At 52.6% G+C, this 57,671-nt stretch carries 54 protein-coding genes (1 of these 54 cut by a window edge); 15 read left to right on the top strand and 39 right to left on the bottom strand.

Features of this window, described 5'->3' with window-relative positions; translation table 11 throughout:
- Window positions 1-54: 54 nt before the first annotated feature.
- The 17 genes from FCS97_RS02730 to FCS97_RS02805 all read right to left on the bottom strand — a co-directional run bounded on the left by FCS97_RS02730 (window position 55) and on the right by FCS97_RS02805 (window position 15,570).
- Window positions 55-444 carry a hypothetical protein gene (locus FCS97_RS02730; protein ID WP_138516345.1) on the bottom strand — a complete coding sequence of 130 codons (390 nt, stop codon included), beginning with the start codon at window positions 442-444 and terminating at the stop codon, window positions 55-57.
- Window positions 445-593: 149 nt separating this feature from the next.
- Window positions 594-1,013, bottom strand: coding sequence for a F0F1 ATP synthase subunit epsilon (locus FCS97_RS02735; RefSeq protein WP_138516347.1), 420 nt, complete (start codon window positions 1,011-1,013; stop codon window positions 594-596).
- A gap of 69 nt (window positions 1,014-1,082) precedes the next feature.
- Entirely contained in the window at window positions 1,083-2,474 is a 1,392-nt protein-coding gene (gene atpD, locus FCS97_RS02740; RefSeq protein WP_138516349.1) for a F0F1 ATP synthase subunit beta, read from the bottom strand.
- A gap of 38 nt (window positions 2,475-2,512) precedes the next feature.
- The gene (atpG, locus tag FCS97_RS02745) at window positions 2,513-3,382 is read right to left on the bottom strand and encodes a F0F1 ATP synthase subunit gamma (RefSeq protein WP_138516351.1); all 870 of its coding nucleotides are present in this window, start codon (window positions 3,380-3,382) and stop codon (window positions 2,513-2,515) included.
- Between the two features lie 73 nt (window positions 3,383-3,455).
- Window positions 3,456-4,997: a F0F1 ATP synthase subunit alpha gene (gene atpA / locus FCS97_RS02750; protein WP_138516353.1), complete on the bottom strand. Its 1,542-nt coding sequence runs from the start codon at window positions 4,995-4,997 to the stop codon at window positions 3,456-3,458.
- 32 nt (window positions 4,998-5,029) lie between these two features.
- Window positions 5,030-5,563, bottom strand: a complete 534-nt coding sequence (locus tag FCS97_RS02755) for a F0F1 ATP synthase subunit delta (protein WP_138516356.1) — start codon at window positions 5,561-5,563, stop codon at window positions 5,030-5,032.
- A 25-nt stretch (window positions 5,564-5,588) separates the two neighbouring features.
- Window positions 5,589-6,059: a F0F1 ATP synthase subunit B gene (locus FCS97_RS02760; protein ID WP_138516357.1), complete on the bottom strand. Its 471-nt coding sequence runs from the start codon at window positions 6,057-6,059 to the stop codon at window positions 5,589-5,591.
- Between the two features lie 75 nt (window positions 6,060-6,134).
- A complete protein-coding gene (gene atpE, locus FCS97_RS02765) occupies window positions 6,135-6,377 on the bottom strand; it encodes a F0F1 ATP synthase subunit C (protein WP_008247085.1) in 243 nt (80 codons plus the stop codon).
- 59 nt (window positions 6,378-6,436) lie between these two features.
- Window positions 6,437-7,297 (bottom strand): F0F1 ATP synthase subunit A, encoded by an 861-nt coding sequence (gene atpB, locus FCS97_RS02770; RefSeq protein WP_138516358.1) that lies wholly within the window; start codon window positions 7,295-7,297, stop codon window positions 6,437-6,439.
- Between the two features lie 2 nt (window positions 7,298-7,299).
- On the bottom strand, window positions 7,300-7,689 hold the full coding sequence (locus FCS97_RS02775) for an ATP synthase subunit I (RefSeq protein WP_138516360.1): 390 nt from the start codon (window positions 7,687-7,689) through the stop codon (window positions 7,300-7,302).
- A gap of 91 nt (window positions 7,690-7,780) precedes the next feature.
- Complete coding sequence (locus FCS97_RS02780) at window positions 7,781-8,662, bottom strand: ParB/RepB/Spo0J family partition protein (protein WP_138516362.1); 882 nt, start codon at window positions 8,660-8,662, stop codon at window positions 7,781-7,783.
- Between the two features lie 36 nt (window positions 8,663-8,698).
- Window positions 8,699-9,475: a ParA family protein gene (locus FCS97_RS02785; RefSeq protein WP_138516364.1), complete on the bottom strand. Its 777-nt coding sequence runs from the start codon at window positions 9,473-9,475 to the stop codon at window positions 8,699-8,701.
- Window positions 9,476-9,505: 30 nt separating this feature from the next.
- Window positions 9,506-9,757, bottom strand: coding sequence for an RsmG family class I SAM-dependent methyltransferase (locus tag FCS97_RS16760; protein WP_281283828.1), 252 nt, complete (start codon window positions 9,755-9,757; stop codon window positions 9,506-9,508).
- A complete protein-coding gene (locus tag FCS97_RS16765; protein WP_281283829.1) occupies window positions 9,714-10,181 on the bottom strand; it encodes a 16S rRNA (guanine(527)-N(7))-methyltransferase RsmG in 468 nt (155 codons plus the stop codon). The genes FCS97_RS16760 and FCS97_RS16765 overlap by 44 nt, the downstream gene beginning before the upstream one ends.
- Complete coding sequence (gene mnmG / locus FCS97_RS02795) at window positions 10,178-12,130, bottom strand: tRNA uridine-5-carboxymethylaminomethyl(34) synthesis enzyme MnmG (RefSeq protein ID WP_138516366.1); 1,953 nt, start codon at window positions 12,128-12,130, stop codon at window positions 10,178-10,180. The genes FCS97_RS16765 and mnmG overlap by 4 nt, the downstream gene beginning before the upstream one ends.
- A 700-nt stretch (window positions 12,131-12,830) precedes the next feature.
- The gene (locus FCS97_RS02800) at window positions 12,831-13,631 is read right to left on the bottom strand and encodes a TSUP family transporter (protein ID WP_138516368.1); all 801 of its coding nucleotides are present in this window, start codon (window positions 13,629-13,631) and stop codon (window positions 12,831-12,833) included.
- Window positions 13,632-13,728: 97 nt separating this feature from the next.
- On the bottom strand, window positions 13,729-15,570 hold the full coding sequence (locus FCS97_RS02805) for a phosphoenolpyruvate carboxykinase (GTP) (RefSeq protein WP_138516370.1): 1,842 nt from the start codon (window positions 15,568-15,570) through the stop codon (window positions 13,729-13,731).
- 228 nt (window positions 15,571-15,798) lie between these two features.
- On the opposite strand from FCS97_RS02805, the gene FCS97_RS02810 reads away from it, so the two are divergent.
- A complete protein-coding gene (locus FCS97_RS02810; protein ID WP_138516372.1) occupies window positions 15,799-16,434 on the top strand; it encodes an MOSC domain-containing protein in 636 nt (211 codons plus the stop codon).
- Between the two features lie 6 nt (window positions 16,435-16,440).
- Here FCS97_RS02810 and FCS97_RS02815 read toward each other — a convergent pair whose 3' ends face one another.
- Together FCS97_RS02815 and FCS97_RS02820 are read right to left on the bottom strand one after the other, a co-directional pair.
- Window positions 16,441-17,469, bottom strand: coding sequence for a hypothetical protein (locus tag FCS97_RS02815; protein ID WP_138516374.1), 1,029 nt, complete (start codon window positions 17,467-17,469; stop codon window positions 16,441-16,443).
- Between the two features lie 40 nt (window positions 17,470-17,509).
- Window positions 17,510-17,779, bottom strand: a complete 270-nt coding sequence (locus tag FCS97_RS02820; RefSeq protein ID WP_138516376.1) for a TIGR03643 family protein — start codon at window positions 17,777-17,779, stop codon at window positions 17,510-17,512.
- Between the two features lie 66 nt (window positions 17,780-17,845).
- Here FCS97_RS02820 and FCS97_RS02825 point away from each other — a divergent pair, with 66 nt between their 5' ends.
- Window positions 17,846-18,307: a DUF1499 domain-containing protein gene (locus FCS97_RS02825; RefSeq protein WP_171035141.1), complete on the top strand. Its 462-nt coding sequence runs from the start codon at window positions 17,846-17,848 to the stop codon at window positions 18,305-18,307.
- A 120-nt stretch (window positions 18,308-18,427) separates the two neighbouring features.
- On the top strand, window positions 18,428-20,803 hold the full coding sequence (locus FCS97_RS02830) for a PAS domain-containing protein (RefSeq protein ID WP_138516380.1): 2,376 nt from the start codon (window positions 18,428-18,430) through the stop codon (window positions 20,801-20,803).
- 2 nt (window positions 20,804-20,805) lie between these two features.
- On the opposite strand, the gene FCS97_RS02835 is transcribed toward FCS97_RS02830, so the two are convergent.
- Window positions 20,806-21,294 carry a hypothetical protein gene (locus FCS97_RS02835; RefSeq protein ID WP_138516382.1) on the bottom strand — a complete coding sequence of 163 codons (489 nt, stop codon included), beginning with the start codon at window positions 21,292-21,294 and terminating at the stop codon, window positions 20,806-20,808.
- A 245-nt stretch (window positions 21,295-21,539) separates the two neighbouring features.
- Here FCS97_RS02835 and FCS97_RS02840 point away from each other — a divergent pair, with 245 nt between their 5' ends.
- The 4 genes from FCS97_RS02840 to FCS97_RS02855 all read left to right on the top strand — a co-directional run bounded on the left by FCS97_RS02840 (window position 21,540) and on the right by FCS97_RS02855 (window position 26,460).
- On the top strand, window positions 21,540-22,214 hold the full coding sequence (locus tag FCS97_RS02840; protein ID WP_138516384.1) for a response regulator transcription factor: 675 nt from the start codon (window positions 21,540-21,542) through the stop codon (window positions 22,212-22,214).
- Between the two features lie 36 nt (window positions 22,215-22,250).
- Complete coding sequence (locus tag FCS97_RS02845; protein ID WP_138516386.1) at window positions 22,251-25,247, top strand: hybrid sensor histidine kinase/response regulator; 2,997 nt, start codon at window positions 22,251-22,253, stop codon at window positions 25,245-25,247.
- A gap of 141 nt (window positions 25,248-25,388) precedes the next feature.
- Window positions 25,389-25,841 carry a hypothetical protein gene (locus FCS97_RS02850; RefSeq protein ID WP_138516388.1) on the top strand — a complete coding sequence of 151 codons (453 nt, stop codon included), beginning with the start codon at window positions 25,389-25,391 and terminating at the stop codon, window positions 25,839-25,841.
- Between the two features lie 19 nt (window positions 25,842-25,860).
- Window positions 25,861-26,460: a hypothetical protein gene (locus FCS97_RS02855; RefSeq protein ID WP_138516390.1), complete on the top strand. Its 600-nt coding sequence runs from the start codon at window positions 25,861-25,863 to the stop codon at window positions 26,458-26,460.
- Window positions 26,461-26,467: 7 nt separating this feature from the next.
- Here FCS97_RS02855 and FCS97_RS02860 read toward each other — a convergent pair whose 3' ends face one another.
- On the bottom strand, window positions 26,468-27,124 hold the full coding sequence (locus FCS97_RS02860; protein WP_171035142.1) for a response regulator transcription factor: 657 nt from the start codon (window positions 27,122-27,124) through the stop codon (window positions 26,468-26,470).
- A gap of 224 nt (window positions 27,125-27,348) precedes the next feature.
- Between FCS97_RS02860 and FCS97_RS02865 the strand changes: the two genes are divergently transcribed.
- Window positions 27,349-27,750 carry a hypothetical protein gene (locus tag FCS97_RS02865; RefSeq protein WP_138516394.1) on the top strand — a complete coding sequence of 134 codons (402 nt, stop codon included), beginning with the start codon at window positions 27,349-27,351 and terminating at the stop codon, window positions 27,748-27,750.
- A 6-nt stretch (window positions 27,751-27,756) separates the two neighbouring features.
- Here the strand turns inward: FCS97_RS02865 and mnmE are convergent, their stop codons facing one another.
- From mnmE to rpmH, 5 genes are all read right to left on the bottom strand, one after another.
- Window positions 27,757-29,136 carry a tRNA uridine-5-carboxymethylaminomethyl(34) synthesis GTPase MnmE gene (gene mnmE, locus FCS97_RS02870; protein ID WP_138516397.1) on the bottom strand — a complete coding sequence of 460 codons (1,380 nt, stop codon included), beginning with the start codon at window positions 29,134-29,136 and terminating at the stop codon, window positions 27,757-27,759.
- On the bottom strand, window positions 29,108-30,808 hold the full coding sequence (gene yidC, locus FCS97_RS02875; RefSeq protein ID WP_138516399.1) for a membrane protein insertase YidC: 1,701 nt from the start codon (window positions 30,806-30,808) through the stop codon (window positions 29,108-29,110). The genes mnmE and yidC overlap by 29 nt, the downstream gene beginning before the upstream one ends.
- 28 nt (window positions 30,809-30,836) lie before the next feature.
- Window positions 30,837-31,112, bottom strand: a complete 276-nt coding sequence (yidD, locus tag FCS97_RS02880) for a membrane protein insertion efficiency factor YidD (protein ID WP_341237037.1) — start codon at window positions 31,110-31,112, stop codon at window positions 30,837-30,839.
- Complete coding sequence (locus FCS97_RS02885; RefSeq protein WP_246065779.1) at window positions 31,049-31,336, bottom strand: ribonuclease P protein component; 288 nt, start codon at window positions 31,334-31,336, stop codon at window positions 31,049-31,051. Before FCS97_RS02885 ends, yidD begins: the two co-directional genes overlap by 64 nt.
- A gap of 105 nt (window positions 31,337-31,441) precedes the next feature.
- A complete protein-coding gene (rpmH, locus tag FCS97_RS02890; protein ID WP_008247028.1) occupies window positions 31,442-31,576 on the bottom strand; it encodes a 50S ribosomal protein L34 in 135 nt (44 codons plus the stop codon).
- 283 nt (window positions 31,577-31,859) lie between these two features.
- Between rpmH and dnaA the strand changes: the two genes are divergently transcribed.
- The 3 genes from dnaA to gyrB all read left to right on the top strand — a co-directional run bounded on the left by dnaA (window position 31,860) and on the right by gyrB (window position 37,141).
- Window positions 31,860-33,248, top strand: coding sequence for a chromosomal replication initiator protein DnaA (gene dnaA, locus FCS97_RS02895; RefSeq protein WP_212746446.1), 1,389 nt, complete (start codon window positions 31,860-31,862; stop codon window positions 33,246-33,248).
- A gap of 228 nt (window positions 33,249-33,476) precedes the next feature.
- A complete protein-coding gene (gene dnaN / locus FCS97_RS02900; RefSeq protein WP_138516405.1) occupies window positions 33,477-34,583 on the top strand; it encodes a DNA polymerase III subunit beta in 1,107 nt (368 codons plus the stop codon).
- Between the two features lie 32 nt (window positions 34,584-34,615).
- On the top strand, window positions 34,616-37,141 hold the full coding sequence (gene gyrB / locus FCS97_RS02905) for a DNA topoisomerase (ATP-hydrolyzing) subunit B (protein ID WP_138516407.1): 2,526 nt from the start codon (window positions 34,616-34,618) through the stop codon (window positions 37,139-37,141).
- Window positions 37,142-37,214: 73 nt separating this feature from the next.
- On the opposite strand, the gene FCS97_RS02910 is transcribed toward gyrB, so the two are convergent.
- The 7 genes from FCS97_RS02910 to FCS97_RS02940 all read right to left on the bottom strand — a co-directional run bounded on the left by FCS97_RS02910 (window position 37,215) and on the right by FCS97_RS02940 (window position 46,318).
- Entirely contained in the window at window positions 37,215-37,682 is a 468-nt protein-coding gene (locus FCS97_RS02910) for a PaaI family thioesterase (protein WP_138516409.1), read from the bottom strand.
- Window positions 37,682-38,098: a DUF4442 domain-containing protein gene (locus tag FCS97_RS02915; protein WP_138516411.1), complete on the bottom strand. Its 417-nt coding sequence runs from the start codon at window positions 38,096-38,098 to the stop codon at window positions 37,682-37,684. Before FCS97_RS02915 ends, FCS97_RS02910 begins: the two co-directional genes overlap by 1 nt.
- Window positions 38,095-38,532 carry a MarR family winged helix-turn-helix transcriptional regulator gene (locus FCS97_RS02920; protein ID WP_138516413.1) on the bottom strand — a complete coding sequence of 146 codons (438 nt, stop codon included), beginning with the start codon at window positions 38,530-38,532 and terminating at the stop codon, window positions 38,095-38,097. The genes FCS97_RS02915 and FCS97_RS02920 overlap by 4 nt, the downstream gene beginning before the upstream one ends.
- 85 nt (window positions 38,533-38,617) lie before the next feature.
- A complete protein-coding gene (gene cfa / locus FCS97_RS02925) occupies window positions 38,618-39,778 on the bottom strand; it encodes a cyclopropane fatty acyl phospholipid synthase (RefSeq protein WP_138516415.1) in 1,161 nt (386 codons plus the stop codon).
- Between the two features lie 69 nt (window positions 39,779-39,847).
- Window positions 39,848-41,707, bottom strand: a complete 1,860-nt coding sequence (locus tag FCS97_RS02930; RefSeq protein ID WP_138516417.1) for a hypothetical protein — start codon at window positions 41,705-41,707, stop codon at window positions 39,848-39,850.
- A 154-nt stretch (window positions 41,708-41,861) separates the two neighbouring features.
- Window positions 41,862-44,600 (bottom strand): formate dehydrogenase subunit alpha, encoded by a 2,739-nt coding sequence (fdhF, locus tag FCS97_RS02935; protein ID WP_138516419.1) that lies wholly within the window; start codon window positions 44,598-44,600, stop codon window positions 41,862-41,864.
- Complete coding sequence (locus tag FCS97_RS02940) at window positions 44,597-46,318, bottom strand: NADH-ubiquinone oxidoreductase-F iron-sulfur binding region domain-containing protein (protein WP_138516421.1); 1,722 nt, start codon at window positions 46,316-46,318, stop codon at window positions 44,597-44,599. The genes fdhF and FCS97_RS02940 overlap by 4 nt, the downstream gene beginning before the upstream one ends.
- Before the next feature lie 191 nt (window positions 46,319-46,509).
- Here FCS97_RS02940 and FCS97_RS02945 point away from each other — a divergent pair, with 191 nt between their 5' ends.
- The 4 genes from FCS97_RS02945 to FCS97_RS02960 are packed head-to-tail and all read left to right on the top strand — an operon-like array spanning window position 46,510 to window position 49,457.
- Entirely contained in the window at window positions 46,510-47,469 is a 960-nt protein-coding gene (locus tag FCS97_RS02945) for a patatin-like phospholipase family protein (protein ID WP_138516423.1), read from the top strand.
- A 22-nt stretch (window positions 47,470-47,491) separates the two neighbouring features.
- Window positions 47,492-48,187 (top strand): response regulator transcription factor, encoded by a 696-nt coding sequence (locus FCS97_RS02950; RefSeq protein ID WP_138516425.1) that lies wholly within the window; start codon window positions 47,492-47,494, stop codon window positions 48,185-48,187.
- A gap of 23 nt (window positions 48,188-48,210) precedes the next feature.
- Window positions 48,211-48,900 carry a DUF4197 domain-containing protein gene (locus FCS97_RS02955; RefSeq protein ID WP_246065782.1) on the top strand — a complete coding sequence of 230 codons (690 nt, stop codon included), beginning with the start codon at window positions 48,211-48,213 and terminating at the stop codon, window positions 48,898-48,900.
- Window positions 48,901-48,905: 5 nt separating this feature from the next.
- Window positions 48,906-49,457, top strand: coding sequence for a copper chaperone PCu(A)C (locus FCS97_RS02960; RefSeq protein ID WP_138517775.1), 552 nt, complete (start codon window positions 48,906-48,908; stop codon window positions 49,455-49,457).
- 15 nt (window positions 49,458-49,472) lie between these two features.
- Here the strand turns inward: FCS97_RS02960 and FCS97_RS02965 are convergent, their stop codons facing one another.
- The 6 genes from FCS97_RS02965 to FCS97_RS02990 all read right to left on the bottom strand — a co-directional run.
- On the bottom strand, window positions 49,473-51,533 hold the full coding sequence (locus FCS97_RS02965) for a TonB-dependent receptor (RefSeq protein WP_171035144.1): 2,061 nt from the start codon (window positions 51,531-51,533) through the stop codon (window positions 49,473-49,475).
- A gap of 96 nt (window positions 51,534-51,629) precedes the next feature.
- On the bottom strand, window positions 51,630-51,977 hold the full coding sequence (locus FCS97_RS02970) for a hypothetical protein (protein WP_138516429.1): 348 nt from the start codon (window positions 51,975-51,977) through the stop codon (window positions 51,630-51,632).
- A gap of 66 nt (window positions 51,978-52,043) precedes the next feature.
- Window positions 52,044-52,952, bottom strand: coding sequence for an acetyltransferase (locus FCS97_RS02975; protein ID WP_138516431.1), 909 nt, complete (start codon window positions 52,950-52,952; stop codon window positions 52,044-52,046).
- Window positions 52,953-53,012: 60 nt separating this feature from the next.
- Window positions 53,013-54,752, bottom strand: a complete 1,740-nt coding sequence (locus FCS97_RS02980) for an alkaline phosphatase D family protein (protein WP_138516433.1) — start codon at window positions 54,750-54,752, stop codon at window positions 53,013-53,015.
- 35 nt (window positions 54,753-54,787) lie between these two features.
- Window positions 54,788-56,179, bottom strand: coding sequence for an alkaline phosphatase PhoX (locus FCS97_RS02985; protein WP_246065784.1), 1,392 nt, complete (start codon window positions 56,177-56,179; stop codon window positions 54,788-54,790).
- Window positions 56,180-56,311: 132 nt separating this feature from the next.
- Window positions 56,312-57,671: the 3' portion of a methyl-accepting chemotaxis protein gene (locus FCS97_RS02990; protein ID WP_138516437.1), read on the bottom strand. The gene runs 287 nt beyond the window's last position; 1,360 of the gene's 1,647 nt are visible here — the last part of the coding sequence; the start codon falls outside the window, past its right edge — the gene reads right to left on this strand; the stop codon is at window positions 56,312-56,314.

Raw genomic sequence — 57,671 nt, forward strand, 5'->3', positions numbered from 1 at the left:
AATACAGGGCAATTTTCATGCCCTTATTCTAACCCGGTGGGCATTCAAAACGGCTTACACACCCTCGGTAGCCAACGCGCTTCCCATTTGTTCAATACACCGCAAAATGTGATCTTCCAGAATTTTGCAAGTAATGTGGCGCCAGTCCAGTCTGTTAATGAAAATCAGGTTTTCCGTTTTTTCATTCATGGCAAACCAGGAAGGGATCGGGGTAGAGGCACCCATTTCCTGATTGGCCTGCAACACCTTTTTGGCAGCACTCAAATTGTCCAGCCGAAAGCGCTTCAATTCAATGTGGATATCGACCCAGTTGATTCCCTCCATTTCCCCATTCTGAAGCAGCACCGGCTGGTCATTGAAAAAAAACACCCGCCCTTGGGGTGTCATGTTGCTGGGGCGATTTTGCTGAAGGTCGTTCAACAAATCATTAAATCGTTGGTACATAAATGGCTCCTTGGTTGCCATTTATGTTGCGAATACATTCCGTGTAGTTCCACTCACATTCACAGTACGTCCGCTCAAGAAAAAAGCCACGGTTCTCACCGTGGCTTTTTCTGCTTGAAACCGTTTTAAGGTTCTTCAGCGCCTATTACTTAGCGTACTTTCCTCAAGCGCTTGATGGCTTGCAACTGGGCAATCGCGGAAGCCAATTCAGCTTGTGCTTGAGCATAGTCAATATCCGCACTGCGATTGGCCAGTGCTTCTTCGGCCAAACGCTTGGCTTCTGTTGCTTTGGCTTCATCCAGGTCACTGCCGCGAAGGGCGGTGTCTGCCAGAACCGTAACCGAGTTGGGTTGTACTTCCAACACGCCACCATTCACAAACACCACTTCTTCCTCAGCCTGACCTGCAATCTTGATGCGAACTGTACCGGGCTTGATGCGTGTAATCAACGGGGTGTGACGTGGGTAAATACCCAGCTCACCCTGCTCTCCGGGCAAAGCAACAAACTCTGCTTCACCTTCGAAGATTGATTCTTCTGCACTCACCACATCCACGTGGATTGTCGACATACTCATTTCCTTTGTGATGGGCACCGGCTTGGATTTTCACCTTCGCCGGTGCACGACACACCAGTCGGATTACTGAATTTTCTTGGCTTTTTCGAAGGCTTCGTCGATGGTACCTACCATGTAGAAAGCCTGCTCGGGCAAGTGGTCACACTCACCGTTCACAATCATCTTGAAGCCGCGAATTGTTTCCTTCAGTGACACGTACTTACCAGGTGAACCGGTAAATACTTCAGCCACTGTGAAAGGCTGTGACAGGAAACGCTGGATTTTACGCGCGCGGGCCACGGCCAACTTGTCTTCTGGAGACAATTCGTCCATACCCAAAATCGCGATAATATCGCGCAGTTCCTTGTAACGCTGCAGTGTTTGCTGCACGCCACGGGCCACGTTGTAGTGCTCTTCACCGATGATGTTGGGGTCAACCTGTCGTGATGTGGAATCCAGTGGATCCACCGCAGGGTAAATACCCAATGAAGCGATGTCACGAGACAACACAACTGTGGCGTCCAAGTGAGCAAACGTGGTTGCTGGTGACGGGTCGGTCAAGTCATCCGCTGGAACGTAAACAGCTTGCACGGAAGTAATGGAACCCTTCTTGGTCGAAGTAATGCGCTCTTGCAAGCGGCCCATTTCTTCGGCCAGTGTTGGCTGATAACCCACCGCAGAAGGCATACGACCCAACAACGCAGACACTTCGGTACCGGCCAATGTAAAGCGGTAAATGTTGTCCACGAACAGCAGAACGTCACGGCCTTCGTCACGGAAGTATTCAGCCATTGTCAAGCCAGTCAGCGCAACGCGCAGACGGTTGCCGGGAGGCTCGTTCATCTGGCCATACACCAGTGCCACTTTGTCCAACACGTTGGAATCTTTCATCTCGTGGTAGAAGTCGTTACCCTCACGAGTACGCTCACCCACACCGGCAAACACGGAGTAACCACCGTGTTGCTTGGCGATGTTGTTGATCAATTCCATCATGTTCACGGTCTTGCCCACACCCGCACCACCGAACAAGCCTACCTTACCGCCTTTGGCGAACGGGCAGATCAAGTCGATCACCTTGATGCCTGTTTCGAGCAATTCTGTCGAAGGTGACAGCTCGTCGAAAGCAGGTGCATTCTGGTGAATGGCACGTGTAGCGTCGGTGTTCACAGGACCAGCTTCATCGATTGGGCGACCCAATACATCCATGATGCGGCCCAGTGTGCCTTGGCCCACGGGTACAGAAATCGGCTTGCCTGTGTTGGTCACAGCCATGCCACGGCGCAGGCCGTCTGATGCACCCAAACAGATGGTACGAACCACACCGTCACCCAGCTGCTGCTGAACTTCCAGTGTCAGTTCGGAACCTTCCATGGTTAGCGCGTCGTACACTTTCGGCATGTTGTTGCGTGAAAACTCAACGTCAATCACCGCGCCGATACACTGTACGATTTTTCCTTCGTTTGTCGCAGTACTCATCGTTATTTCCTTAATTCAAAATCGTTCCGAACTTCCGCTTACACAGCCGCCGCGCCGCCGACGATCTCTGCCAATTCTTTCGTAATGGCAGCCTGACGGGCTTTGTTGTAGGTAAGTTGCAGTTCACTGATCACATTCTTGGCGTTGTCTGACGCTGCCTTCATCGCAACCATACGTGCTGATTGTTCTGAAGCCATGTTTTCTGCCACAGCCTGATACACCAATGCTTCGATGTAACGCAGCAGCAAATCGTCAATCACGGCCTTCGCATCCGGCTCATAGATGTAGTCCCACGACGTGGAACCCTCATCGGCTTGCAGCCTTTCGCCACCCAAGGGCAGCAGTTGCTCGAACACGGCTTCTTGCTTCATGGTGTTTACAAAGCGGGTGTAGGCCAAATAAACGGCATCCACTTCGCCTGCAACGTATGCATCAAGTTGAACCTTGATTGCACCGATCAGCGCTTCCAGGTGGGGCTTGTCGCCAAGACCCGTCACTTTGGAAGTCACTTCAACACCAATCCGGTTAAAGAAGCCAGCGCCCTTTGTACCGATTGCGGTTGCTCGTACCTTTGCGCCTTTGCCGGTCAACTCCTGAAACTTGCTGGTCACCAGACGCAGAATGTTGGTGTTCAAGCCACCACACAAACCTTTGTCAGTTGTCACAACAATTGCAGCCACGTTTTTGATTTCGTCGCGCTCCACCATGTATTCATGGCGGTATTCAGGGTTTGCCTTGGCCAGGTTGGCGCAAATATTCCGAACTTTGTCCGCATAGGGACGAGCCGAACGCATACGGTCCTGGGCTTTGCGCATTTTGGACGCAGCCACCATTTCCATCGCCTTCGTGATCTTTCGCGTGTTTTGCACGCTCTTGATCTTGGTCCGGATTTCCTTCATTCCTGACATCGTATTTCCTCCAATGACTGGGAAGGTACGAGACCTTCCGAGTTATGCGGTGGGTACAATCAGATCGCTCTGATTAATACGCGCCAGTTTTCTTGAATGATTTCACGGCCTCGTGCAGCTTTGGCTCGTCGTCTTTCGACAACTCGTAAGTCTGCTCGATACGATCGATCAGGTCCTTGTGGCTTGTCTGCATGAATTGACGCAGAGAAACCTCGAAAGGAAGAACGTTCGATACCTCGACATCATCCAGATAACCATTGTTGATTGCGAACAGGGCCAGTGCCATTTCCCATGTTTTCAATGGAGCGTACTGGGGCTGCTTCAACAACTCAACCACACGGCGACCACGTTCCAGCTGGCGGCGGGTTGCTTCGTCAAGATCAGAAGCAAACTGCGCAAACGCAGCCAATTCACGGTACTGGGCCAAGTCGGTACGAATACCGCCTGACAGCTTTTTGACCACTTTGGTCTGCGCTGCACCACCCACGCGAGACACGGAAATACCCGCGTTAATCGCTGGACGGATACCGGCGTTGAACAAGTCGGTTTCCAGGAAGATTTGACCGTCAGTAATCGAAATTACGTTGGTTGGAACGAACGCTGTTACGTCACCAGCCTGGGTTTCAATGATTGGCAGGGCGGTCAAAGAACCGGTTTTGCCTTTCACTTCACCTTTGGTGAATTTTTCAACGTATTCGGCGTTCACGCGTGATGCGCGCTCGAGCAAACGGCTGTGTAGATAGAACACGTCACCTGGGTAAGCTTCGCGGCCGGGTGGACGACGCAGCAACAGGGAAATTTGACGGTAAGCCACAGCTTGCTTGGACAAGTCGTCGTACACGATCAGGGCGTCTTCACCGCGGTCGCGGAAATATTCGCCCATGGTGCAACCAGAGTAAGGAGCCAGGTATTGCATGGCTGCTGATTCTGATGCGGAAGCCACCACAACAATGGTGTACTCCATGGCGCCAAATTCTTCCAGCTTGCGCAACACGTTCACGATGGAGGAGGCTTTTTGACCCACAGCCACGTACACGCAAGTTACGCCGGTGCCTTTCTGATTAATGATCGCGTCGATCGCAACAGCTGTTTTACCTGTTTGACGGTCGCCAATGATCAGTTCACGCTGGCCGCGGCCAACTGGAACCATGGCGTCAATCGCTTTCACACCAGTTTGCAGTGGCTGGTCAACTGACTTACGATCAATCACGCCAGGCGCCACTTTTTCGATCACGTCAGTCATCTTGGCGTTCACTGGGCCCTTGCCGTCGATTGGCACACCCAATGCATTCACCACGCGACCACGCAGTTCAGGGCCTACGGGCACTTCCAGAATACGGCCGGTACACTTGACCAGGTCGCCTTCAGAAATGTGCTCGTAAGAACCCAAAATAACGACACCCACGGAATCACGTTCCAGGTTGAGCGCCAAACCAAAGGTGTTGCCTGGGAATTCCAGCATTTCACCTTGCATCACATCTGACAAACCATGAACGCGGCAAATACCGTCGCTCACGGACACTACAGTACCTTGTGTCCGGATGTCGGCCGATGATCCGAGGCCTTCGATCCGGCTCTTGATCAGTTCACTGATCTCAGAGGGATTAATCTGCATATTGATTGCTCCAATTACGTTTGAGGGCCAAGTTAGGCTGTTAAAGCCGCCTTCATCGCGTTGAGTTTGCCGCGCACCGAACTATCCAAAATTTGATCGCCCACAGTGACGCAAACGCCACCAATCAACGATTCGTCCACTTGAACTGTGACGTTCAACTTGGAACCAAATTTCTTTTCCAATGCACCACGTACGTTTTGAACTTCAGCATCAGACATGGGGAAGGCAGAGGCGATGATTGCGTCTGCCGAGCCTTCATGGCTGTTCTTCAATTCTTCGAACTGTCGAGCGATTTCTGGCAAGGCCAGCAAACGGCCATTTTCCACAAGCGCACCCAAGAAATTCGTTGCTTGCGCTTCCGCCGGTGTCTTGGTCAGTTCAACAAACACCTTCAACACCTGCTCATCAGTCAACTTAGGGTTGCTGACCAGCAATTTGATGTCTGGGTTACTTGCGACTGCCGACCACGACTGTAGCCAATCACTCCACTGATTCAAGTTCGATGTTTTGGCAACATCAAACGCTGCTTCAGCGTAAGGACGGGCGATGGTGGATAGTTCGACCATGTTGTGTTTCCTTAGCTCGTTAGGCTTACAGTTCCGCTTTCAGTTGATTCAGCAAATCTGCGTGGGCCTGGGCGTTCACTTCCTTCTTCAGGATTTGCTCTGCGCCTTTCACCACGAGTGTTGCCAACTGATCGCGCAGCTGGTCACGGGCACGTTGTGCTTCGTTTGCAGCTTCCGCTTCAGCCTGCGCAAGAATTCGCTTGCGCTCAACTTCGGCTTGTTGTTTTGCCTCTTCAATAATCTGCTGGGCACGCTTTTCAGCTTCGGCCAGGCGTTGCTGGTTCTCGGAACGGCTAGCAGCCAGTTCCTGTTCAGCTTTACGACCGGCTTCAGCCAAAGCCTGCTTACCACGTTCTGCAGCGGCCAGGCCGTCTGCGATTTTCTTTGCACGCTCATCGATGCTCTTGATCAGCGGGGGCCATACGAATTTCATCGTAAAGACCGCCAAGATGAAGAAAACGACGAGCTGAGCAAACAGCGTTGCGTTTAAGTTCACGGCATGTTTCCTCTAAAACGCACGAATTGGACTTAAAACATTCGTGCGGTGTTGTTCGAAGGAAGTGGCTGTAAATTAACCAACAAATGGGTTAGCAAACGCGAACATCATCGCGATACCAACACCGATCAGGAACGCGGCGTCGATCAGACCGGCCAAAACGAACATTTTTGTTTGCAGTTCGTTCATCAGTTCTGGCTGGCGAGCAGAAGCTTCCAGGTACTTACCACCCATGATCGCGATACCGATACAAGCGCCGATCGCGCCCAAACCAATGATAATGCCGCAAGCAAGAGCTACGAAAGCAACGTTAGTCATGACAACTCCTTAAATTGAAAAAATGAAAAATTAAAAAAACCAAAAAAACTAAAAATCGATCAGTGGCCCTGATGCGCCTGGCCAATGTAGATCAAGGTCAACATCATGAAAATGAAGCCCTGAAGCAACACGATCAGAATGTGGAAAATCGCCCATACCGTACCGGCCAACACATGGCCCAAGAAGGCGAATGCTCCACCCAAGGACAACGCAGCAGCGCCACCCAGCAAAGCGATCAGCATGAACACCAATTCGCCTGCATACATGTTGCCGAACAGTCGCATGCCCAGGGACACGGTCTTCGCGGCAAATTCAATGAGGTTCAATACAAAGTTAGGGATCCACAGCAGTGGGTTTGCACCGAAGGGGGCGCAAAACAGTTCGTGCACGAAACCACCAGCGCCCTTGATTTTTACCGAGTAGTAAAGCATCAGGACCAGCACGCCCAAGGACATGCCCAAAGCACCGTTCAAGTCGGCCGTGGCCACCACACGCATGTAGGGATCACCAGGACTGGCGGCAAAGCCAAGCGCATACAGCAGTTCACCCCAAGCCATCGGGATCAGGTCAACAGGCACCAAGTCGAAGGCGTTCATGACCACGATCCAGAGGAACACGGTCAATGCGAGAGGAGCAATGAAACTGCGATCGCCATGCACAATGGCTTTGGATTGGTTTTCAACCATTTCCACCAACATTTCGACGAAACCCTGAAAACGACCGGGCACGCCAGAGGTGGCTTTGGATGCTGCTTTGCGCAACATGAAGATCACGATTAGACCAGACAGGATGGAGAAAAACATCGTGTCCAGATTGATCACTGAGAAATCGACGATAAATTTTTGCTTATCGGTAGCGAAATGCTGCAAGTGATGGACGATGTACTCTGAGGGGGTTAGCCCATTCGGTGAAGATGCCATACTTATCTCAAGAAAAATGCCAAAAAATAGCTTTTGAGGGTGACGACCGCTGTGAGGATCAAGGACCACCAAACAATGTTCGGATCAACTTGACTCGCTACAAACATGATCGCGATTGTTGCGCCAACCTTCAGGAATTCTCCGGCCAAAAACACAAAGGTTCCGCCCATGGGGGTTTTACTACCCAAGGCCAACCGTGCGGCGAACAATGTGCTCGGCAACGCCACGGCGACAAAACCCCAAGCGGCAGACTGCGCGTGAATTGGGGACACCAACAACATGAGGAGGCACACTGCCACCCCGACGACCCATTGGAGCCCGACTATTTTCCACATATTTGCTGCGCTGCCACATTTAACCTTTTTCGGATACGTATTTTCCGCAAGGCTCACGTGTTTTTGACAAACCGCCAGATTATAGGGGTTTGTACGCCCCCACGTCAAACGAAAACGGCTTATTTTTCACACCGATTTGGTGCAAAAGTCAAAGCTCTTCTTTGGGAAAGCCGATGCGCTGAAGCACACCATCCAGCTCATCCAAATTATTGAATTTAATAGTAACACTGCCCTTGCCGTTTGCATTGGCTTTTAACTGAACGGCACTGGCCAACCAGTCGGCCAAGCCCTCTTCCAGGCGACGCACATCAGCTGTTTGCTTGGGCTTGGTGGCTTGTCGATCGCCATCGCTGGCCCAGTCATTGACCAGCTTTTCAGTTTCGCGCACGGACAAGCGCTTGTTGACCACTTCATTGGCGCAGGCAATCTGTTCTGCGGCAGTTAACGCCAGCAAAGCACGGGCATGCCCCATTTCAATGTCGCCAGCCAGCAACATGGTTTGAACAGGCTCGGCCAAGTTGAGCAGACGCAACATATTGCTTGTTGCACTGCGGGATCGCCCGATAGCACGGGCTGCGTCTTCATGCGTCAAGTTGAATTCGCGAATGAGTCGCTGAACGCCCAAGGCTTCCTCAAGTGGATTTAAATCCTCTCGCTGAATGTTCTCGATCAGGGCCATGGCCAGGGCAGACTCATCCGGAACCGCACGGACCAACACAGGCACTTCCTCCAAGCCCGCCAATCTGGAGGCACGGAAGCGGCGCTCACCTGCAATAATTTCGTACTTTCCTGAGCCAATGGGGCGAACCAGAATTGGCTGCATGATGCCCTGGCTTTTAATGGATTCGGCCAATTCCATGAGCGATGACTCATCCATGCGGGAGCGCGGCTGGTACTTACCGGCCTGCAGCTTGCCCAAAGGCAAGGTCATCACCTGCTCGCCCATGTCTTTGTTGGCGTCGTCGCCGGAAGGGCCCAATAGCGCTTCCAGACCCCTTCCCAGGCCTTTGCTGCGTTTAATTGCGTTCATATGTCTTCTGCTGAATGGAGTTAGGCTGCATGTAGTTTAGGCAGCGATCGGCAAGCCCAGACGCTCTACCATTTCGTTTGCGAAATCCAGATAGGCTTTTGCACCTTTGCTGGACTTGTCGAACAAAACACCAGGCACACCATAGCTGGGCGCTTCCGCCAAGCGTACATTGCGGGGAATGATGGTTTTGAATACCTTGTTGCCGAAATGCTTCTCAAGCTGGGCAGACACCTGTTGAGCCAATGTCATGCGCGGGTCGTACATCACCCGCAGCAATCCAATGATGGTCAAATTGGGATTCAGGTTTTTACACACTTGCTTGATAGTGTTGACCAGGTCGCTCAAACCCTCCAGGGCGTAGTATTCGCACTGCATGGGAATGACGACACCGTTGGCACAACACAAGGCATTCAAGGTGAGTAGTGACAATGCGGGTGGGCAATCAATCAGAATGAAATCATATTGACTATCCACTTGGGCAATGGCTTCGCGCAATTTGATTTCACGGTCTTCGAATTCGACCATTTCAACCTCTGCACCCGCCAACTCCCGGTTGGCAGCCAACACATCGAACTCGCCTTCTGCGCGAACGGTGGCCTCAGCCACACCCACCATGCCCACCAGCACCTGGTAAACCGTGTGTTTAACGCTTCGCTTGTCGATACCGCAACCCATGGTGGCATTGCCTTGGGGATCAAGATCAACCAGCAACACGCGCTGTTTGGCCATGGCCAAACCGGCCGCCAGATTCACTGCGGTGGTGGTTTTTCCCACGCCACCCTTCTGGTTGGCAATGCAGAAAACTTTCGCCATCTTCTTGTCCTGTGAATGAATGCTTTGATTTTAGCGTTTAATCATGAACAAGTGCCTTGCCTCGTCCAAGAATGGCACTTCAATTGGATGAAGTGCCTCAATTCGCCAACCCTCGGGCACTTCGCTGTCGACTTCCACTCGGCCCTTCAAGGCTGCAAACTGCCCGCCATCAATCAACAGGTGCTGACTCAGCCCGATAAAGTTGTCGATGCTGGAAAATGCGCGGGAGCAGATCAAATCAAACTGCGCTGGAGGTTGGTGCGCCTCGACCCGACCATGCACAGCCTGAGCATTCTTCAAACCCAGGCTGGCAATGGCCTGTCATGAAGGCTGCTTTTTTCTGAACGGTGTCAATCAGGGTGACGTGCCATTGGGGCTGGGCAATCGCCAGCACCAGACCGGGCAGGCCAGCACCTGCGCCCACGTCCAGAATTTTCGGTTGCAACGTGGATTGCAGCGCAAATGATATCTCGGGCAGAACCGCCAGTGAATCAAGCAAATGGTGCGTAATCAATTCGCGGCTATTGCGGATGGCAGTGAGGTTATACACCCGGTTCCATTTCTGGATTAGCTGCCCATATTTGAACAGCTGAGTGTGTTGCTCGGCATTCAAACCCAGGCGCAGTTGGGCGATTCCGTCATCCAGCAGTGCCTGGTCTGAAGCCCCCAAGGTTTCAGACTTTGGTTTTCGGTGCAGTGAATTCAAGCCACCTGCTCCGTGGTTCCGTCAGAAGACTTGATGGGGTTGGCACTTCGGCTCAACAAATCGCGTTTCTTCAAATGCACCAGCAACAGTGAAATTGCGGCAGGCGTGATGCCTTGAATGCGCCCAGCTTGGCCAATCGTCTCTGGTTTGTGCGTATTCAGCTTTTGCTGCACCTCTTTGCTCAAACCATTCACACCGGAATAATCAAAATCCGCTGGCAAGCGAATTGATTCATTGCCTGCACCCCGTTCAACTTCGGCCTGCTGGCGAAGCACATAGCCAGCATACTTCACTTCAATTTCGAGCTGCGAAACCAGATCGCTTTGCTGCAATGGTTTGCTCAAGGCAAGCTCGCCATTTTCTTTGCTTAGCGTACTGAGATCCTGATAACTGACATCCGGGCGCTTGAGCAAATCGTACAGGTTGTACTCGCGGTCAATGCCTTTGTGCAGCACTCGCTCTGCTTCCGCTTGGGCTACGATTTTTGGATTGATCCACGTGGAACGTAAACGCTGTTTCTCTTGCTCCACTGCCTCGCGCTTTTCCGAGAATGCCTTCCAGCGAATGTCGTCGACCAAACCCAGCTTTCGGCCAATTGGTGTGAGGCGTTGATCGGCATTGTCTTCACGCAGGCTTAAACGGTACTCGGCACGGCTGGTGAACATGCGGTAAGGCTCTGCCACACCCTTGCTGGTTAAATCGTCTACAAGCACGCCCAGGTAGGCCTCATCACGGCGGGGTGTCCACTGGTCTTTGCCCTGCACCATCAATGCCGCATTCACACCTGCCAACAAACCCTGGGCGGCCGCCTCTTCGTAACCCGTGGTGCCATTGATTTGACCTGCGAAAAACAAACCCTCAATGGCTTTGGTCTCAAGTGTGGTTTTCAGCGCGCGCGGATCGAAATAATCGTACTCAATCGCATACCCGGGCCGCATGATGTATGCGTTCTCCAATCCCTTGATCGAGTGCAACAGGCTCAACTGCACATCGAATGGCAAAGAGGTAGACACACCATTTGGATAATACTCATTGGTGGTTAAGCCCTCGGGCTCCAGGAAAATTTGGTGCGATTCCTTGTCTGCAAAACGGTGAATTTTGTCTTCAATCGATGGGCAATAGCGTGGCCCCACTCCCTCAATCACACCAGTGTACATCGGGCTTCGGTCGAGACCACCCCGAATAATGTCGTGCGTTTTCTGGTTGGTGTGCGTAATCCAACAGGGCAACTGCCGTGGATGCATGGCTGTGTTACCGAGGTAGGAAAACACGGGGACAGGATCCAAGTCACCGGGTTGCTCCTGCATCACTGAAAAATCAATGCTGCGACCATCAATGCGTGGTGGGGTACCCGTTTTCAGACGGCCTTGCGGCAACTTCATTTCCTGTAAGCGCATGCCCAAACCGATCGCGGGAGGATCCCCTGCCCGACCGGCTGAATAATTCTGCAAACCCACATGAATTTTGCCGTTCAAAAAGGTGCCTGCGGTAAGTACAACTGCCTTGGCTTTGAACTTCAATCCAACCTGAGTTACCGCACCGCACACGCGATCGCCATCCAACAACAGGTCCTCAACAGACTGCTGGAATATACTCAAACTGGCCTGATTTTCCAGACGTGTACGAATGGCTTGGCGATACAACACTCGATCGGCTTGGGCACGGGTTGCCCGCACCGCGGGGCCTTTTGAACTGTTGAGAATACGGAATTGAATGCCTGCTTCATCAGTGGCAATCGCCATGGCACCACCCAAAGCATCTACCTCTTTCACCAAGTGGCCCTTGCCAATGCCACCAATAGAAGGGTTGCATGACATTTGCCCAAGGGTTTCGATGTTGTGTGTCAATAGCAGGGTTTTGCTTCCCGCACGGGCGGCAGCAAGTGCGGCCTCAGTACCGGCATGGCCGCCACCCACAACAATGACATCAAACTCTTCGGGATAAAACATTCTTCACTCCTGGCATTGGATGCCGGAATCCAACATGGGATTCAAAATTCAAATGCCGAATCCGGACTGATCCGATTCGACGACAATGGCGCAATTATATGCCTCGGTGCGGTTTTGCCCAAGCGAACATGTTTCACGTGGAACAGAAAACAGACAACTGAGACGCCCGATGCAGCGCAACAGCCAACCACTTTGTTAAAGCGCTCAGCTTGCTCAGTCGCATGCCCTCTCGCGCCAGAAAACCTGTATTTCCCTTTTTGAGATTCACCCTGACTCACCTCGCTCGGCAAAAAAGCGGGCCGAGTCTCGATGCCGGCCTATGGCCGACCGTGGCGGGTGAATTCAAACGGGCAGGTTTTCTTGACCGACGCCGCGAGGGCATTGCAGCCTGAGCGCACTGGCGACACGTAGCCGTTGTGTGTGCGCGGAGTGAGGCTTTTGGATGCTGAGGTGAGGCTTGGGTGCTGCACCGACTGGCCGGCTTTGCAAGGCTTCCCGGCGGCTTCGCAGCGAGGGGCGACCTGCAAGGTCGATGCGAAGACGCTTAAGCGTTTCGCATGCCACACGCCAGAAGCATCAAGCCGGAATCAGAAGGCTTGCTTAGGCCAACCGGTGCAGCACCCAAGCCTCAGATCATCCATGTAGCAAATCCTGCATATCACTCCAAAACCGACTCGCCCACATGTTCCACGTGAAACAATCAGCTCAGCCACGCCTTCACATACGGCCAGTAGCTGTCGTAGCTGGTTCGCAAAATCAAAAGAAACACCACCGTCAGCAATGCCTTGCGCACAAACCCGGCACCCTTCCGAATTGCCAAACTTGCCCCTACCCTGGCCCCTGCCAAATTGAACACCGCCATCAACAAACCCAAGGCAACAATGACATGCCCGGCCGGTGCGAACCATGCCAAGGATGCAATGTTGCAAGCGATGTTCACCATCTTTGCGCCTGCAGTTGCCGCCAAAAAATCAAAGCCAAAAAAAACAACGAAGGCAACCATCAAAAACGACCCGGTGCCCGGGCCGAAAAATCCATCATAAAACCCAATGGCCAAACCCACACAGGCACCAAAAAATCGCTCTCGATTCTTGTCCAGCTTGGGCGCATGCACGCTGCCCAGGTCTTTGCGCAAAAAGGTGTAGATCGCTACCGCAATCAACAACAACGGCAGCATCAAGCGCAACACCTCCGTTGAAATTTGGGTCACGATATAAGCACCACAATACGCCCCGATCAAAGCCATGGCCGTGGCTGGCAATACTGCATTCCAGGGCACTTGAATGGCCTTGGCATACTTGTAAGCAGCAAAGGTGGTTCCAACCACACTGGAAATTTTATTGGTGCCCAACAATGTGGCATGTCCTTGGCCAGGCATTAAACCGAACAGGGCCGGAATTTGAATCAAGCCACCCCCACCCACCATGGCATCAATCAACCCAGCACCGAATGCCGCTGCGCACAAAGCAATCAACACCCACAGCTCAATGTTCTCAAACATGAAGAAATTCCGCAGAAAAGAAAACGGGCGCCTTGTGGGCGCCCGCCATAGGACTAATTCTGGAGTATCAGAAAAAAGTCAAAACGTTCAAGCCAAATCAGGCTGCCAAACGGCTGGCGATTTGCGCTTTGGTTTCTTCCAGCTGTGCTGGCAAGTTGTGCTTCAGTTTTTCAAACAACTCGGCATGCAGGTCAAGCTCTTCGAGCCAAGCCGCCTTATCGATCGCGGTAATGGACTCGTATTGCTCTTTGCTGAATTCCAGACCTTCCCAAGAGATGTCGTCGTAGCTAGGTGATGTACCAAACACGTGGTCAACACCCTTGCCCTTGCCTTCAACACGCTCCAAAGCCCACTTCAACACGCGCATGTTCTCGCCAAAACCGGGCCAAATGAACTTGCCTTCAGCATCGGTACGGAACCAGTTCACGCAGAAAATACTGGGCAACTTGGCGCCAGACGATTCAAGCTTCTTGCCCAAATCAAGCCAATGCTGGAAGTAATCAGACATGTTGTAGCCACAGAATGGCAACATGGCAAACGGGTCACGACGAACAACACCCTGCTGTCCAAATGCGGCTGCGGTGGTTTCCGAACCCATGGTTGCGGCCATGTAAACACCCTCAACCCAGTTGCGCGCTTCGGTGACCAAAGGCACGGTAGTTGAACGACGGCCGCCAAAAATGAAGGCATCAATTTCAACACCAGCCGGGTTGTCCCAGTTGTTGTCGATTACCGGGTTTTGCTCCGCGGCCACGGTGAATCGGGCGTTGGGGTGTGAGGCCTTGCGACCGCAGTCTGGGGTCCAGTCCTGACCAGTCCAGTCGACCAAGTGCGCAGGCGCCTCTTTGGACAGGCCTTCCCACCACACATCGCCGTCGTCTGTCAGGGCCACGTTGGTGAAAATTACATTGGCGTTCAGTGAAGCCATGCAGTTCGAGTTGGTCTTGGTGTTGGTACCAGGTGCCACGCCGAAGTAACCGGCTTCAGGATTGATCGCGCGCAGTTTGCCATTGGCATCGGGCTTGATCCAGGCAATGTCGTCACCGATCGTGGTCACGGTCCAGCCCTTCATGGATGCGGGTGGAATCAACATGGCGAAGTTTGTTTTGCCGCAGGCCGACGGGAAAGCCGCTGCCACATGGTACTTCTTGCCCTCAGGGTTTGTAACACCCAAGATCAGCATGTGTTCAGCCAACCAGCCCTGGTCGCGACCCATGGTAGAGGCAATGCGCAAAGCCAAGCACTTTTTGCCCAGCAAAGCGTTGCCGCCATAGCCGGAACCGTAAGACCAGATTTCACGGGTTTCTGGATAGTGAACAATGTACTTCGTGGTTGGATTGCAAGGCCACGCAACATCTTGCTGACCAGCTTCCAAAGGAGCGCCCACGGTGTGTACACAAGGCACAAACTCACCGTTCTCGCCCAACACGTCATACACGGCCTTGCCCATGCGCGTCATCATGCGCATGTTCACAACCACATAAGCAGAATCAGACAACTCAACACCAATGTGCGCAATCGGGCTACCCAAGGGGCCCATTGAAAAAGGCACTACATACAGGGTACGGCCGCGCATGGAGCCTTTGAACAAACCGTTCAATGTGGCGCGCATTTTGGCGGGGTCTTCCCAGTTGTTGGTTGGGCCTGCATCTTCTTTCTTTTCAGAACAGATGTAGGTGCGATCTTCCACGCGGGCGACGTCTGAGGGATCAGACCAGGCCAGGTAAGAATTGGGGCGCTTTTCGGGGTTGAGTTTGCGGAGTGTTCCCGCTTCAACCATTTCAGCGCAAAGACGGTCGTACTCTTCTTGCGAACCATCGCACCACACAATATTCTTGGGCTCGGTCAAGGCTGCAATTTCTTGCACCCAGGCCACAAGCTTTTTGTGCTTGACGTAAGACGGCACGGTCTGGCTGACCATAGACAGCACTGCACTCATGCTAAAACCTCCAGATAGACAAATGTAATTCTTTTGTGCGGGGGCTTTGGCGTTGCTCTACAGTGTGACCGGAACATGACACCAAGCACACGGGCGATCGATATGTCGCTTATCCGCAAACTTAGCCCTCGAGTTTAACATGTTGTAAGCAAACGGAAATAAGTTTTTCCTATAGGCATAATCACCTAATCGCATACCGTGTTTGCTTTCCGACACAGGCGAGGTAAAGTGGCGAAACCAAACTACTACGGACGTGTCATGAAGTTGATTGCAATATGCACAGGACTGGTTGCCCCACTCGTTTATCGCACCGCCTCGGGCGACATCAAAACCGAAGCCAGCGGGATCAAAAAGCAGGCTGTGAGCACCGTAGAAAACCCCACATCAATTGAACTGAAAAAGCTGGGCCTGGAAGGTGATGAACAATGTAATTTGTCAGTGCACGGCGGCCTGGACAAAGCGGTGTACATGATGCCGGCTGCACATTATGAATTCTGGAAAGCAAGGCGTCAGGAAAAGAATCTGGACACTGATTTGCCTTGGGGATTTTTGGGTGAAAACCTGGTGGTGGAAGGTCTGGATGAAAGCCAAGTGCGCATTGGGGACGAGTTCGAGTTGGGCGAGGTGCGACTTCGGGTTACTGATCCACGCGAGCCCTGTCACAAATTTGCGATCCGTATGGGCTATGGCGCTGCGCCCAAACAAATGATTCAACAGGGCAACTGCGGCTGGTATTTGCGGGTTGTACAGGCAGGGCATTTGCAAGCTGGGCTGCCACTCAAACATTTTGCCAATCCGCAGGGCAAAACCGTACTGGAATCATTTCGGACCAAAACCCAAAAAGGGCAAATGGACTTGTTGTGATGCCATTCAAGCAAGCAACTGTTTTTTCCAGGCTTTGATTTGTGCTTTGGCTGAAGGCAACACAAGGCGCCCCACGCGATCGATCCAGACGGGGTTTGGATCGTAGCCAAAATGGGTCACTGCAAGCGCCAGGGCCTCTTCATCCCACCCGTCGTCCGCGTACAAATCAAACAAGGCTTCAGCCAGCACAGGGCTTCTGGGCAAGGCACGCAGCCACTGCTCGGCCTGCACAATGGCATCACGTGAACGGCCTGCGTCGCGCAACATGCGCACAGCCACCACTGCCTCAAAATCATCCACTGCCGATTTCCGAAGCAACTCAGCCAACAGGCGCTTGTCACCCAAGTATTCAAGCAGTGCTCGCACACGCAACCTTCGCCAGCGTTTGTCAAAGGAGCGCCAGCTTACATTGCTGCTGGGCTGCATTTCGTTCATGTCATTGATTTCCAGCTCAAGCAAGCCAAGCACGGTGGACCTGTCACACAGCGCAATTTGTTTCCACCACCAGGAAGGGTCCACCAAGCCTGCCTGATCCAGCATGGCCACGGGATACACCAAATGTGCACGCTCTATGGAATTCTCAATACGACTGGACACGATGCCCAACCAGTCACGCGTGAATTCACGGACTGCCTTGAGCAAAAAAACGTGCTTGTCATCCGCACCCTCACAAATGGCCAACAACTTTTGAAGTCCATGCGCACCCAACTCAACCAATAAATTAGGGTCTTGCTGGCGCTGCAACTCCGATTGCAACCAACCATCAAGAATTTGGGTACGCACTGCGATGCGCTCGCAAGACTGCGCCGACGGACAACGCGCCTGCCCCACAAAGCGATTAATCAGTTGTTTGAGTTTTCGTGGCCTGGACTTCACGTCTGCTTCGTCAGTTGAATCGAGAAGCTCACAGCAACTTTCCAGAAACTGGAATGCCCGGTGTAGATCGGGCATATGCTGGGAGGCACGACCAAACCACAACATCCATTCTTGACCACTGCGTGCTGCCAATGGGGAGTTGTGCTGTTCCTTTAGCATTCAAGACCTCCGGATTCAACCGGGTTATTTGACGACTTGATTAACGGTTTTTGTAATGTGCTGGCGCGTAGGCTTTGGTGCGAACAAAGCCGCGCAATTTCAAGTGCTTGGTTTTGCGACCAGCGACACGTTCCCGCCACATTCTGAAGCTGCTGGCTTTCATGTGGGTTCGCATCAACTCGATGGTTTGCGATTCATCCAAACCGAATTGAAGCTTGATGGCCTCAAAAGGCGTTCGGTCTTCCCAGGCCATTTCTACAACGCGGGAAACCTCTTCTTCAGACAATTTAAACTGCAAAGACTTGGACATCTGATCTCACTGACCGCTAAACTGGAGAAAATTCAACAATCAGTATATGACAGAAGGGGCTTATACGTGAAAAGAGCATTGCTGGGCTTGATCGTGTTGATCACTGTGGTGATCATTGTTTTTTTTGGCCTTGGCCTGTACTCAGAGACCGGAAGCCCGCCTGGATTAAGCAACGGACAACTGGCACCCTGCCCCGACAAACCCAATTGCGTAAGCAGCGAAAGCTCGCCGTCCGACGATCACTCCATTGCTGCGTTTCCCGTCACGCCCGGCATGGGGGAAGAACCCCTGTTGAAGGTCAAGGAAGTCATCGAGTTGCTCGGTGGCGATGTAAATTTTTCAAACGAGCAATACCTGGCCAGCACCTTTACCAGCGATCTTTTTGGTTTTGTGGACGACGTTGAATTTCGTGTGGACCAGGGCAGCGGATTGCTGCATGTTCGTTCAGCTTCGCGCGTTGGATACAGCGACATGGATGCAAACAGGAAACGTGTAGAGCAAATACGGACACTTCTCATCAATAACTAGGGTAATTACCCACGCAACTTTCCTATTTTTTAATGGGTAGTTCAAAAGTGTAGTCCCTCATACGAGTGACAAAGTGTAAAGTGAGTGTCGAGAGGAAAGAGGGACGGAGATACTTCCACAATGAGCAGTCCAAATGAGATCAACGAGGCGGTCAGGCTCACTGAGCTTTACCAACTTGATATTCTGGACACGGAAAAAGAAGAGTATTTTGAAGCGCTTGTAGACTTGGGTTTGTCAGCGTTCAATTGCGCATTTTGCTTCATTGCATTTGTTGACTCCGATCGTCTCTGGTTCAAGGCCAAGCGGGGATTTGAAGTCAAGGAAGTACCGCGAGACCTGTCCATCTGCTCCTACACCATTCAGCACGAACAACCACATGTCATCAACGACTGTCTTGAGCACCCTGTGTTCAAAACCAATCCCTTGGTGCTCGGCAGCCCCTGGATACGCGCGTATTTGGGCATTCCTGTTCGCTCGGTGAGCGGCAACAACATTGGCACCTTCTGTTTGCTCGACAGCAACCCACGCACATGGAGCAAAACCGAAGTAACCATCGCGGTTGCTTTGGCCAAACTGGTTGAACACAGTCTCGTTGAACGCGCATTAAAAGCCAAAGAATCAAACGAATTGAATTCAAAACAACAACACAACAATATTCAAGGTTTAGGTAGCTGGAAGAACGCTGGGCACGGGGAATGGATTGAATTGTCGCCTTCGATGGAACAGTGGTTGAGCCTTTCGCAAACCCGTGTGGTACAAGCCAGTTGGTTCCACAATCTGCCGATTGTGGAAGACCGGGAAATGGTCGAGAAAGCACGACTTAAACGCGACGGAACTGCGTTTGTGTATCGGGTCCGGTTGCCTAGTGGTGACATCATTCGCTTTGAAGAACAGGTCTATGACAGTGGCAATTCTGGCGACACCCGCTTGTTCGGTTTGGTGAAAAAACTTCACGAACCCGACTTGGAGACACTTCATATTGATGCCTCAACCGAGACGGCAAACTTGCCCCGGATGGAACCCAACCAGGACCTGAAGAAATTTCCAAAATCATTCTTGAGAGAAACCGTGAAAGGCCGGGTCGCGCTCGATCATCAGGGTTTGATTACCGGATTGGCCAGCGCGGGTGACGATGAGTTCACCAAGGTAAAACACAAGGAAAGTTTTATTGATCTGCTTCACGGCGAGGATCAAGAAACATTTTCGAATGTTTTGGAACGCTGCCTGAAAACCAATACAAGCTCTGAGGCATGGGTCCGCCTTAACTTTCAGGATGAAAACAGCACCTGGCTTCGCATGGAGCTTTGTCCCAAAAAAGGATTTACGGCATTCAAGAAACCATCGGTGATTGTGCGTTTTACAGCGATGATCAACAAATCCTCGTCGGTTCAAAAATCAATCTTCGATGAAAGCCTGTTGAATTTGACGGGCACCTTGGCCAAAGTCGGGGGCTGGTACTATCACCTCGAAAGTGGATCTCTTAAAACCACAGAAACCTTGCGAGAAGTATTGAGCGCGAGCAAAGATTCACTGAACACGATATTTCACCTCAGCTCGATTCTATCCAGATTGTCAGGACGAAATATTGCAGTCCTGTTCATAGAATGTATCAACAACCGCAAACCAGCCAGCCTCGAATTCGAGTCGCAAGAAGCACAGGACAGAAAAAAATGGTTCCGGATGATGATCCGTCCCTCCATCAGTGACGACGGAGTGCCGATGGGTCTGTACGGCTCCATTCTTGACATTTCTGAAACCCGGCGTGTTGAACAGTCGTTGGAGAAAAATCTGCTGACGTACAATTTGATTGTCGACAACCTCACGGATGGCTTGGTTGAAATCGACTCAAATTTGAATGTCAGCTTTGTGAATCGCAACGCAAAAACCCTGCTTCAAAAAGACAAGGAACTCTTCGTTCACGCCCTGCCTTTGAATGAACTGATTCCGGATCTCGACAAGCAACAGTTTTCGACTTTGCTCGAAACGGTCAACCAGGTAGGCTTTTCAAAATCTGTCGAACAATTTGTAGGGTTCATTAAACGATGGATTTCGCTGCGTGTTTTCAAGTCGGGTACGGGATACACCATCCTGATCAAAGACATTACAAAACGCAAAAACCAAAGCAGCGACTTGTACATGCTGAACTCCGCGATTGAACAAATTCGTGAAGTCATCATGGTGACCAATGACATTCGCAAAACCAAAGACCCCTTTGGTTTGCTATACGTCAACTCGGCTTTTGAAACTTTTGTGGGCCAAAGCCGCGACAAATGGCTGGGAAGAAATCCCTATCATCTGATTCATGGTCGCATACCGACCCGACACTACCGCCAGTTGCTGGTTGGCTTTTTGAGCCGTCAAAAAATTCTTGTGAAAACGGAATATGAAATCAATCCCGAACACAAGGTGCCTTGCGACATCCTGATTTCACCGTTTCTGGACACCGCGCGCAATGCGCCTTGCTTTCTGATTGTGTTTCGGGTTTTTGAAAACTGAGATCAGGCCAGTGTGGCACCGAGGCTTGAATGATGTGTGCGTGGCGCAAACACCATGGCATGAATGGTTTTGACCAGATTGGTCATTGTTTCGGCGGTGTCTTTGCGCAAGAAACGCGCTTGCTGAAGGGCATCCGAACGATGTTCGGCCAAACTTTCTGCAAGCTCCAGGCTTTCCAGATTGCAAGACATGTAAGACACGGGTACCGCATGAACATACCTGCTGTAAAACACCAGAATGTCCTGCAGGTCATCATGCGCATTGTCGGGAAAATGAAGATCTGACAACACGGCAGATGGCAAAGGTCGCAGGCCTCGCTCAGCCTGATCAAAAGCGGCACGGATGTCCCCGAAGCGCTCAAACACCGTCAGGGAAATGGACAGGTAAGTCACTTTGGCAATTTCCTCGATCGCTTCTTCCACCACCAGGCGATAGAAAGGTGAATCTTCAGCGACCCAGACTTCCAGAGGTTTTGATTCCGACTCACTCACAACATTCACCTGGCCAAACGGCAATTACACTCGATAGCGTTAGGTTACTGTAAGGACCGTAAGCTAACGTCAACACAAAGAGACCCCCCCCTATTTGAGGGACAAATAATTCCGGGCCTGCACGCTTCAAATGAAGCCATCCTCCAAATGAAGGGGCATCGCTTCGAGGGTTCACACGTACCATAAATTGAATATATCGGTAATACCGGTTTTTATTTCTGGCAAACAAATTGGGAGGTTGCCGAATGAACCCCAACGCTGTACTTTTAATTGAAGATCATCCACTGGTGTCCATGATGCTGGCCGACATGCTGACCGAACATGCGCCAGACCTGAGTGTGCTCAAAGTGCCAACCATTCAGGCCAGCGAGCAATACATCCATGAGAATCCTCGCCTGGTGATTTTCGATTTGAACCTGCCGGACTGCGAAGGTGTAAATTCGGCCCAGCGTGTGCGCGATCTGTTTCCGTTCTCACAACTGCTGGCATTCACTGGCACCACTCACGACGATATTCTGCAAGAACTGGCGCAGATGGAAATACCCTGTGTGCGCAAATCTGCCGACTACCATGAATTGTTGGATGCGGTCATGAAAGGCCTGATGGCCACTGGTGTGAGCTGCCAGGAAGGCATGAATGCGGACAAAATGAAATCCAAAAATGAATTTCAGTCCAACATCATTGCCCCCGGGTCGAAGAAACCACTGACCTGGCGCCAGGTGGAAATCATGCGCCGCATTGCTGTGGGCATGACCGCGAAGGAAGCGGCTCGAGACATGAATTTGAGTCCCGAGACGGTTCGTGCCCACATGCGCGAAGTCCTTGTTAGACTAGGCGCTCAGAATCGAGCCCATGCCGTGTCAATTTTCACCAAGGCAGAGCGACAATCGCGGTTACTAGAAGAAGCGCAAAGTCATTAAGCCAGGGCCGAACAATTCCAATAACAAGGCTGGCCCATGAAACTCACCCTTCTGATTCGAATATTTGGCTTACTCATTCTGGTGTTCTCGATTTTCGGCATCGGCGTGAAAAGCATTTCGATTCACCAGCAAACCGTTCAGGAAGACTACTACCAGGCGTGGGCCTCAGATGAAGCCATTCTTGCGCGCACGCTTGCCGAGTTCGAGGCCATGCGCAAGCTGGTGCTGCTTTATGCCGCAAGCCGCAACCCGGAATACATCAACCACTACCTCGACATCGTAGGGCTGCACAACGGCAGTCGAATTTACACCAGCGAAGTGGGCGCAGACTACTGGGTCGATGTAATTACCGGTCAAAACAAAGAACCTGCGGTTTCGTGGGGCATTGGTCAAAACCTTAGCGAAAGGCTTTACTCACTTCGATTCATTGCGGAAAACGAACCTGCCATTGAACGCATTCTCGACCTTCGCCACCAACTCGAGAAAAATGAACTCAGCGCGTTTGCAAGTGGCATCACCCGCTTTGTCGACAAGCAGGAGGGGCAGTACCTCTCCGCACCCGAGGTGAAAGAAACATTTGGCGTTCTGTTCGATCGCGAACACATCGAGTTGACGAATGCACTTTCCGCAGAATTGTCCAGTTTCATTGCGCGCGAGAAAAGCCGATATCTGGGTTTGATTGATGCATCACGCAAAGAGCTGACCTACAGCGTTTACCTGGATGTGGTGTTCACCCTGCTGTTCTTGTTGGGCCTGTTCATCGGCTTGGTGTCAATCAAGAAAAAAGTGATCGACCCCATCAATTCGCTCTACAACGCCAGCGAAGAAATCATGAAGGGCGACTACACAGTGCGAGTGAACAATCGCACTGGCTCTCATGAAATCAACCTGCTGATTCGCGCATTCAACCGAATGATCCGCTCATTCCAACGCGACCTTGAAAAAAGCGAACGCGTGAAACAGGCGCTTGAGGAAGTCAGCCTGGCCAACGTTGAAAAAGAACGGGCCAAAAATGAGTCACGTATCAAAAGTTCTTTCCTGGCCAACATGAGCCACGAAATTCGCACCCCGATGAATGCCATTCTGGGCATGACCGCACTGACGCTGAAAACCGATCTGAACGAGAAACAGAAAGACTACCTGACCAAGATTCAACTGTCGGGCGACAACCTGCTTCACTTGCTCAACAGCATTCTGGATTTGTCAAAAATTGAATCGGACATGTTCAAGCTGGAGCAACGCCCTTTCCGGCTCGACGATGTGCTGGAAGAAGTGTTTGGCACCTTGGGCAATTCTGCCCTGGATAAAAACATACGACTGCTGTACACACTGCAAGGCAAAGGCCTGCAATCCACCTTGAACCGCCTGGTGGGCGATTCTTTGCGCGTTGGTCAAATTCTGAAAAACCTGATTGGCAATGCCATCAAGTTCACCAGCGAAGGACATGTCAACCTCACGGTCAAAGTGCTGAAACAACTGGATGAGCAAGTGACCTTGCAGTTCAGCGTCAGCGACACCGGCATTGGCATGAGCAAAGACCAGTTGCAACGCGTGTTCGACAAATTCACACAGGCCGATTCGAGCACCACACGCATGTTCGGTGGCAGTGGCTTGGGGCTCAGCATTGCCAAAGAACTGGTCCACCTCATGGAGGGCGACATTCACGCCCACTCCACACCGGGGCGTGGTTCGGTTTTTTACTTCACATTGAACCTGAAAACCCAGGAAACAGAGGCACCTGCACGCAATCCGAACCTGCTGCACGGCCCGGACATCAAACGCGCTTACATCTGCTCGCTGGACCAAAAACTGCATCGCTCCATTTCCAGCATTCTGGATCAGTTTTATGTGCCACTGGCAGCGCTTTCGGCCGAGGAACTTGTTACCGACCAACGTCCATTTGAAGCCAAGGACATTGTGTTCATCGACAGCGACATTGCAGCAACTTCTCCCGAATTGTTGTCTTTGCTCAAAGCGCATCACCAACACCACAACAACAACCTGGTGTGGTTGTCCAACCGCAATGCCGCTGAACTTCAACGCATTCATGGTGCAGACCCCAACAACCGCGTATTGACCACACCCATTTTGCCCGTCCACTTGATGAAACTGGCGGAACGCCATGTCAAACAGGCAACGCCCAAAACTACATCGAAAACCGCTGCGCCCCATAAAACAACAAAAACCATCGAGGCGGAGAACAGCAATCTAATCGAAGCTCGCACCGCAAAACTGCTTATCGTCGAGGATCATCCGCTGAATATGGAATTGCTGCTGGATTTCCTGAGCCCGAAAAACTACCAGATACGATGTGCAAAAGACGGAAGGGAAGCAATCCAGATTCTGAAAAACACACCCGAGCCTTTTGACCTGATGATTTCCGACCTGGAAATGCCTTTTGTCGACGGTTACCAGCTGGCCACTTGGGTTCGAGAGAATGCCGTGCATTGTGTAACGCCGATCATGGCGCTCACGGCACACGCATTCGAGCAAACCCGAGTTCGCTGCGAAGAACACGGTATTAATGATGTGCTGACCAAACCATTCCATGAGAAAAATTTGTTCGAAGCCATCAAGCGCTGCCTCCGGAACACCGAAGGTGTATTGACCGGATTCGAAACCAGGTCTGAAACCAGCCGACTCCCGTTGTCAGAGCACGCTGCAACAGCACCAGAACCAACAAATACCCCCCGTCATTCTGCAATTTTCAAGGTAGACAGCTTTGAGCCAGAAAGAATGGCGAAATACTTGGGCAAGTTTTTACAAACCAGTGAAAACCTGATTGAACGCCTGGAGGATTGTGCAAAAACCAATGACACCCAGACTCTCAAACGGGAAATTCACTCGCTGGCTGGCGTGCTGGGCATGTTGGGCACGGAAAGTGTCAAACAACAGTTTTCGAGAATGGACAAAGCACTGGAAGACCCGGCCGCACAAACCATGGTGATGGCTGAAATCAAGGACGTGTGGCCGACCATTGTGGATGAAGCCGAGAAAATTCTGGTGTTGATCAACCGGTTTGGAAAACATTGATTAAAGCCGTGCACAAGTAATTGTGTTCATACTCGGCATGTCTTACACTGAGTTCACAAGATTTAACAAAATAAAAAGTTCCTAGTAGTCGTGGTGTCAAGAACTTACCCAAAGTAGTCAAAGTATTTTCAAGGGTTTGACGTGAAACATTTTTTGCATTCAGTGATTACCAGCCTCGCGTTGTTGACGATGGTCGGTGCCCCCGGCGTGGCTCACGCCGAAGTGGTACTGGTGGGTTCCAGCAGCATTCACTTCAATGAAATTTCCAAAACAAAGCTGCGTGATTTGTACACCGGCCAAAGCCAGGCTGTTGGCGATTCCGCTGTGCTTGTGATTGATCGGCACGATGAGTTCGGGGAAAGAAGCCGGTTTATTTCAGGCACGCTTGGCTTCACCACCGAAGAGTTCCTCACTGTCCAGCGACTTCTGGAATGCATTGGGATCAGCAAAGCGCCCACAGTTGCGCGCGACAGCCAACACATGATCGACTTGCTGGCCAACAACACCAACGCACTGGGCTACCTTACCCGAAAGGAGTTGCAAGGCAATCCAACGAGGTCTAAATTAAAGCTCATCAAGGTACTGGCCGAATAGCTGGCCGAACAAGCGAAACATGGACAAGCTCAACGCGATGTTTGAATGCAGAAAACGGCTACCCTACCTTGGCTTGCTGTTCATCGTGCTGCTATTTGCAGGCACCCGCGCCCATGCATTTTGCGCAGGTACCTTGATCAAGGAAATCAAGGCCATCGCCAGCAACCCCGAGGTCATTGAGGCCGTCAAAGCATCCAATGCACGCCAGCTCACCAAAGCCCAAGTCATGGAGCTGGATGAGAAATGGATCAAACTAAACGGACGTCTACCCGAAGCAGAGCAGATCAAAAAGTCCAACGTGTCCACGCTGCTCAATACGGAGATGAACAAACAGAGTTATTTCAAAGAAGCCATCCTGACGGGCAACCAGGGCGAGACGGTGGCAATGAACATAGTGACCAGCGACTACTGGCAAGGCGACGAGGAAAAATTCACCGCTGTTTTCGACACCAACTTGCCCTCGAGAAAACCCGATGCGCACATCTCCAGAGCCCGCTGGGACGACAGCACCAAAGCCATGATCGCGCAGGTTAGCGTGCCTGTATACGATGGGGACATCATGGTAGGTACATTGACAGTGGGTGTGGACTTGAAACGCGTACCCCACACCAACCATTGACGCTGAATTAATCGTTCTGCTTCATCTTCACACTGCGTTCTGCTTTCAGAAACACATTCACCGCCTGCGCCTTGTTCGACACTTCCAGGCGTTTGAAAATTTCCCGAATGTGACCCCGCACGGTTTCCGGACTCAGCCCGATTCGTTGCGCCACCATTTTTGCAGACAAGCCTTCTGCGGTCATTCGCATGATTTCCACCTGTCGCCAGGTCAACGGCTTCGCGCCTGGATAGGCCACGATGTTCGATTGATGCTCGTTGGCAGGGGCGCTGTCTGACGAAGTGCGATTCAATATGCCGGACTTGAAAAGTACGGACTCAATTTCATGGGCCAAGGCCGACTGGCTGCAGGTTTTTTCGATCACCGAATAACCCGACTGAGCAGCCCTGGCTTGTATGGATTCATTGACAAAACCCGTGTAGATCAAGCCACACACATTGGGAAACATGGAATCTAGCCAATCAATAGTTTCCTGCCCCTTGGAATCAACCAAGGTCAGATCAAAAATAATCAGGTCAGGTTTTTCAAACAAGTGCTCGCGGGCTTGAACCAGGCTGGTTGCAACATGAATTTGAGTGTGTGGCGCCATGTCTTTGCACACATCCTCGATCACCATGGAGATCAGTGGGTGATCTTCAAGCACCAATATTTTTTGATTTTTCATTGTTCGCAGGCTAAGTGATGCACACAGGACCTTGAGGTCTCTTCTTCCACCTGAAGAGTACATGAATTCAGGGTAACAATTAAGCCCGCATTTTGCCTTTTTTTACAAAGGGTTCCGCATTTCGGGGGGGCATCACAAACAAGCATCCTCATTTCACGGAATGGGCAGGAATTTTTAACTCCGTAAGATGAATTCATAGCGAATCTTTTGCGGAGCAAGACATCATGACAATTGCACTGGTCCAACACCACCAACACGACCATGAACCACTTTATTTCCGCCAATCGGAAGCAAGGGTCACCATGGAACTGGACAATGTGGCGCACGGCTTGAAACATTTTGCCCAACAACTGCGCAAAACCGGTTCCGTCCAGGCACGCTTTGCCTTGGTGGTTCAGCTAAAAACCTGGGCACTGAACAAGCCTACCCTGCAAACCCTGATGACCCAATACCTTGACGAAGTAGAACGCACACAGCAAGTGGTTCACCTCGACCCGGAAAGCCATCAGGAATCGATTGAATCGCTGTGCGAACAACTGGTGTTTTTAAGTGCGGTGTTTGAACAGGAATCGGAGTTGATCGACCAGATGGCTTTTGCCGACCCGCAATTGATATTGTGCGACTAAAGAAACTTACTTGCCGATACAAAACCGGCTGAAAATCAAACCCAGCAGATCATCGGGCAACATACGCCCGGTGATCTCTCCCAGAGCATCATGCGCAAGGCGCAGCTCCTCGGCAAACAAATCCAGAATTCGATCATCCTGTTGCGCAAACTCATGCGCAACGGCCAAATGTTGACCACACACCATCAAGGCATCCACATGGCGCTGGCGTGCCATGAAACCATGATCTGGCGTGTGGGCAATGCCCACCTTGGCCAAGATGGCATCTTTCAACAATTCCAGCCCCTGACCATTCTTGGCAGAAACCGGCAACACATCTGGTGGCAACTGCGGTAACTCAGGCAGCAAATCAACCTTGTTCAACACCGTGATGGTGGGCAAATGAACGGGGAATTCAAGATGTGTATCCAGCGCATTCAGAGGCCACTGTGTGGAGTCCTGAAGGATCAACAACAAATCGGCTTCTTCCACCGATTTTCGAGTTCGCTCAATACCAATTCTTTCGACTTCGTCCACGGTATCGCGCAAGCCCGCAGTGTCGACCAGCACCAATGGAATGCCGCGAATGTTTAATTCCTGTTTGATCCTGTCACGCGTAGTGCCCGCAATGGCAGACACAATCGCCACTTCCTCGCCAGCCAAAGCATTGAGCAAACTCGATTTGCCAACATTGGGCTCGCCCACCAGCACAATTTGCAGGCCATCGCGAAACTTCACGCCTTCTTGTGCCGCGCCCAGCAACTGATTGTGCGCATTCAAAATGCCAGCCAATTGCCCCTTGGCGTCGGCTTTTTCAAGAAACTCGATTTCCTCTTCCGGAAAATCGAGCGTGGCCTCGAGCAACAAACGCAAATGCACAATGCGATCGGCCAGTTCATTCACCTGTTTCGAGAAGACACCACTGAGCGATGCCGCCGCCGCTTTGGCTGTGGCCATGGAACCAGCGTCAATCAAATCAGCCACCGCTTCAGCCTGGGCCAAGTCCAGTTTGTCGTTTAAAAACGCGCGCTGTGTGAATTCACCGGGCATGGCATGCCGCAAAGGAATTTCCAGCTGCCGGGCAACCGCCAAAGCGTGCGCAACGACACCTTGCAACACAGCCTGACCACCATGGCCTTGAAACTCCAGCACATGCTCGCCTGTGAACGACGCTGGCGCATTGAATAACAAAGCGATGCCTTCGTCGATGGCATGTTGTTCAAAGTCTCGAAGCGTAAGAAGTGTGGCCAGGCGCGGCTTGGGCAATTTGCCACAAAACGCCGTGCAAAAGTTGTGAAAATCGGATTGGGATGGAAAAGAAAACCGCACCACCCCCACCCCGCCCTTACCGGGCGCGGTGGCGATGGCCACGATGGGATCACCGTGCGGTGGCTGGTGCAGACTCAATTTGACGTGTAATCACCCATTGCTGGGCAATGGACAAGATGTTGTTGACAACCCAGTACAAGACCAAACCAGCCGGGAAGAAAATGAACATGACCGAGAACACCAAAGGCATGATCATCATGATTTTCGCCTGCACAGGATCGGGCGGTGTTGGGTTCAACTTGGTTTGAATGAACATGGTGACCGCCATGATCACCGGCAATATGTAGAAGGGATCGGGTGCGGCCAGGTCAGTAACCCAACCCAACCAGGGTGCATTGCGCATTTCCACGCTGGCCAGCAACACCCAATACAAAGCAATAAACACGGGGATCTGAATCAGGATGGGCATGCAACCGCCCAGTGGGTTGATCTTTTCGCGCTTGTACATTTCCATCATGGCGCGCTGAAAGCCCATTTTGTCATCGCCATATTGCTCTTTCAGCTTTTGCATGCGCGGGCCCACCTTGCGCATTTTGGCCATCGACTTGTAACTGGCCGCCGACAAGGGGAAAAACACAAGTTTGATCAAGATGGTAAGCACCACGATCGCCCAGCCCCAGTTTCCAACAAAACCATGAATTTTTTCCAGCAGCCAGTAAATCGGCTGGGCAATTACTGTTAACCAGCCATAATCCACCACCAGATCCAGACCAGGAGACAAGGCCTCCAGCACGCGCTGGTCTTGAGGGCCTGTGTACAACTTGGCCGTGTACGTTGCGGTTTGCTCAGGTGCCAAGGTACCCAGGCTGCTGACCAAACCGATTGAATACAGATTGGAATCAACCTGGCGCGTGTAATTCTCGCGGGGACCGTCTTGACCAACAATTGCCGACACAAAATAATGCTGAATCATGGCCAACCAGCCAGAGTCGGCTGTTTTTACATAGTCGGCACTGCGATCGGCGATGTCTTCAAAATCAATTTTCTGATACTTCTTTTCAGGGGTGTAAACCGCAGGACCCGTGAATGTGGCGTACAAGGCAGAATCACTTTCCAGCGGGTTGCCATCGCGGGTAATTTGAACATAGGCGCTGGGTGAAACTGGCTCAGCATTCAAGTTGCGTGCATTGATCACCATATCAATGTCGTAGCGATTTTTGAAAATGGTGTAAGTAGTCGTGTTCTCCAGACCACCGCTGGTGGCTTTAAACACCAATTTCAATTGATCCTGACCGGGTGCAAATTCGGTAGAACCCGATACCAACTCGAACAAGGTTCGATGATTAGGCGCATCTGGCACTCCCACCAAGCCTGCCTGACCCAAATAGGTTCGATTCGTGGTTTGCTCAAACAACTGAACCGGCAATTCAGGATTTTCGGCGGCAGGGTGGTTTAACAACTTTGACGTGATCAGTTGCGCGCCCTGGCTTGAGAACTGCAATTCAAGCACATCGGTTTTCACGGTAATTGTTTGAGCAGCAGGTGCGGCCTCCGTGGGGTTTGCCACAATCGCATTTGGATCGGCGGGAACGTTTCCACCAGTCGGAGCCACGGCCTGAGGCAAGTCATTGGCTGCAGTGGATCCTGTTGATGAATTGCCTGCCTTGGCTTGATCGCCTTTCTCGCTGGTTTGAGCGCCAGTGCTGAGGCCAAACAGGGTAGGTTTGCCAATAGAAGCCTGATAATTGTCCCACAGCATGATGAGAGACAAACTGAATATCATCAAGAGGACTAGCCTGCGCGTTTCCATTTAAATCCTTAAATACTAAACTTAGTGACTAAGAGTCGTGACTGGTGCGGCGTGCCTCGGGAACAGGGTCCAGACCGCCAGCATTCCAGGGATTGCATCGACAAATGCGGCCAAAAGACAAAGCCGCGCCTTTCCATGCGCCATGAATTTTAACTGCTTCAAGGGCATATTCCGAGCAACTGGGGTAAAAACGGCAAGAAGGCGGGAAAAGGGGGCTAACAGCGAGCTGATAACCACGGATCAGTGCTGTGATGGCACGCGCCGTGAGAGATCGTTGAAAAGTTGTTGGAGTTCTGTCCACCACGCCGCTCGATCTGAATGACCTACTGCACTCACTGGTTTGCTCAAGCGAACCAGAAATTTGCCTTGGTAGTTACCCAGTGCTTCCTGGCAGGCGTGGCGAATCAGGCGTTTCAGCGTGTTTCGATCCACGGCCCGTTTGGCCAAGCGTTTGGGAATCAGTATTCCGAACTGCGGTGGGGTGTCTTCGAACAATGCGTGCAGCATCAAACGATCTGTTTTGGCCACTGGCCTGGTTTTTAACAGGCCACCGAATGTTTCAGATCGAGTAATTTTTGTCGCATGCGACCCGGAACCCACCCTGTGCAATTCAGAATGTTCAAAGTACCGGGCTTAAACGGACAGACGTGCACGGCCTTTGGAGCGACGTGCGCGCAGCACGGCACGACCACCACGGGTGCGTGAACGTACCAAAAAGCCGTGTGTTCTTTGACGGCGAACTTTAGAAGGTTGATAAGTGCGTTTCATGGCAAGCCTCTGGCCCACATGGGCTTAAAATTTGGCGAAAAATAAGTTAAAACTGGTTTGGCCCTTGGTTCGGCAAATTAAGCCTGGCTGACAAAGATCAAAGCGCACACCAAGGGAACCCGAAATTATAGAGGCAAACTCAGGAAAAACCTAGAAAAATCTGCAAGTTCGCGTGAAGGCGGTCAATCACTCACTCAATCCGTGGGGGTTTGGATACAATGGAGCGCTGAGTTTTAATTCCTGCAAAGCAGTTCATCCGAATAATAAGGCTGTTCATAACGTGATTGATCAATTCTGGAACCACTGTGTTGAAGCGCTTCGGAAGGAAATTCCAGCCCAACAAATCAAGCTGTGGATCGAACCACTCACCGTGGTTGAATTTGATGAAGACACCGCCAGCCTGAGCATGGCTGCTCCCAACCGCTTCAAACTGGACTGGGTTCTGAATAACTACGGGGGCCGCTTCAATGAATTGGCGACCGAGTTTTTTGGCTGCGACATGGCCATCCAATGGCAAGTGGCCGCCAAGCAGGCCAGCCCACTGGTTGCCCCACCCCCGGCTTCTGCCAAAAACAACAACGAGGCTGTTACCCAAGGCGCGCCCAAGGTTGCGGCCGTGAAGCGTGACGAGATTGCTGCCACGGTTTACGAACGTAGCCGCTTGAATCGTGACCTTTGTTTTTCCAATTTTGTGTCGGGCCGTGCCAACCAGCTGGCCAGGGCTGCCGCTGAACAAGTGGCCTCCAACCCGGGCGTAAGCTACAACCCCCTGTTTTTATACGGCGGCGTGGGCTTGGGTAAAACCCACCTGATTCATTCCATCGGTAACCGCTTGCTTGAACAAAACCCAAACACTCAAATTCGGTACATTCATGCTGAACAATATGTAAGCGATGTCGTGAAGGCCTATCAAAAGAAGGCTTTTGAGGAATTCAAGCGCTCGTATTACTCGCTCGACCTGCTGCTGATCGACGATATTCAGTTTTTTGGTGGCAAAAGCCGCACGCAAGAAGAGTTTTTCTACGCCTTTGAGCAACTGATTGCCGCCAAAAAACAAATTATCATCACCAGCGACACCTACCCAAAAGACATTCAGGGCATGGATGACCGCCTGATTTCGCGGTTCAACAGCGGCTTGACCGTGGCCATTGAGCCTCCGGAACTTGAAATGCGGGTGGCCATTCTGCTGAAAAAAGCCGAACAGCAAAAAATACTGTTTTCGGAAGATGTGGCGTTTTTTGTGGCCAAGCACATGCGAAGCAACATTCGTGAGCTGGAGGGTGCCTTGCGCCGAATCATGGCGTTTGCCAGCTTTCACAACAAGCCTGTGACCATGGATTTGGTGCGGGAAGCCTTGCGCGACATGATTTCTGTGCATCATGGGCAAGTGTCGGTGGAGAGTATTCAGAAAACCGTGGCCGATTACTACAAAATCAAGGTCGCGGACATGTTTTCCAAGCGCAGGCAGGCTCAAATTGTGCTTCCACGCCAGGTGGCGATGTACTTGGCCAAAGAGTTGACCGAGAAAAGCTATGTCGAAATTGGCGAGTTGTTTGGCGGGCGTGACCACACCACAGTGCTTCATGCGGTGAACAAGATATCGGAATTGCGAAATCAGTCTTCAGAGTTGAACCATGCGCTGCATGTGCTGGACCAAACGCTGAAGGGTTGATTTAGAATTGTGGATAACTGTGTAACAACCGTGCACAACAATGCGAGTTATCCACAGAAAAAAAAGAACCCCGGAGAATCGAAAAAAGTTATCCACAGTATGCAGATCGAGTCCCGGAAGTTCTACACCAGTTTTAAAAGAACCTAAGAAGCTCAATTCAAAGGGGAAAATAGAGTTGTCCACAGAATTGAATCAACTCTATTAACTAATCCTATAAGGAAATATTAAATGGAATTAATTCATAGCTCACGCGATGCATTGGTTCGAAAACTGCAAATCGTCAGCAACATCGTCGAACGTCGAAACACCTTGCCGGTGTTGGCCAACATTCTGTTGAAAAAACAGGGCGGCCTGCTGACACTGCTGTCTTCAGACATTGAAATGCAGATTCAAACCAGTGCTGAAGTGGGTGCGGGTGGCGAAGACACCGCAACCACTGTGGCTGCGAGAAAATTCCTGGATATTTTGAGATCACTGCCAGAAGACTCGGATGTGATGGTGAAACTGGACGGCAAGAAAATGTCGGTGCAGGCCAAGAAAAGCCGTTTTGCACTGCAAACCTTGCCCGCAGAAGACTTTCCTCTGGTGCAAGAGCCCAAGGAATGGGTCACGCAAATCAGCTTGCCGCAAAAAATGTTGAAGAACCTGTTGGGCATGGTTCATTTTTCCATGGCTCAACAAGACCTGCGCTATTACCTGAACGGTGTTTTGTTGGTCATTGAAAGCGCCTGTGTGCGCGCTGTGGCCACCGATGGACACCGTTTGGCCTATGCCGATGCACCTGGACAGGGCGGTACTGCCAAGCATGAAGTGATTGTTCCCCGTAAAACGGTACTCGAGCTCTCGCGCTTGTTAAATGACACCGATGACACCGTAACCATTGATTTGGCCAGCAACCAGGCCAAGTTCACTTTTTCAGACATCACCTTGATCACCAAGCTGGTTGAGGGCAAGTTTCCCGACTATCAGCGGGTTATTCCGAAAACCCATCAACACCATGTGGTGATTGCCCGTGACGCACTTTTGCATTCCTTGCAGCGCGCTTCCATTCTGACCAGTGACAAGTTTCGCGGCATTCGCTGGGTATTGGGCGCCAATGGTTTAACCATTGTGGCCAACAACTCGGATCAGGAAGAAGCCCGGGATGAAATGGAAGTGGAGTATCAAGGTCCCGAGATTGATGTGGGTTTTAACGTAAACTACCTGTTGGATGTGTTGAACAACCTCAAATCGGAAACCGTGCAGTTCACGTTGCAAGACGGAAACAGCAGTGCATTGGTGACTACCCCTGGCAAAGACGATTTCAAATATGTCGTTATGCCCATGCGTATTTAAAACGACAATAAAGCGAAAACAACAACACCCTTATGACTTCAGAAACACAGAACAACGGTGACTTGCCGGTACTCGGCAACAACGCAGACTACGGCGAAGGTTCAATCCAGATTCTCGAAGGTCTGGAGGCGGTCAGAAAACGACCCGGCATGTACATCGGTGACACATCGGATGGTACGGGCCTGCACCACCTGGTGTTTGAAGTCGTTGACAACTCGATTGATGAAGCGTTGGCTGGTCACTGTGATGACATCGTAGTGACCATTCATGCCGACAATTCAATCAGTGTGACTGACAACGGCCGGGGTATCCCGACCGGCGTGAAAATGGATGACAAGCATGAGCCCAAGCGCTCTGCTTCCGAAATTGCACTGACTGAATTGCACGCGGGTGGCAAGTTCAACCAGAACAGCTACAAGGTTTCCGGCGGTTTGCACGGTGTGGGTGTGAGTTGTGTGAATGCGCTTTCCAGTTGGTTGCGTTTGACTGTTCGCCGTGAAGGCAAGGTTCATCAGCTTGAGTTTGCGCGGGGTTTTGTTCAAAACCGCATTATTGAGCAGCTTGATGGTGTTGATGTGTCGCCCATGAAAATTGTGGGCACCACCGACAAACGCGGTACCGAAGTTCACTTTCTACCCGATACACAAATTTTTCAGCAGAACTACGATTTTCACTATGAAATTCTGGCCAAGCGCCTGCGTGAACTCAGTTTTCTGAACAATGGTGTGCGCATTCGCCTGAAAGACGAACGCACGGGCAAGGAAGACGACTTCGCCGGCAGCGGCGGTGTGATGGGTTTTGTTGAATTCATCAATGCCAACAAGAAAATTTTGCACCCGAATACGTTTTACGCCGCTGGCGAGCGCCCCGCGGAAACATACGGTGGTATTCCAGGCACCAGCATTGGTGTCGAAGTGTCGATGCAATGGAACGACGGTTTTAATGAATCGGTGCTGTGTTTCACCAACAACATTCCGCAGCGCGATGGTGGTACTCACCTGACGGGTCTGCGTGCGGCCATGACCCGCGTAATTGGCAAATACATTGAAGTCAATGAAATTGCCAAGAAGCAGAAAGTGGAAGTGACAGGCGATGACATGCGCGAAGGTTTGTGCTGCGTGCTTTCCGTCAAGGTGCCTGAGCCCAAGTTTTCAAGCCAGACCAAAGACAAACTGGTTTCCAGCGAAGTGCGTGCGCCTGTGGAAGACATTGTCGCCAAGGTGCTGAGCGAGTTCCTTGAGGAACGCCCGAACGACGCCAAGCTGATTTGCAGCAAAATTGTAGAAGCGGCCCGCGCCCGCGAAGCGGCTCGCAAGGCCCGTGACATGACACGCCGCAAAGGTGTGCTCGATGGCGTTGGCCTTCCGGGCAAATTGGCTGATTGCCAGGAACGTGACCCCGCCAAATGTGAAATTTACATTGTTGAGGGTGATTCTGCGGGCGGTTCAGCCAAACAGGGTCGTGACCGCAAGTTTCAAGCAATTTTGCCGCTGCGCGGTAAAGTGTTGAACGTTGAAAAGGCGCGCTTTGACAAGCTGTTGACTTCAGAACAGATCACGACCTTGATTACAGCCTTGGGCACCAGCATTGGGAAAGATGATTTCAATCTGGCCAAGCTGCGTTATCACCGCATCATCATCATGACCGACGCGGACGTCGACGGTGCCCACATTCGCACTTTGCTGCTCACCTTGCTGTATCGCCAAATGCCTGAATTGGTCGAACACGGGCATGTGTACATTGCACAGCCGCCGCTGTACAAAGTAAAGCACGGTAAGGAAGAACGTTACCTGAAAGATGATCAGGAAGAGGCCCAGTACATGCTTGGCATTGCGATGGACAAGGCTGCCCTGATTCCCGGTGAGGGCAAGGACGCCATCAAGGGAGAGGCACTTGAAGAACTGGCACGCCAGTTTGTTACAGTTGAAGCCGTGGTGCGCCGTTTAAGCCGAATGATCGATCCCGATGTGTTGAATGCAATTGTTGAAGGTGTAGAACTGGACCTGGACAATGAGGAAGCATCGAAAGCAAGTGCGGCCCGTTTACAGGCGGTGCTCGATCCAACCATCATGACCGTGTTCTCTCAGTTTGATGAGCAAAGTGACAAACACCGTGTGTTGATTCACCGACGCCACCACGGCAATGTGCGGGTTACAACCATTGATCCTGATTTTGTTCACGGGGCTGACTATCCCTTGCTGTCGCATGCTGCAAAAACCTTCAAAGGCTTGATCTCTGAAGGTGCGGAAATTCAGCGCGGCGAGGGTGAAAAACAAAAAGTGCAAGCGGTACAAAGCTTCCGCGAAGCCATGCACTGGTTGCGTGAGCAGGCTGAAAAATCAATTTCAAAACAGCGTTACAAGGGCTTGGGTGAAATGAACCCGCAACAACTTTGGGAAACCACGATGGATCCCAATGTTCGCCGTTTGCTGCGCGTTCAAATTGAGGATGCGATTGCCGCAGATCAAATTTTCACGACCCTGATGGGCGATGAAGTTGAACCAAGGCGAGCATTCATCGAAAGCAACGCCCTGAAAGCTGGAAATATTGACGTTTAATTGCAGTGCTGCTGGCCATTACAGGACCTCAAAAGCTTGTAACACCAGCACACAACCCACAGACACAATTCGTTTACTTTTTCTTTAGATTCCAGGTTACCCGCATGCGGGCCACCAGTTGCCCACTGGCATCGCTTACTTCCACTTCAACCGGAAAGTTGATTTTTCCTGCAGTGCGAAGAGTTTGCTTCAAAGGTGCAATGGCTTGCGCAACTTGGGCTTGGGCTTGTACAGGGCCGACTGCTGGCTGAAGTACTTCAAATTCAACCTGTGCGGCCACAGGCCGAACACCCAAAATAACCGAAGCAAAGCCGCCTGCCATGGCAGCGCCAGAACAGGTTTCGGCCAGTGTAAACAGTGCGCCGTCAGCAAGTGTTCCGGTGGTGCCCAGCAATTCGGGTTGTTGTGGCATTTCACAACGGGCAGTGCCGTTGCCCATGCTGCTTAAACGCACACCACAGGCTTTGGCAAAAGGCACTTTGCCGTCCATTTGCATTTTCACCAAGGGTCGCATAATCAGCGTGAGTAGTGCGTCCAGCATTATCGTTCTCCTTGGGCCAAGGTGAACTGAATGCGAAGTTCAGCCAAAGGCTCGTTGGCCTCGTTGTTCAATGTGCTCAATGTGTGAGCCACGCCTTTATCCCAATCGATTTCAGGTGCTTGGGTGTTGACCCAAACAGCTCCTTTGGCGGGTCGCTTATAGGCAATTTGGCTGGTGTAGCCAGTGATTCGCAATTCCTTGTTCTCTTGTTCAAGTGCAAGCTCCAGGCTTGCCTGTGCATCGGCTTGTGCGGCAGTAAACAAGGCACCAGCATGCAGGGTTCCAATGTGGTTTTTCAAAAAGGAATCAAAACCCAATTGCAAGTGTTCTTGCCCGTTTTTGTTCACGGTGCTCAGCTTGGCGAATTGCAGGAAAGGGTTGCTGGCCAGTGTTTGGGCCAAGCGCATGGCATTCATTCAGTGTCTCCTTTGGGGTGCGAGAAGCGGGTATGTACAGTGTTCAAAAATTTCAGCACAGTGGTGATTTCATCGGCGCTAAAACCTTCAACAAGTTGTTTGTTCAGTTTGGCCAACAGGGGTTTGGCCGCATTCATTTTCTCCCGGCCTTTGTTGGTCATTTGCAGGTGCGCTACACGGGCATCTTCTGCGGAGACAACACGTTCAATCAGTTTTGCGGTTTTCATGCGTTGTACCAAACCGGTCATCGCAGAACTGTTTAAACCAAGCACTTCGCCAAGCTCTTGCATGGAAGCCTGTGGAAATTTATCAAGTGCAAACAGCAAACTGACTTGTGCGGCCGGCACGCCAATCGCCTGTTCTACACCACTGTCGGCATATCGATAGAGCACTGCGCGAGCGCGGTTCAGCATGAAGAAAAGTCGGCGGTCCATGGGGATTCCAATTATTACGCATACGTAATATATGGAAATAACAAGTCTAGGTCAATTGTTACGTGTGTGTATTAAACTGCGAGGATTAATGCCTTGGACGTGTGCTTCGATACACAGGCGAACGTTCGCGATGACTAAAGACCAATTGCCACAACATGCCTTTGCGGGCACGAAAATAGGCAGCGCAGGTTAGCAGATAGTACGTCCACATGCGGCGAAAACGTTCATCATAATTTGCTTTCAGCTTGGGCCAGGCCTTTTCAAAATTGGCGTGCCAAGCCATCAGTGTTTTGTCGTAATCGGTGCCAAAGTTGTGCCAGTCCTCAAGCACCAGTTTGCTGTCGATGTGTTCTGTAATCTCGCTGGGCGAGGGAATTTTTCCGTTTGGAAAAATATACTTGTCAATCCATGGGTCGGTGGCGTCTGTTTTGTTAAAACCACCAATGGTGTGAAGTAAAAAAAGTCCGTCAGGTGTTAGCAGGCGGCTTACCGAATCAAAATAGGCTGGGTAGTTTTTTACACCAACATGTTCAAACATGCCAACGGAAACAATCTTGTCGAATTGACCTTGCAGGTCACGGTAATCAATCAACTCGATCTCAACAGGCAATCCTGAACAACGCGCACGAGCATACTGTTGTTGCTGGGCAGACACGGTAATACCCAACACCTGCACACCAAAGTGCGTCGCTGCGTACCAAGCCAGGCCACCCCAGCCGCATCCAATATCCAGCAATTTTTCACCTGCTTGTAACTGAAGTTTCTCGCAGATCATGTGGAGTTTGTGCTGCTGTGCTTCTTCCAGATTCCGGGCGTATTCCCAATAGCCGCAGGAGTAAATCATGAGTGGATCGAGCATGGCTTCGAACAAATCATTGCCGGTGTCGTAGTGGTGTTCACCCACTTGAAATGCACGGGTGGGTGCTTGCAAATTGATGACCTTCTCGCGCAAAGCCAGCATGAGCCACTGCATTTTGGTCCACGCTTTGGTGTGTTCGTCGGCGTTGTTGCGCATTAAGCGAAACATCATCTGATCAAGCTGCGGCACAGTCCACCAACCGTTCATGTAGGCTTCGCCCAAGCCCAGTGAACCATGGCTTAACACCGCATTGAAAAGTCGTACATCATGAATCTGAATGTCGTGCGCAGCAGTGCCGTTGATCTCTATGCCTGCGCGGTACAACATGTCAGCGATGGGTTTGGGTGCGCGGTTGGCGTCCACCAGTTCATAAGCGCTTGTTTTCATAGACCTTGTGAGTTGCTATGACGACAATTTGATTATTGCAGACTTATCTGACGCTTGCCAGCCTCGGGATCAGCGAGAAAATTTAAAGTGGTCCGCACCGGGTGGCAGGCTTTTGGCAATATTGCCTTCCCAACCTTCCACGCGTGCTGCAAGGTGAGCAAGGCCCTGAACCATCAAGGTGGGTGCGGACAACAGGAACATGAGAATACCGATGTTGGTCATGGTGAAATCAACCGGCAATTTGCCGTTTGTGCTTACGGTGGCCGGACTGCCCGTTGCATCTGCAGCCGCTGGGATGAAGGTTCCGAAAATGATGGCCAGCACGGCACCACCAAAGAAGCGACCTAAACTGTTGCACATGGAGCGTGAGGCCGGGCTGGTGCCAAAGGTATTGTGAATTAGCAGTGCAGCGTTGTTGAATATCCTCGAAAGATTGGCGTTGGAAGCCAATATGATGTTCATGTTGATCAGACGCATACCCTCTGCAATTTTAATCAAAGCGCGCGTAACAGGTCGATATTGGTGAATGTTCTTGGCCATGTATTCACCTTTGAAGCAGTTTTTTGAAGCCCTCTGTGCTTTGCCGATATCGGCCATCTTTTGTTTCCGGTAATTTTCGCTGGCCCACTTTCTCAAGGTCGGTGCTATTGTCGTGTTGGCAAGTCGATCGATCAGGGTGGCGGGGGCAGCCAAGGTTTTCAGAATGAGGTCATGTAAGCGCACAGCCGTTTTTTCTTCAGTATACCGTCTGGCATCTTGAAGCTCGTCCGCTCGTAGGTTCTCTACCTCCATGTGATCTACAACACTGATCAGGGCCACATAATGGCGCTCTTTGTTTGTAACCGCCTTTGCGTACTTGTAACGGGACCACAAGGTGGCGCCCTCCTTGGGTGGTTTTTCCACTTGCAGGTATTCGCCCAGGGCATTTTTCATAGCCTTCAGATTCGTGACATCGTCGCTGTCAAGATTGATGGCATTGAGCACGTTATTCAGAATAACGGGTACTCCATTGGGGTCTAGACTGTCTTTTCCGCGAATTTTCGGGATGAGGTGATATTTGCCTTGCATGGCTTTTGCCATGATGTGGATTAATTCCGGATTCCCCTTGATTGATTTGAGTTGAGACAGCAATTTCTGAAGGTTCTTACTGAGCCCCCCGACGATGTACTTTTGCTGCTCTTCGCCGACTTTTTCTTTCTGGACCAACGTTTGACTGACCACACCAGAAGCAAATCCCAGGAGACCAAGGGTGGAGGAAACCGCCGGAAATGCAACCAACAAGCCAACGACACTTTGCCCTAGCAAAGAGGCAAAGTCAGCGGTTGCTCCTCGAATAACATTCAGTAATTCGGTGGTGCCGACCCCGATGAAACCGAGGAAACCAAACATCATGATTTTGTTTTGCGTGCCTTTTTCGTCTGGCTTACCGGCAAGCGTGTTACGCATCACGTTGTAGGTCATGCCGGTGGGTGCTGCGAACATTTCTGTCACTCCGTGCAAGAGATGAGACAAATTGGAGAAACGTTTGGCCCAGACATTTCGCCCGCTGTTTTTTTTATCATCAATGTAGAAATTTTCGCCATACCGAATACGATCCTCACGCATCAGCCTGTTTTGAACCCCGTTGGAGTTCCAGACTTTGTCCTCATGGCCTGTGCTGGTTAAGTCGAGTCCACTTTGTTCTGCTTGATGGTCTTTCCTCAGCAGTGCTGCTTCCACGTATTGTTTGGATTCAAAGTGTGCCTTGCCAACTACATTCAGCGCGCGTGAGGAGGAGATGAAGTCGCAGAATCTCTTCCAATGCGTACGCCTTTTGTAGAGGTCGCCGTGTACCTGTTTGTAACCGGACTTGCGCGCCATGTTGTCCTTCATCTTTCGATCAAGAACTGGGGTAATCAGGTTCGGTGTTGCGGAAATTTCTAGGGCCACCACGAGTCTCCGGTCCGCACAATTCGGGTGCGTTATTCGTGTTGTTGAACAGTCAACATGTCACAAATGGTGAATTTGTCCAAAACTGGGCAATAAGGTATCACCCGTTATGTGTCACTTTATTCAATAAAGTTTGACAAAACTCGGGTTTTCCCTATTTTTTGTGCACCGCAATAGCGCAGTACTTGAATTCGGGAATTTTGCCGTCAGGGTCGAGTGCGGCGTTGGTGAGTTTGTTAATTGCGGCCTCGGCATAACAAAAGGGCACGAACACATGCCCAACAGGAGTGGCGCTGTCTGCCCGTGCAAACAATTGCACCTCACCTCGGCGGGACTCAAGCCGTATGGTGCTGCCCGCTTGAATGTCTAAAGCTTTTAAATCGTCGGGGTGAAGCAAAGCTGTGGCTTCGGGTTCAATGGCGTCCAATACGCTGGCGCGGCGGGTCATGCTGCCAGTGTGCCAGTGCTCCAGCTGCCGCCCGGTGATCAATACAAAGGGAAATTCGGTGTCGGGCGTTTCAGCGGCCTCCCGATACTGTGCGGGCACCAAGCGGGCCTTTCCGTTTGGCGTCGGGAAGTGTTCTGTGAACACCACGGGCTCGCCAGGGTCGCCCTCATGGGCACAGGGATACACCACGGCATGCTCGCGTTGAAGGCGCTGCCAGGTAATTCCTTCAATGCTGTGCATGGCGTGGCGCATTTCATCGAACACTTCTTCCACGCTGTTGTAGTGCCAGTCCAGCCCCAGCCCCTGTGCAATGCCTTGAATGATCCACAGGTCTTGCCTGGCCAGCCCGGGTGGGTCGATGGCCTGTTGTCCAAGCTGAACCAGGCGATCAGTGTTGGTGAAGGTGCCGGTTTTTTCCGGAAAGGCGCTGGCAGGCAAAACCACATCAGCCAGACTGGCTGTTTCAGTCAGGAAGATGTCTTGCACCACCAGAAAATCGAGCGAGGCGAGTGCTTTGCGGGCATGGTTCAAATCGGGGTCGGACATGGCCGGGTTCTCGCCAAGTATGTACATGCCTTTCACTGTGCCAGCGAGGATGGCCTGCATGGTTTCGACGACGGTTAGCCCGGGTGTGTTGGAAAGCGGTGTGTTCCACAGGGCTTCAAACCGTTGTTGTGCCTCGGCGTTGCACACCCGTTGGTAGTCGGGGTACATCATGGGGATCAGCCCCGCATCGGATGCACCTTGCACATTGTTTTGCCCGCGCAGGGGGTGCAGGCCAGTACCAGGCCGGCCAATTTGCCCGGTGATGAGTGCCAGTGAAATAAGGCAGCGCGCATTGTCGGTGCCATGGGTGTGCTGTGAAATGCCCATGCCCCATAGAATGATGGAGGCTTTTGATTGGGCATAAAGGCGAGCCACTACGCGCAATTCTTCGGGCGATATGCCGCAAATTGGGGCCATGGCCTCGGGTGTAGAAGTGGCCACATTGGCTTTCAGTTCCTCAAAGCCCTCGGTACGTTGCCCAATGAATTCCCGGTCAATCAGGTTTTCGTCAATGATGACGTGCAGCAGTGCGTTGAGCAGTGCCACATCGCTGTCAGCCTTGAATTGCAGGAAATGGGTGGCATGGCGGGCCAGGTCGGAGCGGCGAGGGTCGGCCACAATCAATTTGGCCCCGTTCTTGACCGCGTTTTTTATCCAGGTGGCACCCACGGGGTGGTTCACCGTGGGGTTGGCGCCAATTACAAAAATGACTTCGGCTTGGTTGACATCCATCACCGGGTTGGACACGGCACCCGAGCCTATGCCTTCCAGCAAGGCAGCCACCGATGAAGCATGGCACAGGCGTGTGCAATGGTCGACATTGTGGGTGCCAAAGCCCGTGCGCACGAGTTTCTGAAACAAATACGCCTCTTCATTGCTGCATTTGGCAGAACCAAAACCAGCCAGTGCATGACCGCCTTGTGTGGCTTTGATGTGTTTGAACTGGCTGGTGACGAGGGCCAGTGCCTCGTCCCAGGTGGCTTGGCGAAACGCACTGTGCACTTGTTCCGGATCCAGCAGATTGACCGGATTTTTGGCCACACCTTCGCGGCGAATCAGTGGCTGGGTAAGTCGTTGTTCATGGTGAACATAATCGAAACCATAGCGGCCTTTCACGCACAGACGGCCTTCATTGGCGGGCCCATTGCGCCCTTCGACTCGCAGAATGGTGTTGTTTTTTACGTGGTAAGTGAGTTGACAACCCACACCGCAATAGGGGCACACCGAGTCAACGGTTTTGTCGGCGAGCTGATGTGCGGCGGCTTTGGCCGGGCTTAACGCACCGGTGGGGCAGGCTTGCACGCATTCACCGCAGGCCACACAAGTGGATTGGGCAAGTGCATCGCCTTGATCAAACACAATCGCGGCGTGTTCACCGCGAAAGGCCAAGCCGATCACATCGTTGACCTGTACATCCCGACAGGCGCGCACGCAACGTGTGCATTGAATGCAATGGTCCATGTTCACCGCAATGGCTGGGTGCGACAGGTCGGCGGGCACGGCTGGCCGGGCCTCAAACCGGCTGCCTTTGATGCCCATTTGTTGGCACCAGCGGCTTAATTCATTGTCAGCTTTCAGCTGGCTCGACGGGTTTTGCGCTGGCATGTCGGCCAGTAACAATTCAAGCACCATTTTTTGCGCAGCAGTGGCCTTGTTTGAACCGGTGTGCACCACCATGCCCGCTGCAGCTTGCTTGCAACATGATGCAGCCAGGGTGCGTTCGCCCTCCACTTCAACCACACAGGCGCGGCAGTTGCCGGCTTCTTCAAGGCCCGCTTTGTAACAAAGATGAGGCACATCGATGCCTTCGCGCTGGGCCACTTGCAGCAGTGTTTCACCGGGCAGCGCTTCAACGGTTTGGCCATTCAGTTGCAAGCGGATCATTTGTGAGGCGTTCATGACGTGCTTCCTCTTGCCTTGGCCTCAAGTTCATGCGGGAAGTAGCGAATGACGCAATCAACGGGGTTGGGGGCGGCTTGGCCCAGGCCGCAAATGGAGGCATTGCGCATCACAGTGGACAGCTCTTTGAGCAAAGGCACATCCCATTGGGGCTGATTGATCAAGGCCAGTGCTTTGGCGGTGCCTGCCCGGCAGGGTGTGCATTGCCCGCAGCTTTCATGCACAAAAAAACGCATCAGATTGCGGGCCATGTGCACGGCACTGTCTGCTTGGGAGAACACCACAATGGCCGCTGAACCGATGAAGCAGCCGTGGGGCTGCAAGGTGTCGAAGTCAAGCGGTACGTCGGCCAGTGTTGCTGGCAAGATGCCACCCGATGCCCCGCCCGGCAAATAGCCATACAGGATATGCCCAGCCTGCATGCCGCCGCAGTACTCTGCAATCAGTTCATTCAGGGTGATGCCCGCAGGTGCCACGTGAACACCGGGTTTGTTGACCCGGCCCGACACTGAAAAAGAGCGCAAACCACTGCGCCCGTGGCGGCCTTGTTCGGAAAACCAGCTTGCGCCTTGCTCAAGAATGGCAGGCACCCAGTACAGGGTTTCAAAGTTGTGAACCAGGGTGGGTGTGTTGAACAAACCCACTTGCGCCACATAAGGCGGGCGTAGCCTTGGCAAGCCCCGTTTGCCTTCGATTGATTCAAGCATGGCGGATTCTTCGCCGCAAATGTAGGCCCCTGCCCCACGACGAAGTTCGATGGTGGGCATGTCGGGCATGGGCGGGTTGGCTTTGAGAAGGGCCAGTTCGGCCTGCAACATGGCCCGGCAAGCGTGGTACTCGTCGCGCAGGTAAATGTAGATGGCGCAGGCCTCAACGGCCCACCCCGCAATCAGCATGCCTTCCAGAAACTGGTGTGGGTTGCGCTCAAGGTAGCTGCGGTCTTTGAAGGTGCCGGGTTCGCCCTCGTCGATGTTCACGGCCATTAAACGGGGGGAAGTTTGCTCACGCACAATGGCCCACTTTTTCCCGGCCGGAAAACCAGCGCCACCCAAACCGCGCAGGCCTGAATTTGAGAGGGTTTCAATGACTGAGGCTACACTGCGCGAACCACTGACACACGCGTGTAAAAGTTGATAACCCCCTGTGGCTTCGTATTGGGCCCGCCCCGTGTGGGGCGGTGGCAAGGCCTTGGTGTGCTGGCCAAACGCCGCTTCCATGATTGCATGGTGATTGGCCCAGCCCATTTCATGCTGGCCCACAGCCGCAGCCGGGGCTTGCTCGCAACGCCCAATGCAGGGCACGGCTTGAACCCGCACGGTACTTCCCAGCAACGCCGGTAACTTCTCGATCAGCGCTTCTGCACCGGCCATGCAGCAGGAAGGGCCATTGCACACGCGCACGGTCAGGGCATGGTTCAAGGTGTTTGGCGCATTCACAACATCAAAGTGGTGGTAAAAGGTGGCCACTTCGAACACTTCGGTTTGTGACAGGTTCAGGCATTCAGCCAAGGCGGCCAGGTGTGCTTTGGGCAGGCAGCCCAGGTGGTCTTGAAGTTGATGCAGGTATTCAATCAGCAGGTCGAGGCGCAGTTTCTCATGGCCCAGAATGGCAAGCACTTCTGACACGCGATCTGGGTCGGCCTGCCGGCCTTTGGGCTTTTTGCGGTGTTGTTGCGCAAAGTCAACAGCAGTTGCAATCGGTATGATTGCCTGGTTCATCTTGTCTCCACCTTCTGTTGTTCGCCTTATTAGGCCGTGATTGAACTTACACGGCCCTTTCTAGGACCAAGGGGTTGTGGTGAAGTTCATCGTAAACCTGCAAGTCCATTTGCCGTTAGTGGATTCTGTCAACCCAAGTTTGCTGCGCTGCGGTAGCATCCTGTTCTTGAATCTGTTTTTGAAAAATGTGTATGAAAAACAAGCCTTTTGGCATTTTAATGGCGTCCTTGTTGGCCTTGGTGCTGTCGGCCTGTGCCACGGTTGCACCGCCCGAGGTACCTTTGCCCGAGCCCGTTCCGGCTGCCCAGGCACAAGACCCGGCTGCACCAAAAACCCGCGAGCCTGTGATTGCATTGGTTCTGGGCGGTGGTGGCGTAAAAGGTTTCGCCCATGTGGGCGTGATCAAGGTATTGGAAAGCCACGGTATCAAGCCCAGCATTGTGGTGGGCACCAGCGCGGGCAGCTTTGTGGGCGCCTTGTATGCCAGTGGCATGAATGCCTATACCTTGCAAAGCGTTGCTTTGGGCATGCAAGAGGCCGATATACGAGACCTTACTTTGAGCAGTCAGGGGTTTTTGATTGGCGACAAATTACAGCAGTATGTGAACACGCAGGTGAAGAACAAGGCCATTCATCAATTTCCTATTCGATTTGCCGCCGTGGCCACGGATCTTGAAAGCGGCGAGAAAGTGGCGTTTAACTATGGAAACGCTGGGCAAGCCGTGCGTGCCTCCTGCAGCATCCCAAATGTTTTTTTGCCCACCCGCATTGGCAAGCGCCAGTTTGTGGATGGCGGTTTGGTAAGCCCGGTGCCAGTGCTCACGGCCCGTGAAATGGGCGCCGATGTGGTGATTGCTGTGGATATTTCAGCCAAACCACGCACCGGGGCTGCTGCCTTGGGCTGGTGGGGATTGCTGGACCAAAGCATCAATATTTTGAGCCAGCAAGCCATTCGTGCGGAGTTGGCCCGAGCCGATGTGGTGATACAGCCCAGCGTGCAACATGCGGACGCATTGAACCTGGATCAGCGCCATGAGTTTTTGCTGGAAGGCGAAAAAGTGGCCCAACAACTGGTGCCGAAAATACAGGCCGCAATACAAGGCAGCCGTGAACGGCTGATGGCCCAGGCAAACCCACAGGCACGGCTGTAAATTTTCGCAGTACAATGCCTTGATGACACAAGAAAAAACAGGGCATGCAGACATGGGTTCGCAGACGGACAAACCCACAATTTTGATCGCTGAAGACCACCCGATGATCTCAATCATGTTGGCTGACATGATTGATCAGCTGGTTACCCACAGTGAGATTATTGTGGTGGAAAGCATGGAAAAGGCGCGGGCCGTACAGGCGATACCGAACCTCGTAATTGCGGACCTGGATCTTCCTGATTCCAAAGGTGTGAACACCATCAACACTTTTGCTGTGTTGTTTCCCCAATGCCCAAAACTGATTTGCTCTGGCGTGCTGGACAAGAACTTGGCGCGCGAAGCAGAGCGCGCTGGCTACTTTTATGTGAACAAGGCCAGCACTTACCCCGAACTGCTTCGTGCCCTTCAAAACCTGTTGATACAGGCGGGGGTGCTTGATGATGTGCCCAGAGGCACCGAGAAGGCAGCCAACGAATACCATTCCAACATTTATGCCCCGGGGTCGGACAAGCCCCTGACCTGGAAACAGGTGGAAATCATGCGCAAAACGGCAGAAGGTTTGTCGGCCAAGGAAGTGGCACGCGAGATGGACATCAGCCCGGACACCGTGCGTGGCCATATCAAGGAAATTTTCTTGCGACTGGGTGCCAAAAACAAAGGCCAGGCAGTTGATATTTTCATTCGGGCCGAACGCAAAGCGCGTTTGCTCGATTCTTGAACCCCCCTGGCTGGGAGGCCAACATGACTTATTTGATGCGTTCCTTGCTGACCTTGCTGGCCCTGGTTTTCACGGGTGTTGTGGCTGCTGCTGATTTAAGCGGCATCACCAGCAAAGAGGCAGTCACTGCCCTGCGTACCACCTTAAGCAAAGGGGCCGATGCGGCTGTGGGCAGCCTGGGCAAGACCGATGGTTTTTTGGGCAACCCGGCTGTGCGAATCAAGTTGCCGGAGTACCTGGAGAACAGCAAGGGACTGCTGAAAATGATGGGCATGGGTTCGCAGCTTGACCAGATGGAAGTCAGCATGAACCGCGCTGCGGAAGCTGCTGTGCCACAAGCCAAGGCGGTTTTGAAGAAGACGATTCAAAACATGACTGTTGAGGACGCCAAACAGGTACTGAGTGGCGGCGATACAGCCGTGACTGATTTTTTCAGAAGCAAAACCCAGGCCGATTTGTACACCCAGTTGCTACCGATTGTGAAAGGCAAAACTGCACAGGTGGGTTTGGCGCAGCAGTACAACGCACTGGCTGAGAATGGCAGCCGCCTTGGTTTGGTAAAGCCGGAAGATGCGAATTTGGAAGGTTATGTCACCAACAAAGCGCTTGATGCGTTGTTTTTGATGGTGGCCGAGGAAGAAAAAGCGATTCGGGCCAATCCAGTGGCTGCGGGTAGCGCGGTGCTTAAAAAAGTTTTCGGGAGTTTGAAGTGAAGAAAATGATTCAACTGACCGCAGTGTCTGCGGTGTTTGTATTGGCAGCCTGTTCGGAACACCATGACCATGGTGCGGAATCTGGCCATTCTCACGATGCCCCCGTGGCAGCGGAGCAAGCGACAACTCCCGCACAAGTACAAGACGGTATTTCGGTTGAAAACGCGTGGGTGCGCCCAACGGTGGGCGAGCAAGACGCCACCGGTGCCTACCTGACCATTACCAGCCAAGAGCCCATGGCTTTGGTGGGGGTGGCCACACCTGCGGCTGAAATTGCTGAGGTGCATGAAATGAAAATGGATGGCGACATCATGCGCATGCGCATGGCTGAGCGCATTGAAATGACAGCAGGCGAACCGCTGGAACTAAAACCGGGTGGCTACCATGTCATGTTGATGGCCCTGACTGCACCTGTGGAAGCCGGGCAGGAAATTGAATTGAGCCTGCAATTTGAGAAAGCCGATGGCAGCAAAATTGAAATGCCCGTGAAAGCTGTGGCAGGCCAGAACGCAGCGGGTGATCACCACAGCGGTGGCGGTGGTGATCACAAGCACTAAGGTCATCAAGCAGATTTAGAAAGCCAGTTTTACACCCACCAGCGCGGAACGCCCACCCAGCGGCGTGTAACCGCGCACGGTGTTCAGCGTGGTGGCTGAGAATGCCAGCTCATCTGTCAGGTTTTGCAAGTTGGCGAATACCTCGCCACCGGTCCGCCCCCAAGTGAATGCTTTGCCAATGCGCAAATTCAGCAATTCATAGCCGTCTACTTCCACATCACCTGCACCTGCTTTGCTGTCGCTGACCCAAATCAGCTCGGGCGCAATTGTCCAGCCAGCTTGTGTGTAGGCGGCAGTGGCCACCACACGTTGCGGGCTGATGCGAGGCAGGTTGCCACCTCCGTCCGTGCGTTTGCCACGGACAAGATCGTACTGAATGCTGGGCTGCAACTTGCCGGCCCCCATGGCGTAAGCAGTTTGATAAGCCAGTTCGATCCCTTGAAACTCGGCAGGCACCGCAGTGAAATCGAACACTTGAATGGGTGGCTCACCGGGTGCTTCAATGAACTCGGCATTGGCCCCTGTTCGGCCAATCAAGGCAATGTAATTGCTGTATCGGCTTGCAAAGGCAGTGGCATTGAATTTGGATTCCCCTTGAGCCCAGGTGCTGGTCAACTCCAGGTGGCGGCCGCTTTCTTCTTGCAAATTCGGGTTGCCTTTTTCGTAAGCGTCGGTCGCCACGTGCACGCCGTCGGCGTACAACTCGAAGCTGGAAGGTGCGCGCTCAACGCGAGACACGGAGCCGCCAAGCGACCAGCCATTGCCAATCGGCGCTGTGTAACCCAGGGAAACGGAACTGGGGCTGAAACTGCGATTAATCGCAGGGCCTGCATCCACACCCGCACCTGCAACAGGACCATTCAAGGGTGAAAGGCCACTGCTGGCCGCGTTCACGTCAACCTGGTCGCCCCGCAGGCCAAATTCAAACACGCCACTGTTTTCTTGCCCACGGCTGGCGCGGAAAATGGTGAAGATGCCTGTTTGATCAGTGCTGGTGCTGGGCACAAATGCCTCATCGCCGATTGCTGAAAAGTCGGTTCGCTCAAATTGCAGGCCTGTGCTGGTGCTGATATTCAGCCCGGCAATCGAGAACGGTTGCAAGGCCACTTCCACCCGACCATCCACACCATCGTTTACAAACAGGGTGGCTGGTGCGCCGTCCTCAAATTCCTGGTGCTGATAATCGGTTTTGGCCAGGCGGTATTTCACTTGCTTGAAGGCGGCATTGTTGAAGTTTTGCTCGCCTTCCAGTGCGTAGCGTTCGCTTTCCATACCAATGCGCACATCGAGCGATTTCGGCACGCCGTATTCATTGTTGTAACGCTCGGCAGACACGCCAATGTAGCCGTTGCCTGTTTGGAACGATGCACCAATGGAAGCACCATCAGATTTCGAGGACGAGTTTTGAACCCGGTTACCGGTCACCCCATCGGGGTCGGTGAAGGAGGGAGTTTCAAGATCGCGCGTGGTGCGCTTGAACCCATCCAGGTGAATGCTGACGCCCTGCCCCAAACCGGCATCCAGTTTGAAGCCACCTGCAGTTTGGTCGGCGGCACCCCCCCCCAGCAAATTCACCTCGCCTTGAAGGCCTTGAACCGGTTTGCGTGCAATGCGTTGATCCACAAGGTTGACCACACCGCCGACTGCATTGCCACCGTACGCCAACGCGGCAGGACCGCGAAGAATTTCAACCTGCTGCAGTGAAAACGGGTCTATTGGCAAGGCGTGGTCGAAGCTGAGCGCAGACACATCCACCGTGGCGGCAGAGTTGCGCAGAATCTTGATGCGGTCGGAATCCTGGCCGCGCACAATGGGGCGGCTTGAATTGGGGCCAAAACCGGTGGCGGATACCCCGGGTTCATAACGCAAGGCCTCGCCAAGGGTGCTGGCACCGCTGGCATTCAGTTCATCGGCCTTGATGATGGAAAACGGTTTTGTGATGGATTCGGGCTGCTCGGCTGTGCCGGTGACCACGACGGATTCAAGCAAGGCTTCTTGAGCCAAGGCCTGGGTTTGAGCAATAAAAAGCAAGCTGGCCAGCGCCACGGCGCGGCGCTGAAATTGGGATTTGTTCATGTTCATTTCCTGAAATACAGCAAGCCGCCACCCAGCCTGTGTTGATCACAACAGGGCAAGCATGGCGACACAAAAAAATAATCGGGATTGTTTGCTTCAGGAAAAACTAGGTGGGTCGCGAACCCGAACGCGTTGCGCGAACAGGGCATTGCGCGGGGGTTCAACTGCGATGTGTTGGGTGCCCAATTGGGCCAGCACGGGCAATGCAAGGCCGGTAGGCGGATTCGAAACTGCGGCCTGTGCGGTGGTTAAGCCGTCGAACAACAGGCAAGAGTGAAGTAAATCGCTGACGGCAGCATGCTCAGGGTCATGATTGTGAGCATGGCCGTGCACCGATTCAGCCTGTATCGAGTCCCGGTGCTCAATGCTGTGGGCAAGCCCTGCCCATTGCGTGGCCAGTACGGCCAGCGCGATCAGCATGTGTTGGAACCAGCGGGTGCGCATTGGGGAGATCACTTCGAAGGACTGCGATTGAAGTAGTTTAACAAAGCTGTCAAGTCGGTGCGGTGCTTAGTGGCCGGCTTTGCGTCTCATCTCTGCCAGACGTTGGTCTTTCAAGGTCCAGATGTCACCAATCCAGGTTTTGAAGCGGCCCTTGAAGTCCAGGTCATTGCGAAAATCACCTGCGATCATGTCGACAGGTATAGGCAGAATTTCAACATGCACCTGCATATTGGGTTGCTTGCCGCACAGCCAGCTCCAGGTGATATTGCCTTGGCTTGGTCCATAGGCAATGGTGACATTGACCATGCCTTCAAACTGCTCGCCCATGGCGTTCAGCGAGGCAGACAAGCCACCGTATTTGGGACCCAGCAGGTGGGTGTAGGGCGATTTGGTTTTGGCTTTTTTGGCTGGGGTAAACCGAGTCCCTTCCAGAAAGTTGATCACGGTGACCGGGCTTTCCTTGTATACCTCGCAGGCCTTGCGGGTGGTTTCCAGGTCTTGGCTGGCCAGCACCGGGTTGCGTGCAATTGCGGCGCGGCTGTGGCGTTTCATGAAGGGAAAGTCCATGGCCCAGCACACCACACCCACAATGGGCACCCAAATCAGTTCTTTCTTCAGGAAGAACCGGCCAAAGGGCGCATGGCCATGCAGCACATCGAACAACACCACAATGTCGGCCCAAGCTGTGTGGTTACTGATCACCAAATAACTGCTGTGCGGTTTGAACTCGCCATGAATTTCAACTTGCCCCTGTTGACCGTGCAGCAATTTGTAAAGCAGTTTGTCAGAACCCACCCACCAGGTGGCAATTTGCACGCAGCAGTTGGAGGCCACACGTTGCACCCGATACACCGGCACGAGGCGCAACAAAATAAAGGGGAACATGACGATGAACCAGAAGGTAATGCACAGGCTCATCAGGGCAACGGTGAGTATGCCAATGACTGGGGCTGGGAGGACTTTTGACAGGGGCACTTGGGGATCCGGACTCGGTTGATGGACAACGAAACAGCCCGGATCTTACCCTAGAAACCTTTAAACACCCAACAGACCTGTAACGACATCCACTGGGTAGATGCCCTGTGGGGTAATGCGGTTGGCACCGTCGGCCACCTCAAATGTGGCGGACAGGCTTTCCGAACCACCGCGTTCCAGGATGGTGCTGACTGCCCAATACTCGCAGGTGGTTTTGTCCTCAGCCACGCGCAGCACGCTGTAACCGCGTTCGGTCACGTTCACATGTTTAATGTGCGGGCTGGTCAGGCGAATGGCCTGAATAATTTGGTTGGGCAGGTCCAGACCGGGCGATGTGACGGAGGTCACCACAAATTCAGTGGCCACACTGCCTTGCCCGGTAATTGGGTTGTAGCCGCCAACCACATCGATCGGCTGGTTGGGGTTGTCAGTGATGTCTGCCACCCAACTGGTGTGTACGTCGCCTGTCAGAATCACCACATTGTTAATGGCCTCGCCGCCGTCGTCACCCCGCAGTGCGTTGATAATACGTTGGCGCTCGGCACTGTAGCCGTCCCAGGCATCGCCATTCAGGCCCGAGGGTGCCAGCAATTCGCCAAGCTGAGCAGGTGCGGGGTTGTTCAGGCCGGGCTTGATGATCCACTGGTGAAACACCACTTGGTTTCCAATCAGCTTCCACTGTGCTTGCGACTCTCGCATACCATTGATCAAAAAGTTGTATTGCTCTTCACCAATCATGGTGCGGTCGGGCTGACTGGCCACGCCATCGGTGGGGTTTACCGGTGTGGCGGCTTCAATGTCACGATCGAACAGGCGGGTGTCGAGCAAAAACAGATCGACCATGTCGCCAAACTGCACGCGGCGGAAAATTTTTGCGCGGTTGCCAGGCTCTGGCAGGCGAATCGGCATCCATTCATCATAAGCGCGTTGTGCAAAGCCTTTGCGCTCTTCCCACACACCTTCAGCGCCCTCGGTGTGGTTCTCTGCACCGTCGCGATAGGAGTTGTTGGTGGATTCGTGGTCGTCCCAAATCGTAATGAAGGGAAAGCGCTCGTGCAGCTTTTGAAGGTCTTCGTCCCGCTTGTATTGGGCATGGCGAGTGCGGTAGTCGCTCAAGGAAATGATTTCGGTGGCGGGCTCGTATTCACGTACGTTGCCGTATTGCCCGGTACCGTACTCGTAAATGTAGTCGCCCAAATGAATGATCGCGTCGATGTCGTCACGCTCGGCCAGTTTGGCATAGGCATTGAAAAAGCCATGGGCCAAGCTTGAGCAGCTGACCACACCAAAATTCAGCGGCCGCTTGTTGCCCGCAGCCGGCGTGGTGCGAGTGCGGCCCACCGGGCTTGTTTTTCCGTTGCTGCGGAATTGGTAAAAATAAACCGTATCCTGTTCCAGCCCATCGCAAATCAACTTCACGGTGAAGTCTTGCGCAGCAGTGGTTTGAAAGTCCATCGACTTCACAAACATCGTCAAGGCTTCATCCTTGAATACATCGAGTCGTCCCGCCACGGTGCGATCGGTGTTTTCCGGGGTAATTCGGGTCCACAGCACCACGCTGTCGAAAGCCGGGTCTCCACTGGCCACGCTGTGCAAAAACTGTACATTCTGCGTGGGTGTTTCCTCATTGGGACTGGTGCGGCCATCGGTCAGGCCGCTGTCGTTGTCGCTGCCGCAACCCTGCAACAGGCTTAGACCGGTAACTCCGGCTGTGCCAATGCCCAGACCTTTGAGGAATGAGCGGCGCGTGATGCCCGGGCGTTTTTGAATTCGACTGCGTTTGCGGCGTGGACCTGACATGGTGGGTATTCCTGAAAGTTTTGTGTGTATGTTGCTTATGCGTTGGGCAGTGTGTCGGGAATCATCAGTTCATAGAGCATGCCCAATCCAAGGCCAAAGCCACCTTGCAGGTTCGGGCCACCACGGTCGCTGGTGAAGTACATGCGTTTGCCATCCGGGCTAAACGCAATGCCCGCGATTTCCGACTGATCCTGGCCAACAATTTGCAGCAAGGGCACCAACACACCATCGGGGTACACCACCACCACTTGCATGTCACCGCCGTCTTCGGCCACCAACACTTCGCCAAACGGCGTCATGGTGATGTTGTCCACGCCCGACAAAATGTTGTTGGGTGCCTTGGCCGTACTCAGGTCGTAGGCCACCTCAATGGTCTGGTTGGTGGTGTTCAGCATCCACAGGCGTTCATCGCCTTTGGTGGTGAAAAACACTCGGTCGTTTTGATACCAAACCCCTTCTCCGCCGTCAAATACAGCGGTCTCAGGCAAACGGTTTTCCATTTGGGGCGCATTGGGATTGGCTGCATTTACCCAGCTGTAGCGCACAGGGCCGTTCAATGCATCGGCCAAGTCGCCTTCCACTTTCAAAATTTGCAGCAAGCCCTGGTTCATGTTGGCGCGCTCGGCGTCCTCTGGCCAGTCGCCCGCAGTGGGCACCCAGCGGTAGAAGCGACCATCGGGCATGTCCTCGGTCATGTAAAACACCCGGCGTTCGCTGTCGATGGCCACTGCTTCATGGCTGAACACGCCCAGTGCGGGCAAAGGCCGTGCAGCCTGAATACCAAACGGGTCGCATTCCCACACCAAACCGGTGGGGATTTCCTCGCAGCTGAGCCAGGTTTTCCACGGGGTGACCACACCGGCGCAGTTAAAGGTGGTGTTGCGCAATATGCGGTAACTGTCTTCGATGGTGCCGTCTGGCCCAAACACCAATGCACTTGCGCCACCCAAGCCAGGCACCAAGGCCTCAAGCGGGTTGGTCAGTGGCGCCAGTTGTGGCACCTGAAAACCAATGGTGCCAACACCGGGCACTTCGCTGTTGGAGCAGTAAATCCAGCCACCGTCTTCGCGAGGCACCACGCCGCCGCCGTCGTTGAAAATGTGCCAAGGCGTAGCCCCCGGTGCTGGAGGCAAACTGTTGATGGCCACCACGCGGGTTGAAAAGCCTGCGGCGGTGCGAACGCCGTTGGCATCCGGCTCACCCAGCGGGCCAATGTTGCGAAAGCGGAACTGGTTGTTGCTTAAGGCACTACCGCCAAACCGGTTGGTTTCGGATGCGCCCACGCGACCACCAGCAGAAGTGGTGGCGTCGTCAGAGCTTCCACAGCCAGCCAACCAGGGCAGACTGCTTGCGCTCGCGCCATAGAGGAAGGTTTTGAGCAGGTTGCGTCGGCGAACGCTGGGGAGCAAAGCAGGTGAAAACGACATGGCGGACATCCAGATTGAACAACATCAATCCTTGATACCCGCCAAACTGAATTTTGGTTTCCGAAGCGCTCTTCAGTGTGACCATTCACCTATTTGTCACACAGCTGTGTAGTCACACTGAAGTACTGCCTGTCAGGTTTTGAAGTAAGACACGGCACGCTGAAGGTCTTCTGACATGCTTTCCACCTGTCTGGACTGACCCTCAAGCTGCATGCTGGCCATTTTCAGTTGTTCGGACAAGGCAGAAATATCGCTCACCCGTTCCGAAATGTCCATGCTTGCGGCCTCCTGCTCTTTCGTAGAGTTGGCCACGGCTTGCGCATATCCAACGGACTGTTCGAAGTGCTGAACAATTTCCTGAAGACCACCCATGAGCTTGTCGGCGTATTGCATGTTCTCGCTCATGTGCTCGCCCACCTGCTCTACCGATTTGTTGGAACGTTCGGAGTAGGTGCAGATTTCGCCAATCAGGGTGCGAATTTCATCGGTGGCTGTGGCGGTGTTTTGTGCCAAAGTGCGCACTTCATCGGCCACCACGGCAAAGCCGCGCCCTTGTTCACCAGCACGCGCTGCTTCAATGGCCGCATTCAATGCCAGCAAGTTGGTTTGCTGGGCAATGCCTTGAATCACCGACACGATCCCGTTGATTCGGTCCGAGCGTTCCACCAGTCCAGCGATTTCCCGGGTAGTGGTTTGCATTTGACCGGCCATGTCATTCATCTTGCCTTGAAGCGACTGCATCAACGTCATGCCGTTTTTCGCGGTGTCGGCAGACAGTTTTGCCTGAACTTCGGTTTTGTGGGCATAGTCTGAAATCGACTTGGCGCTGGCGCTCATTTGTTCAACGCTCACTGCTGTTGCGTTGGAACTGTCGGCCTGTTTTTCAGCTGAACCCGACAAACCCGAGGCCACATTCACCAATTCACTGGAGGCGGTCTTGAAAGTACCGCAGGCCTGTGACACCTGGTTGATGATTTCACGCAAGCGCACTTGCAACTGTTGCATACCGTCCATCAGCGAACCGTTTTCGCATTTTGGAACTGATTGGGTCAAATTGCCTTGTGCCATGGTCGCCACGACATCCAGTGCCTTGGCAGGTTCACCACCAATTTGTTTGCGCAGTGATGCGGCCACAAACCCCACGGTGATTCCGCACAACAACACAATGGCAACGCACACAATGCCGATGGTGATCAAAGCACTCCGAAAGACCGAGTCGCCTTGGGCCACAGCCGCTTCCATGGTGCTTTTCACGCTGGAGTTCAATGCGTTCATGGTGTTGTCAATTTGTTGCTCCAGGGGGTCCCCTTCGCTCAACAACACCAGGGTTGCGGCCTGTATTTCACCCAACTCGGATTGTTCGACCACCCTTTGATACACCGCGTGCAGGGTTGTGTTGTCCGTGTTGATTGTTTCGATCAATCCGCGCGTTTCGCCGGCCGGCGCGCTGGCCAGCATGCTTTGACCCAGCAGGTCAATTTCGGCATCCAGT

Source organism: Limnobacter alexandrii (assembly GCF_005871185.1).
GTDB classification, from domain to species: Bacteria; Pseudomonadota; Gammaproteobacteria; order Burkholderiales; family Burkholderiaceae_B; genus Limnobacter; species Limnobacter alexandrii.

Excerpts from the sequence above, each read along its gene's own strand:
- FCS97_RS02730 (WP_138516345.1), bottom strand. The coding sequence starts at position 444 with ATGTACCAACGATTTAATGATTTGTTGAACGACCTTCAGCAAAATCGC.
- FCS97_RS02735 (WP_138516347.1), bottom strand. The coding sequence starts at position 1,013 with ATGTCGACAATCCACGTGGATGTGGTGAGTGCAGAAGAATCAATCTTC.
- atpD (WP_138516349.1), bottom strand. The coding sequence starts at position 2,474 with ATGAGTACTGCGACAAACGAAGGAAAAATCGTACAGTGTATCGGCGCG.
- atpG (WP_138516351.1), bottom strand. The coding sequence starts at position 3,382 with ATGTCAGGAATGAAGGAAATCCGGACCAAGATCAAGAGCGTGCAAAAC.
- atpA (WP_138516353.1), bottom strand. The coding sequence starts at position 4,997 with ATGCAGATTAATCCCTCTGAGATCAGTGAACTGATCAAGAGCCGGATC.
- FCS97_RS02755 (WP_138516356.1), bottom strand. The coding sequence starts at position 5,563 with ATGGTCGAACTATCCACCATCGCCCGTCCTTACGCTGAAGCAGCGTTT.
- atpE (WP_008247085.1), bottom strand. The coding sequence starts at position 6,377 with ATGACTAACGTTGCTTTCGTAGCTCTTGCTTGCGGCATTATCATTGGT.
- atpB (WP_138516358.1), bottom strand. The coding sequence starts at position 7,297 with ATGGCATCTTCACCGAATGGGCTAACCCCCTCAGAGTACATCGTCCAT.
- FCS97_RS02780 (WP_138516362.1), bottom strand. The coding sequence starts at position 8,662 with ATGAACGCAATTAAACGCAGCAAAGGCCTGGGAAGGGGTCTGGAAGCG.
- FCS97_RS02785 (WP_138516364.1), bottom strand. The coding sequence starts at position 9,475 with ATGGCGAAAGTTTTCTGCATTGCCAACCAGAAGGGTGGCGTGGGAAAA.
- mnmG (WP_138516366.1), bottom strand. The coding sequence starts at position 12,130 with ATGTTTTATCCCGAAGAGTTTGATGTCATTGTTGTGGGTGGCGGCCAT.
- FCS97_RS02800 (WP_138516368.1), bottom strand. The coding sequence starts at position 13,631 with ATGTTTGAGAACATTGAGCTGTGGGTGTTGATTGCTTTGTGCGCAGCG.
- FCS97_RS02805 (WP_138516370.1), bottom strand. The coding sequence starts at position 15,570 with ATGAGTGCAGTGCTGTCTATGGTCAGCCAGACCGTGCCGTCTTACGTC.
- FCS97_RS02815 (WP_138516374.1), bottom strand. The coding sequence starts at position 17,469 with ATGCTAAAGGAACAGCACAACTCCCCATTGGCAGCACGCAGTGGTCAA.
- FCS97_RS02820 (WP_138516376.1), bottom strand. The coding sequence starts at position 17,779 with ATGTCCAAGTCTTTGCAGTTTAAATTGTCTGAAGAAGAGGTTTCCCGC.
- FCS97_RS02830 (WP_138516380.1), top strand. The coding sequence starts at position 18,428 with ATGAGCAGTCCAAATGAGATCAACGAGGCGGTCAGGCTCACTGAGCTT.
- FCS97_RS02840 (WP_138516384.1), top strand. The coding sequence starts at position 21,540 with ATGAACCCCAACGCTGTACTTTTAATTGAAGATCATCCACTGGTGTCC.
- FCS97_RS02845 (WP_138516386.1), top strand. The coding sequence starts at position 22,251 with ATGAAACTCACCCTTCTGATTCGAATATTTGGCTTACTCATTCTGGTG.
- FCS97_RS02855 (WP_138516390.1), top strand. The coding sequence starts at position 25,861 with ATGGACAAGCTCAACGCGATGTTTGAATGCAGAAAACGGCTACCCTAC.
- FCS97_RS02860 (WP_171035142.1), bottom strand. The coding sequence starts at position 27,124 with ATGAAAAATCAAAAAATATTGGTGCTTGAAGATCACCCACTGATCTCC.
- FCS97_RS02865 (WP_138516394.1), top strand. The coding sequence starts at position 27,349 with ATGACAATTGCACTGGTCCAACACCACCAACACGACCATGAACCACTT.
- yidC (WP_138516399.1), bottom strand. The coding sequence starts at position 30,808 with ATGGAAACGCGCAGGCTAGTCCTCTTGATGATATTCAGTTTGTCTCTC.
- rpmH (WP_008247028.1), bottom strand. The coding sequence starts at position 31,576 with ATGAAACGCACTTATCAACCTTCTAAAGTTCGCCGTCAAAGAACACAC.
- dnaN (WP_138516405.1), top strand. The coding sequence starts at position 33,477 with ATGGAATTAATTCATAGCTCACGCGATGCATTGGTTCGAAAACTGCAA.
- gyrB (WP_138516407.1), top strand. The coding sequence starts at position 34,616 with ATGACTTCAGAAACACAGAACAACGGTGACTTGCCGGTACTCGGCAAC.
- FCS97_RS02910 (WP_138516409.1), bottom strand. The coding sequence starts at position 37,682 with ATGCTGGACGCACTACTCACGCTGATTATGCGACCCTTGGTGAAAATG.
- FCS97_RS02915 (WP_138516411.1), bottom strand. The coding sequence starts at position 38,098 with ATGAATGCCATGCGCTTGGCCCAAACACTGGCCAGCAACCCTTTCCTG.
- FCS97_RS02920 (WP_138516413.1), bottom strand. The coding sequence starts at position 38,532 with ATGGACCGCCGACTTTTCTTCATGCTGAACCGCGCTCGCGCAGTGCTC.
- cfa (WP_138516415.1), bottom strand. The coding sequence starts at position 39,778 with ATGAAAACAAGCGCTTATGAACTGGTGGACGCCAACCGCGCACCCAAA.
- fdhF (WP_138516419.1), bottom strand. The coding sequence starts at position 44,600 with ATGAACGCCTCACAAATGATCCGCTTGCAACTGAATGGCCAAACCGTT.
- FCS97_RS02940 (WP_138516421.1), bottom strand. The coding sequence starts at position 46,318 with ATGAACCAGGCAATCATACCGATTGCAACTGCTGTTGACTTTGCGCAA.
- FCS97_RS02945 (WP_138516423.1), top strand. The coding sequence starts at position 46,510 with ATGAAAAACAAGCCTTTTGGCATTTTAATGGCGTCCTTGTTGGCCTTG.
- FCS97_RS02950 (WP_138516425.1), top strand. The coding sequence starts at position 47,492 with ATGACACAAGAAAAAACAGGGCATGCAGACATGGGTTCGCAGACGGAC.
- FCS97_RS02955 (WP_246065782.1), top strand. The coding sequence starts at position 48,211 with ATGACTTATTTGATGCGTTCCTTGCTGACCTTGCTGGCCCTGGTTTTC.
- FCS97_RS02960 (WP_138517775.1), top strand. The coding sequence starts at position 48,906 with ATGATTCAACTGACCGCAGTGTCTGCGGTGTTTGTATTGGCAGCCTGT.
- FCS97_RS02965 (WP_171035144.1), bottom strand. The coding sequence starts at position 51,533 with ATGAACAAATCCCAATTTCAGCGCCGCGCCGTGGCGCTGGCCAGCTTG.
- FCS97_RS02970 (WP_138516429.1), bottom strand. The coding sequence starts at position 51,977 with ATGCGCACCCGCTGGTTCCAACACATGCTGATCGCGCTGGCCGTACTG.
- FCS97_RS02980 (WP_138516433.1), bottom strand. The coding sequence starts at position 54,752 with ATGTCAGGTCCACGCCGCAAACGCAGTCGAATTCAAAAACGCCCGGGC.
- FCS97_RS02985 (WP_246065784.1), bottom strand. The coding sequence starts at position 56,179 with ATGTCGTTTTCACCTGCTTTGCTCCCCAGCGTTCGCCGACGCAACCTG.